The sequence below is a fragment of the Lentzea sp. NPDC058450 genome, from assembly GCF_042721395.1.
GTDB lineage: Bacteria > Actinomycetota > Actinomycetes > Mycobacteriales > Pseudonocardiaceae > Lentzea.
This window is the reverse complement of the sequence record NZ_JBHXLO010000011.1, coordinates 55,981-111,842: the sequence shown is the minus strand read 5'-3', so window position 1 is coordinate 111,842 and position 55,862 is coordinate 55,981. Positions and strand designations below refer to the sequence as shown.

58 protein-coding genes (2 of these 58 only partly in view) are annotated in these 55,862 nt (G+C 68.3%); 28 read left to right on the top strand and 30 right to left on the bottom strand.

Annotation, left to right across the window (positions count from 1 at the left end; genetic code table 11):
- From ACFWNN_RS19220 to ACFWNN_RS19205, 4 genes are all read right to left on the bottom strand, one after another.
- A protein-coding gene (locus ACFWNN_RS19220; protein ID WP_382441265.1) for a sensor histidine kinase crosses the window boundary here: on the bottom strand, positions 1–593 show its 5' portion. Its footprint begins 565 nt before the window's first position; the window shows 593 of its 1,158 coding nt (coding positions 1–593); the start codon lies at positions 591–593; its stop codon lies beyond the left edge, outside the window.
- Positions 594–885: 292 nt separating this feature from the next.
- Positions 886–1,992 (bottom strand): nitric oxide synthase oxygenase, encoded by a 1,107-nt coding sequence (locus ACFWNN_RS19215; protein WP_382441264.1) that lies wholly within the window; start codon positions 1,990–1,992, stop codon positions 886–888.
- Between the two features lie 132 nt (positions 1,993–2,124).
- The gene (gene trmB, locus ACFWNN_RS19210; RefSeq protein WP_382441367.1) at positions 2,125–2,769 is read right to left on the bottom strand and encodes a tRNA (guanosine(46)-N7)-methyltransferase TrmB; all 645 of its coding nucleotides are present in this window, start codon (positions 2,767–2,769) and stop codon (positions 2,125–2,127) included.
- Between the two features lie 68 nt (positions 2,770–2,837).
- Positions 2,838–3,242 carry a hypothetical protein gene (locus ACFWNN_RS19205; protein ID WP_382441263.1) on the bottom strand — a complete coding sequence of 135 codons (405 nt, stop codon included), beginning with the start codon at positions 3,240–3,242 and terminating at the stop codon, positions 2,838–2,840.
- A gap of 260 nt (positions 3,243–3,502) precedes the next feature.
- Here ACFWNN_RS19205 and mycP point away from each other — a divergent pair, with 260 nt between their 5' ends.
- Positions 3,503–4,648 (top strand): type VII secretion-associated serine protease mycosin, encoded by a 1,146-nt coding sequence (gene mycP, locus ACFWNN_RS19200; protein WP_382441262.1) that lies wholly within the window; start codon positions 3,503–3,505, stop codon positions 4,646–4,648.
- On the opposite strand, the gene ACFWNN_RS19195 is transcribed toward mycP, so the two are convergent.
- From ACFWNN_RS19195 to ACFWNN_RS19185, 3 genes are all read right to left on the bottom strand, one after another.
- Entirely contained in the window at positions 4,614–5,516 is a 903-nt protein-coding gene (locus ACFWNN_RS19195; RefSeq protein ID WP_382441261.1) for an ABC transporter ATP-binding protein, read from the bottom strand. The two genes, mycP and ACFWNN_RS19195, sit on opposite strands and share 35 nt — an antisense overlap.
- 92 nt (positions 5,517–5,608) lie before the next feature.
- Positions 5,609–6,358: a hypothetical protein gene (locus ACFWNN_RS19190; RefSeq protein ID WP_382441260.1), complete on the bottom strand. Its 750-nt coding sequence runs from the start codon at positions 6,356–6,358 to the stop codon at positions 5,609–5,611.
- A 5-nt stretch (positions 6,359–6,363) separates the two neighbouring features.
- Complete coding sequence (locus ACFWNN_RS19185; RefSeq protein WP_382441259.1) at positions 6,364–7,275, bottom strand: ABC transporter ATP-binding protein; 912 nt, start codon at positions 7,273–7,275, stop codon at positions 6,364–6,366.
- Positions 7,276–7,406: 131 nt separating this feature from the next.
- Here ACFWNN_RS19185 and ACFWNN_RS19180 point away from each other — a divergent pair, with 131 nt between their 5' ends.
- Entirely contained in the window at positions 7,407–7,841 is a 435-nt protein-coding gene (locus tag ACFWNN_RS19180; protein ID WP_382441258.1) for a PPOX class F420-dependent oxidoreductase, read from the top strand.
- Here the strand turns inward: ACFWNN_RS19180 and ACFWNN_RS19175 are convergent.
- Entirely contained in the window at positions 7,838–8,194 is a 357-nt protein-coding gene (locus ACFWNN_RS19175; protein WP_382441257.1) for a darcynin family protein, read from the bottom strand. The genes ACFWNN_RS19180 and ACFWNN_RS19175 overlap by 4 nt on opposite strands.
- 74 nt (positions 8,195–8,268) lie before the next feature.
- Between ACFWNN_RS19175 and ACFWNN_RS19170 the strand changes: the two genes are divergently transcribed.
- Entirely contained in the window at positions 8,269–9,135 is an 867-nt protein-coding gene (locus ACFWNN_RS19170; RefSeq protein ID WP_382441256.1) for a LysR family transcriptional regulator, read from the top strand.
- Here the strand turns inward: ACFWNN_RS19170 and ACFWNN_RS19165 are convergent.
- Positions 9,132–9,917 (bottom strand): HAD family hydrolase, encoded by a 786-nt coding sequence (locus ACFWNN_RS19165; RefSeq protein WP_382441255.1) that lies wholly within the window; start codon positions 9,915–9,917, stop codon positions 9,132–9,134. The genes ACFWNN_RS19170 and ACFWNN_RS19165 overlap by 4 nt on opposite strands.
- Positions 9,918–9,965: 48 nt before the next feature.
- Here ACFWNN_RS19165 and ACFWNN_RS19160 point away from each other — a divergent pair, with 48 nt between their 5' ends.
- Genes ACFWNN_RS19160 through ACFWNN_RS19150 form a run of 3 tightly spaced genes read left to right on the top strand, consistent with a single transcriptional unit; the run spans position 9,966 to position 11,876 of the window.
- A complete protein-coding gene (locus ACFWNN_RS19160; RefSeq protein WP_382441254.1) occupies positions 9,966–10,493 on the top strand; it encodes a TetR/AcrR family transcriptional regulator in 528 nt (175 codons plus the stop codon).
- Entirely contained in the window at positions 10,493–10,972 is a 480-nt protein-coding gene (locus tag ACFWNN_RS19155) for a pyridoxamine 5'-phosphate oxidase family protein (RefSeq protein WP_382441253.1), read from the top strand. The genes ACFWNN_RS19160 and ACFWNN_RS19155 overlap by 1 nt, the downstream gene beginning before the upstream one ends.
- Positions 10,956–11,876: an SDR family oxidoreductase gene (locus ACFWNN_RS19150; protein ID WP_382441252.1), complete on the top strand. Its 921-nt coding sequence runs from the start codon at positions 10,956–10,958 to the stop codon at positions 11,874–11,876. Before ACFWNN_RS19155 ends, ACFWNN_RS19150 begins: the two co-directional genes overlap by 17 nt.
- Here the strand turns inward: ACFWNN_RS19150 and ACFWNN_RS19145 are convergent.
- Both ACFWNN_RS19145 and ACFWNN_RS19140 read right to left on the bottom strand, forming a co-directional pair.
- Positions 11,873–12,529: a response regulator transcription factor gene (locus ACFWNN_RS19145; RefSeq protein ID WP_089918409.1), complete on the bottom strand. Its 657-nt coding sequence runs from the start codon at positions 12,527–12,529 to the stop codon at positions 11,873–11,875. The genes ACFWNN_RS19150 and ACFWNN_RS19145 overlap by 4 nt on opposite strands.
- A gap of 9 nt (positions 12,530–12,538) precedes the next feature.
- Complete coding sequence (locus ACFWNN_RS19140) at positions 12,539–13,717, bottom strand: sensor histidine kinase (protein WP_382441251.1); 1,179 nt, start codon at positions 13,715–13,717, stop codon at positions 12,539–12,541.
- 116 nt (positions 13,718–13,833) lie between these two features.
- Here ACFWNN_RS19140 and ACFWNN_RS19135 point away from each other — a divergent pair, with 116 nt between their 5' ends.
- Positions 13,834–14,502 carry a hypothetical protein gene (locus ACFWNN_RS19135; RefSeq protein WP_382441250.1) on the top strand — a complete coding sequence of 223 codons (669 nt, stop codon included), beginning with the start codon at positions 13,834–13,836 and terminating at the stop codon, positions 14,500–14,502.
- The gene (locus tag ACFWNN_RS19130; protein WP_382441249.1) at positions 14,499–14,858 is read left to right on the top strand and encodes a GntR family transcriptional regulator; all 360 of its coding nucleotides are present in this window, start codon (positions 14,499–14,501) and stop codon (positions 14,856–14,858) included. Before ACFWNN_RS19135 ends, ACFWNN_RS19130 begins: the two co-directional genes overlap by 4 nt.
- Here the strand turns inward: ACFWNN_RS19130 and ACFWNN_RS19125 are convergent.
- Positions 14,852–15,292, bottom strand: a complete 441-nt coding sequence (locus ACFWNN_RS19125) for a hypothetical protein (protein WP_382441248.1) — start codon at positions 15,290–15,292, stop codon at positions 14,852–14,854. The genes ACFWNN_RS19130 and ACFWNN_RS19125 overlap by 7 nt on opposite strands.
- A 54-nt stretch (positions 15,293–15,346) precedes the next feature.
- Between ACFWNN_RS19125 and ACFWNN_RS19120 the strand changes: the two genes are divergently transcribed.
- From ACFWNN_RS19120 to ACFWNN_RS19090, 7 genes are all read left to right on the top strand, one after another.
- Positions 15,347–16,852 (top strand): dynamin family protein, encoded by a 1,506-nt coding sequence (locus ACFWNN_RS19120; protein ID WP_382441366.1) that lies wholly within the window; start codon positions 15,347–15,349, stop codon positions 16,850–16,852.
- On the top strand, positions 16,849–17,214 hold the full coding sequence (gene grpE / locus ACFWNN_RS19115; RefSeq protein ID WP_382441247.1) for a nucleotide exchange factor GrpE: 366 nt from the start codon (positions 16,849–16,851) through the stop codon (positions 17,212–17,214). The genes ACFWNN_RS19120 and grpE overlap by 4 nt, the downstream gene beginning before the upstream one ends.
- Positions 17,211–19,031: a dynamin family protein gene (locus ACFWNN_RS19110; RefSeq protein ID WP_382441246.1), complete on the top strand. Its 1,821-nt coding sequence runs from the start codon at positions 17,211–17,213 to the stop codon at positions 19,029–19,031. Before grpE ends, ACFWNN_RS19110 begins: the two co-directional genes overlap by 4 nt.
- A 604-nt stretch (positions 19,032–19,635) precedes the next feature.
- The gene (locus tag ACFWNN_RS19105; protein WP_382441245.1) at positions 19,636–20,322 is read left to right on the top strand and encodes a hypothetical protein; all 687 of its coding nucleotides are present in this window, start codon (positions 19,636–19,638) and stop codon (positions 20,320–20,322) included.
- Positions 20,323–20,633: 311 nt separating this feature from the next.
- Positions 20,634–22,445, top strand: a complete 1,812-nt coding sequence (locus ACFWNN_RS19100) for a phosphoenolpyruvate carboxykinase (GTP) (protein ID WP_382441244.1) — start codon at positions 20,634–20,636, stop codon at positions 22,443–22,445.
- Positions 22,446–22,520: 75 nt separating this feature from the next.
- On the top strand, positions 22,521–22,727 hold the full coding sequence (locus ACFWNN_RS19095; RefSeq protein ID WP_382441243.1) for a hypothetical protein: 207 nt from the start codon (positions 22,521–22,523) through the stop codon (positions 22,725–22,727).
- A gap of 101 nt (positions 22,728–22,828) precedes the next feature.
- A complete protein-coding gene (locus ACFWNN_RS19090) occupies positions 22,829–23,335 on the top strand; it encodes an HAD domain-containing protein (RefSeq protein WP_382441242.1) in 507 nt (168 codons plus the stop codon).
- Here the strand turns inward: ACFWNN_RS19090 and ACFWNN_RS19085 are convergent.
- The 5 genes from ACFWNN_RS19085 to ACFWNN_RS19065 form a co-directional block, all read right to left on the bottom strand.
- The gene (locus ACFWNN_RS19085) at positions 23,310–24,152 is read right to left on the bottom strand and encodes a septum formation family protein (protein ID WP_382441241.1); all 843 of its coding nucleotides are present in this window, start codon (positions 24,150–24,152) and stop codon (positions 23,310–23,312) included. The genes ACFWNN_RS19090 and ACFWNN_RS19085 overlap by 26 nt on opposite strands.
- On the bottom strand, positions 24,149–25,396 hold the full coding sequence (locus ACFWNN_RS19080) for a hypothetical protein (RefSeq protein ID WP_382441240.1): 1,248 nt from the start codon (positions 25,394–25,396) through the stop codon (positions 24,149–24,151). The genes ACFWNN_RS19085 and ACFWNN_RS19080 overlap by 4 nt, the downstream gene beginning before the upstream one ends.
- A 71-nt stretch (positions 25,397–25,467) precedes the next feature.
- A complete protein-coding gene (gene mctP, locus ACFWNN_RS19075) occupies positions 25,468–27,102 on the bottom strand; it encodes a monocarboxylate uptake permease MctP (protein WP_382441239.1) in 1,635 nt (544 codons plus the stop codon).
- Positions 27,102–27,371, bottom strand: a complete 270-nt coding sequence (locus ACFWNN_RS19070) for a DUF3311 domain-containing protein (RefSeq protein ID WP_382441238.1) — start codon at positions 27,369–27,371, stop codon at positions 27,102–27,104. Before ACFWNN_RS19070 ends, mctP begins: the two co-directional genes overlap by 1 nt.
- A gap of 105 nt (positions 27,372–27,476) precedes the next feature.
- Positions 27,477–28,163 carry a GntR family transcriptional regulator gene (locus ACFWNN_RS19065; RefSeq protein ID WP_382441237.1) on the bottom strand — a complete coding sequence of 229 codons (687 nt, stop codon included), beginning with the start codon at positions 28,161–28,163 and terminating at the stop codon, positions 27,477–27,479.
- A gap of 95 nt (positions 28,164–28,258) precedes the next feature.
- Between ACFWNN_RS19065 and ACFWNN_RS19060 the strand changes: the two genes are divergently transcribed.
- Positions 28,259–29,038: a LamB/YcsF family protein gene (locus ACFWNN_RS19060; protein WP_382441236.1), complete on the top strand. Its 780-nt coding sequence runs from the start codon at positions 28,259–28,261 to the stop codon at positions 29,036–29,038.
- A 1-nt stretch (position 29,039) separates the two neighbouring features.
- Here ACFWNN_RS19060 and ACFWNN_RS19055 read toward each other — a convergent pair whose 3' ends face one another.
- From ACFWNN_RS19055 to ACFWNN_RS19025, 7 genes are all read right to left on the bottom strand, one after another.
- The gene (locus tag ACFWNN_RS19055) at positions 29,040–29,939 is read right to left on the bottom strand and encodes an ROK family protein (RefSeq protein ID WP_382441235.1); all 900 of its coding nucleotides are present in this window, start codon (positions 29,937–29,939) and stop codon (positions 29,040–29,042) included.
- Positions 29,940–29,950: 11 nt separating this feature from the next.
- Entirely contained in the window at positions 29,951–32,119 is a 2,169-nt protein-coding gene (locus ACFWNN_RS19050) for a hypothetical protein (protein ID WP_382441234.1), read from the bottom strand.
- 53 nt (positions 32,120–32,172) lie between these two features.
- Positions 32,173–34,281 (bottom strand): hypothetical protein, encoded by a 2,109-nt coding sequence (locus ACFWNN_RS19045; RefSeq protein WP_382441233.1) that lies wholly within the window; start codon positions 34,279–34,281, stop codon positions 32,173–32,175.
- 4 nt (positions 34,282–34,285) lie between these two features.
- The gene (locus tag ACFWNN_RS19040) at positions 34,286–35,053 is read right to left on the bottom strand and encodes an amino acid ABC transporter ATP-binding protein (protein WP_382441232.1); all 768 of its coding nucleotides are present in this window, start codon (positions 35,051–35,053) and stop codon (positions 34,286–34,288) included.
- Complete coding sequence (locus ACFWNN_RS19035) at positions 35,050–35,850, bottom strand: amino acid ABC transporter permease (protein WP_285636900.1); 801 nt, start codon at positions 35,848–35,850, stop codon at positions 35,050–35,052. The genes ACFWNN_RS19040 and ACFWNN_RS19035 overlap by 4 nt, the downstream gene beginning before the upstream one ends.
- Positions 35,851–35,927: 77 nt before the next feature.
- Positions 35,928–36,740 carry a basic amino acid ABC transporter substrate-binding protein gene (locus ACFWNN_RS19030; RefSeq protein ID WP_382441231.1) on the bottom strand — a complete coding sequence of 271 codons (813 nt, stop codon included), beginning with the start codon at positions 36,738–36,740 and terminating at the stop codon, positions 35,928–35,930.
- Between the two features lie 241 nt (positions 36,741–36,981).
- Positions 36,982–39,636, bottom strand: a complete 2,655-nt coding sequence (locus ACFWNN_RS19025) for a glucosidase (protein WP_382441230.1) — start codon at positions 39,634–39,636, stop codon at positions 36,982–36,984.
- 147 nt (positions 39,637–39,783) lie between these two features.
- Here ACFWNN_RS19025 and ACFWNN_RS19020 point away from each other — a divergent pair, with 147 nt between their 5' ends.
- Entirely contained in the window at positions 39,784–41,820 is a 2,037-nt protein-coding gene (locus ACFWNN_RS19020) for a hypothetical protein (RefSeq protein ID WP_382441229.1), read from the top strand.
- Here ACFWNN_RS19020 and ACFWNN_RS19015 read toward each other — a convergent pair.
- Positions 41,771–43,189 (bottom strand): M20/M25/M40 family metallo-hydrolase, encoded by a 1,419-nt coding sequence (locus ACFWNN_RS19015; protein WP_382441228.1) that lies wholly within the window; start codon positions 43,187–43,189, stop codon positions 41,771–41,773. The genes ACFWNN_RS19020 and ACFWNN_RS19015 overlap by 50 nt on opposite strands.
- Before the next feature lie 354 nt (positions 43,190–43,543).
- Between ACFWNN_RS19015 and pdhA the strand changes: the two genes are divergently transcribed.
- The 4 genes from pdhA to ACFWNN_RS18995 all read left to right on the top strand — a co-directional run bounded on the left by pdhA (position 43,544) and on the right by ACFWNN_RS18995 (position 47,436).
- Complete coding sequence (gene pdhA / locus ACFWNN_RS19010) at positions 43,544–44,740, top strand: pyruvate dehydrogenase (acetyl-transferring) E1 component subunit alpha (protein WP_382441227.1); 1,197 nt, start codon at positions 43,544–43,546, stop codon at positions 44,738–44,740.
- Positions 44,740–45,765 (top strand): alpha-ketoacid dehydrogenase subunit beta, encoded by a 1,026-nt coding sequence (locus ACFWNN_RS19005; protein WP_382441226.1) that lies wholly within the window; start codon positions 44,740–44,742, stop codon positions 45,763–45,765. Before pdhA ends, ACFWNN_RS19005 begins: the two co-directional genes overlap by 1 nt.
- Before the next feature lie 14 nt (positions 45,766–45,779).
- Positions 45,780–47,165 (top strand): dihydrolipoamide acetyltransferase family protein, encoded by a 1,386-nt coding sequence (locus ACFWNN_RS19000; RefSeq protein WP_382441225.1) that lies wholly within the window; start codon positions 45,780–45,782, stop codon positions 47,163–47,165.
- Between the two features lie 97 nt (positions 47,166–47,262).
- A complete protein-coding gene (locus ACFWNN_RS18995; RefSeq protein WP_382441224.1) occupies positions 47,263–47,436 on the top strand; it encodes a hypothetical protein in 174 nt (57 codons plus the stop codon).
- Here the strand turns inward: ACFWNN_RS18995 and ACFWNN_RS18990 are convergent.
- Positions 47,411–48,526: a pentapeptide repeat-containing protein gene (locus ACFWNN_RS18990; protein ID WP_382441223.1), complete on the bottom strand. Its 1,116-nt coding sequence runs from the start codon at positions 48,524–48,526 to the stop codon at positions 47,411–47,413. The genes ACFWNN_RS18995 and ACFWNN_RS18990 overlap by 26 nt on opposite strands.
- 62 nt (positions 48,527–48,588) lie before the next feature.
- Here ACFWNN_RS18990 and ACFWNN_RS18985 point away from each other — a divergent pair, with 62 nt between their 5' ends.
- The 6 genes from ACFWNN_RS18985 to ACFWNN_RS18960 all read left to right on the top strand — a co-directional run bounded on the left by ACFWNN_RS18985 (position 48,589) and on the right by ACFWNN_RS18960 (position 52,012).
- Positions 48,589–49,509 carry a MerR family transcriptional regulator gene (locus tag ACFWNN_RS18985; protein ID WP_382441222.1) on the top strand — a complete coding sequence of 307 codons (921 nt, stop codon included), beginning with the start codon at positions 48,589–48,591 and terminating at the stop codon, positions 49,507–49,509.
- 68 nt (positions 49,510–49,577) lie between these two features.
- Complete coding sequence (locus ACFWNN_RS18980; protein ID WP_382441221.1) at positions 49,578–49,904, top strand: hypothetical protein; 327 nt, start codon at positions 49,578–49,580, stop codon at positions 49,902–49,904.
- A gap of 244 nt (positions 49,905–50,148) precedes the next feature.
- Positions 50,149–50,316, top strand: coding sequence for a hypothetical protein (locus tag ACFWNN_RS18975; protein WP_382441220.1), 168 nt, complete (start codon positions 50,149–50,151; stop codon positions 50,314–50,316).
- Between the two features lie 354 nt (positions 50,317–50,670).
- Positions 50,671–50,871 (top strand): hypothetical protein, encoded by a 201-nt coding sequence (locus ACFWNN_RS18970; RefSeq protein ID WP_382441219.1) that lies wholly within the window; start codon positions 50,671–50,673, stop codon positions 50,869–50,871.
- Positions 50,868–51,284 (top strand): hypothetical protein, encoded by a 417-nt coding sequence (locus tag ACFWNN_RS18965; RefSeq protein WP_382441218.1) that lies wholly within the window; start codon positions 50,868–50,870, stop codon positions 51,282–51,284. Before ACFWNN_RS18970 ends, ACFWNN_RS18965 begins: the two co-directional genes overlap by 4 nt.
- Complete coding sequence (locus ACFWNN_RS18960; protein WP_382441217.1) at positions 51,284–52,012, top strand: NUDIX domain-containing protein; 729 nt, start codon at positions 51,284–51,286, stop codon at positions 52,010–52,012. Before ACFWNN_RS18965 ends, ACFWNN_RS18960 begins: the two co-directional genes overlap by 1 nt.
- Positions 52,013–52,048: 36 nt before the next feature.
- Here the strand turns inward: ACFWNN_RS18960 and ACFWNN_RS18955 are convergent, their stop codons facing one another.
- Both ACFWNN_RS18955 and ACFWNN_RS18950 read right to left on the bottom strand, forming a co-directional pair.
- Complete coding sequence (locus ACFWNN_RS18955; RefSeq protein WP_382441216.1) at positions 52,049–53,263, bottom strand: acyl-CoA dehydrogenase family protein; 1,215 nt, start codon at positions 53,261–53,263, stop codon at positions 52,049–52,051.
- A gap of 19 nt (positions 53,264–53,282) precedes the next feature.
- Entirely contained in the window at positions 53,283–53,912 is a 630-nt protein-coding gene (locus ACFWNN_RS18950; RefSeq protein WP_382441215.1) for an SCP2 sterol-binding domain-containing protein, read from the bottom strand.
- A 102-nt stretch (positions 53,913–54,014) separates the two neighbouring features.
- On the opposite strand from ACFWNN_RS18950, the gene ACFWNN_RS18945 reads away from it, so the two are divergent.
- A complete protein-coding gene (locus tag ACFWNN_RS18945; protein ID WP_382441214.1) occupies positions 54,015–54,650 on the top strand; it encodes a TetR/AcrR family transcriptional regulator in 636 nt (211 codons plus the stop codon).
- Here ACFWNN_RS18945 and ACFWNN_RS18940 read toward each other — a convergent pair.
- Together ACFWNN_RS18940 and ACFWNN_RS18935 are read right to left on the bottom strand one after the other, a co-directional pair.
- On the bottom strand, positions 54,639–55,400 hold the full coding sequence (locus tag ACFWNN_RS18940; protein ID WP_382441213.1) for a MaoC family dehydratase: 762 nt from the start codon (positions 55,398–55,400) through the stop codon (positions 54,639–54,641). The genes ACFWNN_RS18945 and ACFWNN_RS18940 overlap by 12 nt on opposite strands.
- Positions 55,400–55,862, bottom strand: the 3' portion of a protein-coding gene (locus tag ACFWNN_RS18935; RefSeq protein ID WP_382441212.1) for a 3-oxoacyl-ACP reductase. 773 nt of this gene lie beyond the right edge of the window; the window shows 463 of its 1,236 coding nt (coding positions 774–1,236); its start codon lies beyond the right edge, outside the window — the gene reads right to left on this strand; the stop codon is at positions 55,400–55,402. Before ACFWNN_RS18935 ends, ACFWNN_RS18940 begins: the two co-directional genes overlap by 1 nt.

Here is a 55,862-nt window from a genome sequence, read left to right as displayed (position 1 = left end):
AACGCCATCCGCTCGGCGTTCTGGGCCGCCGCAACGGAAGCCGCCAGTTGGGACCGCCGTTCGTTGTCCCTGGCCCGGAAGTACAGCCCGGTCCCGATGGAGATCACGAGCATCAGCACCGCGCCGAACAGGTAGCTGCCGGGGTCCGGTGAGTACGACCGGTACTCCTCGGCCGCCACGATCGGGTAGCCGATGACCTCGGCGGTGATCATCGCGGCGACGATCAGGGCGGTGCCGGACACCGCGTACCAGCGCGAGGCTTCGCGCGTGACGATCGCGATGGTCGCCATCGCCGCACCCGTCACGGAGATCGTCGCGCCGCTGATCCAGAAGTGCGGGTGCATCGACACGCCGAGAAGGCGCAGGTAGATCGCGGTGAACACGATCGCCGCCGCCAGTGCCAGGGTCGCGTCGAACGGGCGCCGGGGTGCGAGCACCGCGATCGCGCAGATCACCACGACACCGGGTGTCTGCCACCACGGGTTCACGTAGCCCGCGGTGAAGAGTTCGAGCCCCGCGATGAAGGCCAGCGAGACCGCCAGCGGCCACTGACGTTTGGCGAGCAGCCACCAGTTCAAGTCCGTGCTCTCCACCCGAGCAACCCTAGGGCCGAAGGGCTGATCCCGCGTCCGACCGGAGGCTAACCGGGCATCAGCCGTAAGGCTGAGGTGGCGACCTGCGGAAACACCCTCACGGCGGATGCCGGATCACGCCCCGGTCACGGACTCTGGAAGGGCGGAAGTCGGGGAAACGGAGGACGCCATGTTGTCAGTTGTGTTCACTTGGGCCGCCGCTGTGGTCGGCCTGTTGGTCCTTGCGCTGATGGCTCTGTCAGGCGTGATGATCGACTCGAAGTAGCTGCCGTACCAGCGTGTGATGGGGAAGTCAGACGCTGGTCAGGGAGTTCTGCTGGCGGAGCAGCTCCGCCAGCCTGCTCGTCGGCTGAGGACGGGTTTCGTCCAACGCAGCCGTGAAGCGCGCCGGAGAACCGTTCCGTGCGCGCGCCGCGGCTGCGCTGTCGAGCCGGAACGCGGGACGCGCGGCGGACGGCCGTTGCCGCGAACGCAGCCACGCGAGGCGGTGCAACGCCTCCGCGTGGTGGTCCGTGATGGTGACGGCCGCTTTGTCGAACGAGTGCAGCACTGCCGCGTTCAGGTGAACGGTCGCGAAGTCCCGCCACAGCGTGCGTTCGGACGAAGTGTCCAAACCCAACGCCTCGGCGACCTCGCGCGCCACGCCGTACGCGCCTTCCTCAGCCAGTGACCGGGTGCCGATCTCGGCGCCGACGAACCACGAGTTGAACGGCGCGGCGGGGTAGTTCACGCCGCCGATCGACAGCTTCATGTTGGCGATCACCGGAACCGCGTGCCAGCGCAGGCCCATCTCGCCGAACCACGGCAGCGTCGGGTGCTCCAACGGCACCTCGTGCACGATCTCGGACGGCAACGTGAACAGCCGTGGCCCCTCGTGCTGCGTCTCCACCACCAACGGCAGCAGGTCGAACCGTGAACGCCGCACGGGTGGACGCCATCCCATGCCCTGCATGGTCTCGGTGAACCCCGCGTACCGGCGGTCGCCCATCCCGTCGGCGTACCCGGCGTACCGGATCAGCTGCTCGTTCCAGATCACCGGCCCGGGCGAACCGGGCGCGTCCGGCGCGAAAACCGTGACCAGCGGCCGAATCTCACCGCCGTTGGTCGCCAGCCGCAGGTGCTCCACGCACTCGCCGGCCACGGCGGCCGCGTTGCGGTACCCGCGCAGATCGCGGACTTTCAGGCGCCGCCAGGGCAGACCTGAGGTGCACCAACCGGAATCGCGCAACGCGATCCGCGCGCCGTACGCGAGCTCGTTGGTGGTGTGGCGGTAGGTTCCGGTCTCGGCGATCTCGGCGCGCACCTGGGCGATGCGGGCGGTCAGCGAGCCTGCGTCGGAGTGCGCCGCGTGGAACATGCGCACGAACTCCTCCGCGACGGGGAGGACGTCGGGGGTCACGGAGCGAGACGCTAAGCCCGGAGTGGCCTCACGCGTCACTGCCACTCGGGGCATTTCGGGTGATCAACACCGGCCACTCCAACGAGTGAACGGTAGACCCAAGGTGTTCACTCGAACGGCTTGAGACCTCGATCAGGTGAGGTCGTTCCGCCGGAACATCAGGTCGTGCGAGACCCGGTCCTCGTTCACCGCGCGCTGCTCGAACTTGGTGACGGGCCGCCAGTCCGGCCGCGGCGCCCAGCCGTCGTACACGTTGGTCAGCAGCCGCTCGCCGGAACAGACCTCCAGCATCTGCTCGGCGTAGTGCTCCCAGTCCGTCGCGAGGTGCAGCACGCCACCGGGCTCCAGCCGCGACGCGATCAGCGACACGAACTCGGGCTGCACGAGCCGGCGCTTGTGGTGCTTCTTCTTCGGCCACGGGTCCGGGAAGAAGATCCGCACGCCGTGCAACGACGCGGGCGCGATGTGGTCGGTCAGCAGCACGACGGCGTCACCGCGCAGCACGCGCAGGTTGTCGAGACCGCCGAGGTGCTCGGCGCGCAGCAGCAGCTGGGCGAGTCCTGGCTTGTAGACCTCGGCGGCGACGTAGTTGAGCTCGGGCGCGGCGGCCACGAGCTGCGAGGTGGTCTCGCCCATGCCGGACCCGATCTCCAGCAGCACCGGCGCGGAACGGCCGAACCACGAGTCGAAGTCGAGCGGCCCCTCGGGCAACGACTTCACGTCGTTGCCCATCTTCTCCCAGTACGTGTCCCAGGCGCGTTCCTGCCCCACGGTCATGCGCTCGCCGCGCTGGACGAAGCTGACGATGGAACGGGGGAACTCAGGGCTGGTCACGACCGGACATTCTAAGCAATCAGTTCGATGTCCTCGATCTGAGCACGCAGGTCAGCCACGGTGAAGTCGATGGCCTGCGGACGACCCGGCCCGCGATGAGCCGCCACGAGGTGCACGAACCCCCGGTGCGAGTCGGTGAACTGCACGGTTGTCGGGGTGGCGGGTCCGTAGACGCCGCTCTCCGACGGGACGAACTCCCAGTAGCCGACCTCGCCGAGGTCGACCCACGGCACGAACACCCAACCGGGACGGGCGGACAGCAACGCGCTCACGGCGTCCTCGACGGCGTGACCCTCGGCACGAGACCGGAGGCGGCCTCTGTCCAGGGCGCGCAGCCACCACGGCGCGGGGGCGGCCTCGACGGACCGCACCGAGCGGTACAACGCGAGGACCTCGGACTCGGGCGCTCTGTTCACCCAGGAACGGCGCGCGTCAGCTGGGGTGAGGGCGATTTCGGCGGGGTTGGGAGCTTCCAAAGCACTGGACCACTCGAGACCGAGCATTGCTTCCACACGAACCACTGGCCACCTCCGCGGCGGGGATAACCCCATTGAACGTGAAGCCAAACGTCGATGATGTCCAAAATGCCGTTTTTCACGGCTTGTTAACAGTGCTCTTACGCAAGCTGTGACGCCAGGCACGTTGCGTCCTGACCTGGAAACACGATGTAGCTGACGTGCCCCTGCTCCACGCCCTCGTCGTCGCACTGCCGTTGCTGCTCGCCGCGCAGTCGATCGAGGAACAGGAGTGGCACCTCGACGCACTCGACGTCTACTCGGCTCAAGCTCAGACCCGCGGCGACGGCGTGGTCGTTGCGGTCATCGACTCTGGCGTCGACGCGAAACACCCCGACCTCGCGGGGCAGGTGTTGCCCGGAACGGGCTTCGGACGGTCGAAGGGCACCGACGGCACCACCGACACTGATGGCCACGGTACAGGCATGGCGGGCATCATCGCTGCTATCGGACGTGGCGGTGGTGCGCTCGGCATCGCGCCCGGCGCCAAGATCCTGCCGATCGCGAGCGCCGACGAGAAGGAGCAGTTCGGCCTCGACATCATCGGCGAGAGCATCAGGTGGGCCGCCGACCACGGCGCCAAGGTGATCAACCTGTCCCTGGGCTTCTCCAGTTCGATGACTCCCTCGCTGGTCAAGGCCGTGAACTACGCGATCGAGAAGGACGTCGTGCTCGTCGCCGCCACCGGCAACGAGGGCAAGGACGTCTCCGCGCCCGCCAACATCAGCGGCGTGATCGCGGTCGCGGGCACCACCAAGGACGGCAAGCCGTGGGCGTCGTCCAACGTCGGTGCGGACACCGTGCTCACGGCACCGGCGGTGGGCATCGTGACGGTCGCACCCGAGAGCGTCTACGAGAGCGGATACGCCGAGATGGACGGCACGAGCGCGGCGTCGGCCATCGTGTCCGGGGTCGCGGCGCTGGTGCGCGCGAAGCACCCGCAGATGGCGGCGAAGGACGTCGTCAACGCGTTGGTCAGGACGGCCACCGACATGGCGGAACCCGGCCGTGACGCCACGACCGGGTTCGGCATGGTCAACCCGACGGCCGCACTGGCCGCGCAACTCCCGCCGGTGGACCGCAACCCGCTGCTGCCGGCACCGAAACCCTCGACGACGCAACCGGTTCCGACGCTCGCGGCCGAGAAGCCGCGCGAACCGGTCGACATCGCCGCCCGGCTGCCATTCGTCGCGGCGGTCACGGGCGGCACCGCGCTCCTGACGGCGTTGCTGATCGTCCTGCCCGCCGTCAGGTCGCGGCGCCCCAAGGCGATCAGTGCGCCTGGTACTCCACCGACTCCCTGGTGAGCTGCATGAACGCCTCCTCCAGCGACCCGCGCTGAGGGCTGAGCTCGTGCAGCACGATCTGGTTCTCCGCCGCGAACTCGCCGATCTGCTGCGCGGAGATGCCCTGCACGACCAGCGATCCGCTCACCGAGTCGTCCGTCACGGTCGCGTGCGCCGCGAGGATCTCGCGCAGCTTCGCGGCGTGCGGCGACCGGACCCGGACGGTGTCCTGGGTCGCGTCGGCGATGAACTGCTCGGTGGACGTCTGCGCGATCAGCTGTCCCTTGCCGATCACGATCAGGTCCTGCGCGGTCTGCGACATCTCCGACAGCAGGTGGCTCGACACGAACACCGTGCGGCCCTCGTCCGCGAGGCGGTGCATGAACTGCCGGATCCAGAGGATGCCCTCGGGGTCGAGGCCGTTCACCGGCTCGTCGAACAGCAGCACCTCGGGGTCGCCGAGCAGCGCGCCCGCGATGCCGAGCCGCTGCGACATGCCGAGGGAGAACCCGCCGGCGTTCTTGCCCGCGACCTCGGTCAGGCCGACGATCTCCAGCACCTGGTCGACCCGGCCGGCCGGGATGCTGTTGGACGCCGCGAGCCACTTGAGGTGCGAGCGCGCGGACCGGTTGGGGTGCACCCACTTCGCGTCGAGCAACGCGCCGACCTTGGTCAGCGGCCGCTTGAGCTGGGCGTAGTGCTGCCCGTCGATCCTGACGTCACCACCGGTGGGGGTGTCGAGGCCGAGGATCATCCGCATCGTCGTGGACTTGCCGGCGCCGTTCGGGCCGAGGAAGCCCGTGACCCGGCCGGGCCGGACGGTGAACGACAGGTCGTCGACGGCCTTGGTCCGGCCGTAGTGCTTGCTCAACCGCACTGCTTCGATCATGGCCTCTCCCGGTTCGCTCGAAGAACTGACAGGGACCTGGGTCATCCCCCGACGGATGACCCAGGTCCCTCTCCCCCTTTATTCGGAACGGGTCACGCGTCCCGCCGCTTCGCGACGATCAGAGCGACCACCAGGAGTGCGATGGCGACTCCGGCGAAGTACCCGAGCGAACCCCATTCGCTCAGCTTGAAGTCGACTCCCGCACCGCCCTGCTCAGGGCTGTCCGCGCCCATCGAGACGAAGTGGGTGGCGTTCTGGAACGGCAGCCACGCCTGGATCTTCACGCCGGCCTTCGGGATGATCCCGATCAGGCCCTCGGCCAGCATCTGCCACACCAGCAGGATCGCGACGGCGCCCGCGGTCTGGCGGACCAGGATGCCGATGGCCACCGCGATGACCGCGCCGAACGCGTAGATCAGGCCGATGCCCGCCACGTGCCGCCACTCGGCCGCCGTGTTGATGGCGAGGTCCGAGCTGGGCGAGATGACCTTCGCGATGCCCCACGAACCGAACGCGATGATCTCGCCGAGCACACCGGCGATGAACGCGACCACGACGGTCTTCGCGACCAGTGCGGACGTGCGGTTCGGCACCGCGAGGAACGTCGATCGGATGGTGTTGAAGCGGTACTCGGTGGTGACCGCGATCGCCGCCATCACCAGCACGACCGCGATGGCGAGCTGGCTGCTGCCGATCTGGGTGAGGCCGAGCGGCACGGGACCGTCGGTGGCCGCCGCGAAGATCGCGGTGAGGCCGACGCCCAGGACGATGGCGAGCGCGCTGCACCAGTAGGGCGAACGGGTCGAGAAGAGCTTGATTCTCTCAACTGCCAACAGGGTCATCAGACTCACTTCCCGATCTCTGCGTGGTACTCGACAGCATCGCCGGTCAGCTGCATGAACGCCTCTTCGAGCGAACCGCGCTGGGGGCTCAGCTCGTGCAGGACGACACCGTTCGCAGCGGCGATGTCCCCGATCTGGTCACTGGTGGCACCCGATACGGACAACGCGTCGTCCGCGCTGTCACGGACCGTGAAGCCCTTGTCGACGAGCAACGGGCCGAGTTTGAACAGGTGAGGGCTGCGCACGAGAACGGAGTTACCCGTTGATCGGTCGATGAACTCCTGCGTGGTGCTCTGCGTGATCAGCTTCCCCTTGCCGATCACCACGAGCTCGCTGGCCGTGAGCGCCATCTCCGACAGGAGGTGGCTCGACACCAGGACCGTGCGGCCCTCGGCGGCGAGGTTCTGCATGAACGTGCGGATCCAGAGGATGCCCTCGGGGTCCAGGCCGTTCACCGGCTCGTCGAACAGCAGCACCTTCGGGTCGCCGAGCAGTGCCGCGGCGATCCCCAGCCGCTGCGACATGCCGAGCGAGAACCCGCCGGCGTTCTTGCCCGCGACCTGGGTGAGGCCGACGGACTCGAGCACGGCGTCGACGCGGTTGTCCGGCAGCCCGTTGGACTTCGCGAGCCAGCGCAGGTGAGCGCGGGCGGAGCGGTTCGGGTGCACCCACTTGGCGTCGAGCAGGGCGCCGACCGTCCTCAGTGGACGGCTCAGTTCGGTGTAGGGCTTGCCGTCGATCAGCACGCGGCCTGCCGACGGACGGTCGAGCCCCAGGATCATCCGCATCGTGGTGGACTTGCCCGCGCCGTTCGGACCGAGGAATCCGGTCACCCGTCCAGGCTGGACGGTGAACGACAGGTCGTCGACCGCGACCGTCCTGCCGTATCTCTTGGTGAGGCCGACTGCCTCGATCATTGGCTTTCCCCTCTCGGTGATGGGAATACCTTCCCGCTTCGAGGGGTGAGACCACATCGCCCTGCGGTCTGCGGTGTGCGTCAACTTCCGTCGTCCGGTGCCGCTACCTCCGTCGTAGTTGAATGAGCCACATGGGATACACGGAAGCTCCGGAAGGCTGGTGGCGCGAGTTCGTCCTGGCCAAGCCGGCCCGCACCGGCAAGCTCGCGGTCACCCGCAAGGACGGATCGCCGCACGTCGCGCCGGTCTGGGTGGACCTCGACGGCCCCGACGTCGTCTTCCTGACGGCGCGCGACACGATCAAGGGCAAGTCGATCCTGCGGGACGGCCGGGTGGCCATCTGCTTCGACGACGAGACCCCGCCGTTCAACTTCGTGACGATCACCGGCCAGGCCGTCGTCGACGAGGACCCGGACCAGCTCAAGTACTGGGCGGGCCGCACCGCCGCGCGCTACATGGGCGACGACCGCGCCGACGAGTACGCCGACCGCAACGGCGTGCCGGGCGAGCTGGTCGTGCGCGTGAAGGTCGACAAGGTCGTCGCCGTGCAGAACGTCTCCGACTAGCCGACGGTGGCGATCGGGTCCACGCCGTGGTTGCGCGCGTACCCGTTCTCCACCCCGACCAGCAGTTCCACGACCTGGAAGTAGTCGTCCCAGAACGGGGTGTCGCGCAGCGCGTCCACGAGCCGCTGGTACGACTCGTGGTCGCGCGCCTCCCACACCCAGATGTCCGTCACGCGAGCCGAGTAGAACTCGGTGTCGTAGAAGCGCGACCGCACGCCGTCGGCCTTCGCCTTGATGGCGGGGAGCACGTAGGTCTCCATCACCTCGATCCGCTGCGGAACGGTCAGCGCCAGCCACTTCGGCATGGTCTTGACGAGCATGAACGCGGTCACGTTGGCCTCGAAGGTTGTCATGCCACGACGCTAGAAACCGATGACCCTTGCTCGCCACGCAACTTTGGCAAGGCAGAGTTGCATACGATGCAAAGGTGCCTGATCAGCTGGATCTGAACCTCCTGCGCGTGTTCGACGCCCTGCTCCAGGACGGCAGCGTCACCGCGGCGGCCGAGCGGCTGCACCTGTCCGTTCCCGCCACCAGCAGGGCGTTGGCGCGGTTGCGCCGGGCGATGGGCGATCCCGTCCTGGTCCGAGCGGGTCGCGGGCTGGTGCCGACGCCGTTCGCGCTGCGGATCGCGCCGCGGGTCCGGACGCTGCTGGACGAGGCTTCCGCGCTGATCCACGCCAGGGAACCCGACCTGGCCGAGCTGCGCCGGACGTTCACGATCCGCGTCGCGGACGGTGTGCTGGCTCCGCTGGTCAACGCCGTGGCGGCGCAGGCTCCCGGCGTGGTGCTGCGGTTCGTGCCCGAAGGCGACGACAGCGCAGAGGCGTTGCGGAACGGGTCGGTCGACCTGGACATCGGCGCGGGCGACGACACTGAGGCCGACATGCGGTCCGCCGTGCTGTTCACCGAACAGATGGTCGGCATCGTCCGCACCGGCCACCCGCTCGGCAACCGGCCGACGCTCCGGCAGCTGTGCCGCCACCCGCACGTCTCGGTGTCCCGGCGAGGCCGCACCCGAGGACCGCTCGACACGGCGTTGCAAGCCAAGGGCCTGCAACGCCACGTCACCGCCGTCGTCCCGTTCTTCAGCGCCGCCGCCCAGCTCGTGGCGTCGAGCGACCACGTGGGACTGGTGCCACGACGCCTCGCCGCGCAGTACCCCGCAGGCCTGCGCTGGTTCCCGGTCGACGCCGGTCTGCCCGCCATCGAGGTCCGCATGTTCTGGCACGCGAGGCTGGACGCAGACCCGGCGCAACGCTGGCTCCGCGAGACCGTCCAGGGCTGTGTCTAAGGGAAGTAGCGGTTGATCACCTGAGCGGCGCCGTCCTCCAGCACGGTCGGCGCCACCTCGTCCGCCGCGGCCTTCACGTGCTCCGGCGCCTGTCCCATCGCGACACCGAGCCCGGCCCACCGCAACATCTCGACGTCGTTCGCCCCGTCCCCGATCGCCAGCGCGTCCTCGGGACGAACTCCCAGCTGTGCCGCGAGTTCGTCGAGCTCGGCGCCCTTGGAGATGTCGGCGGGCACGGCCGTCAGCCACGCCTCGGTGTGGTCGACGGACCACTCGACCCCCGGCAGTGCCAGCTCCCGCAGGGCGAACGAGAGCTCCGCCGGCGTGTGGTCGAGCCAGCGCATGACCAGCCGGGGTGTCGGCGTCGCCACCATCTCCTCGAACGTGACCTCCGACGTCACGCCCCACAGGTCACCCGGCAGGAACGAGCCCATCGACAGGCTGCCGACGCCGGTCAGCTCGACCGCGAACACCACGTCGGTGAGCAACGCCTGCAACGCCTTGATCGTCGGGCCGGGATCGAACGTGGTGCGCTTGGTCACCTCTTTCGTCAGCGGGTCCCACCACACCGCGCCGTTCGAGCAGAGCGTGTGCGCGACGGGCAGCTGGGCCGCGATCGGGGTGGTGCCGATGAGGCTGCGACCGGTGCAGAGCACGACGTGAGTGCCGTGGTCAGCGGCCCGGGCAATGGCCGCTTTCACGGCGGGAGCCATGTCGTTCGAGCCGACCGGGGTCAGGGTTCCGTCGATGTCCAGGGCGATGAGGCGCGGTCTCCAGGTCACGTGACGCCACCCTATGCGAAGGTTAGTGAATTGTGGTTCACTAACCGCGTGGCACGACCTCGCACCATCACCGACGAACGGATCCTGAACGCCGTCGCGGCCGTCATCGACCGGCGCGGGCCGGAGTTCACCGTCGCGGACGTGGCGGCCGAGGCCGGGGTGTCGGTCGGCGCGGTGGCGAAGCGGTTCGGGTCGAAGAGCGGGCTGCTGCAGGCGTTGACGAGGGCCGGCACCGAGGAGGTCGTGCGGCGGATGCGCGAGGCGGGCAACGTCCGCGACGCGCTGCTGACCTGGTTCGACCGGCTCGCCGATCCGGTCGTGGCCACGAACAACCTGGCGCAGCTCGGTGTCGACCTGATCGACCCCGAGTTGCGCGCGCTGCTGGCCAGGCACTACGCGGCGCTGGAGGACGAGCTCGAAGTCCTGTGCGCGGCCGAGGAACTGCCACCGAACGCGGCCAGGATCCTCGCCGCGTTGATCTACGGGATCTCGATGGACTGGTCCGTGCGCCCGCGTGGCGACCTGATGGCGCGCACGAGCGAGGACGTCGACCTGGTGTTGAAGGGAATGCGTTGATGGCTACCTGGGCGGAGTTCACGGCCGAGCAGCCCGAGATGGCCGCGTTCGTCGAGAGCCGGTTCGCGGCGGACCGGCACGCGTTGATCGCGACGCTGCGCAAGGACGGCTCACCGCGGATCAGCGGGATCGAACCGGACTTCGCGCACGGTCACCTCTGGGCGGGCATGATGCCGAACTCCTTGAAGTCCAAAGACTTGCGGCGCGATCCGAGGTTCGCGCTGCACTGCATGACCACGACCGCGTCCATGACGGAGGCCGGTGACGCGAAGGTCAGCGGCACGGCCGAGTTCTGGACGGACAAAGAGGTCTACCTGAAGGACCTGTTCGAGCGCACGGAGTGGGAGCCGAAGCCGGAGGAGATCGACCTCTTCCGCTTCGACGTCACCGAGGTCGTGCAGTTGCTGGTCGAGGGCGACGAGATGGTCGTCCTCTCCTGGGGAGAAGGAAGGGGAGTCAGGCGTGTCGCGAAGAAGTGAGCCTGATCTGAAGGGGAAGGTCGCCGTCGTCACGGGGGCCACGCGCGGTGCGGGGCGCGCGATCGCGATCGAACTGGGTGCGGCGGGCGCGACGGTGTTCGTGGCCGGCCGGACCACGCGGGAGCAGCGCTCCGAGGTCGACCGGGCGGAGACGATCGAGGAGACCGCCGAGCTCGTGGACGCGGCCGGGGGCAAGGGGATCGCGGTCCGCTGCGACCTCACCGTTCCGTCTGATGTGGACGCTCTGGCCGCACGCATCGAGAAGCTCGACGTCTTCGTCGACAACGCCTGGGGCGGCGAGAACCTCGTCGAGTGGGGCAAGTTCTGGGAGCACGACCTCGACAAGCAGTTGCACATGTGGCGCAACGGCGTCGAGACGCACCTGATCGCGATCCACAAGCTGATGCCGTTGCTGCTGAAGTCCGACGACGGGCTGGTCGTCGAGGTGACCGACGGCGAGGACGGCGAGGCGTACTTCGTGAACCTGCCGTACGACGCGGTGAAGAACTCCGTGCGGCGGTTCGGCGAGGTGCTGGCGAAGGACCTGAAGGACCACCCGAACGTGACCGCGATGGCGGTCACCCCCGGCTTCCTGCGGTCGGAGCAGATGCTGGAGACGTTCGGCGTCACCGAGCAGAACTGGCGCGACGCGGTCGAGAAGGTGCCGGACTACGCGATCTCCGAGACGCCGCACTACCTCGGCCGCGGCATCGCGCACCTCGCCGCGGACAAGGGCCGCGCCAGGTTCTCCGGCCAGTGCCTGTCGTCGTGGAAGCTCAAGCGCGAGTACGGCTTCACCGACCTCGACGGCTCGCAGCCCGACTGGGGCCACTGGTGGGACGACGTGGTGAAGCCGCGGATGGCGGGCCAGACCGTGGACGCCGACCCGGAGAAGTACCGCTAGGCATCGCCGGGGCGGACGAGACCGGTCTCGTAGGCCAGCACCACGGCCTGCACCCGGTCTCGCAGCTCCAGCTTCGCGAGGATCCGTCCGACGTGCGTCTTCACCGTCGCCTCGGACAGGAACAGCTTGCGGGCGATCTCGGTGTTCGACAGGCCCTTCGCGATCAGCACGAGCACCTCGCGCTCGCGTTCGGTCAGCACGTCGAGCATCGAGGCGTCGCGCAGCTCACCGCCGCCGTCGCCGAGGAACCGGCCGAGCAGTCGCTTGGTCACCGACGGCGAGACCACCGCGTCCCCGGAGGCCACCGCCCGCAGCGCCGACACGAGGTCGGACGGCGGGGTGTCCTTCAGCAGGAAGCCGCTGGCGCCGTTGCGCAACGCCGACAGCGCGTACTCGTCCATGTCGAACGTCGTCATGACCAGCACCTTGGCCGTGTCGGCCTCGGCGATGCGCTTCGTGGCCTCCACCCCGTCCATCACGGGCATGCGGACGTCCATCAACACCACGTCGGGCCGCAGCTTGTCGGCCATCTGCACGGCGTCGAGGCCGTCGGCCGCCTCGCCGATCACGTCGATGTCTTCCTGCGCGCCCAGCACCATGCGGAAACCCATCCGCATGAGTTCCTGGTCGTCTACGAGCAGCACCCGGATCACGTGATCACCCTATGCGGCCAGCGGGAAAGTCGCGCGGACGCGCCAGCCCCCACCGGGGTTGGGGCCCGCCTCGAACTCGCCGCCCAGCACCGCAGCCCTTTCCCTCATGCCGATCAGCCCGTTGCCGCCGGACACCTTGACCACGTCGTGGGGAGTGCCGAAGCCGTTGTCGGTCACTTCCAGCCGCAGCTCTTCCGGGGTCCGCGCCAGCCGCACCAGGGCGGTGGTGTCGGAGCCCGCGTGCTTGATCACGTTCGTCAGCGCTTCCTGCACGATCCGGTAGACGCTCAGGCCGACGCCGACGGGCAGGTCGTCCACGTCCCCGGTGATCTCCAGCTGCACGGGGACGCCGGCGGCGCGGGTGTTCTCCGCGAGCTCGACCACGCCGCGCGCGTCCGGCTGCGGTGCCCACTGCGTCTCGGCGTCCTCGCTGCGCAGCACGCCCAGCAGGCGGCGCATCTCGGTGAGCGCGAGGCGTCCGGTGTCGGCGATCGTGCGGACCGCGTTCTCCGCCATCTCCGGCTGCGACCTGATCGCGTAGGCGGCGCCGTCGGCGTGCACGATCATCACGCTCACCGCGTGCGCCACGACGTCGTGCAGCTCACGGGCTATGCGCGAACGTTCCTCGCCGACCGCGATCCTGGCCTGCTGGTCGCGTTCGGTCTCCAACAGCACCAACCGTTGCTCCATCTCGCGTTGGTAGGCGCGGCGGGCGCCGATGAACTCGCCCATCGCCCAGCTGAAGCCGAAGATCACGAGGATCAAGAAGACGAAGAAGACGGCGCCGATCTCGCTGACCCGGAAGATCGCCCACAGCAGCGTGCCCGCGAGCAGCCAGCCCATGTAGATCAACGCCGTCTTGCGGGTCGTGTAGGCGACGAGCGTGTAGAGCGCGATGGCCAGCGCGAAGTCCGACATGCGGACCGGTAGGCCCTCGGTGCCGATGCCGTGTGTGAAGAGCTGGAGGTACCCGCCCGTGAGGATCAGGTAGCTCGTGCCCAGCGGGTGGTAGCGGCGGAACGGCAGCGGACCGAGCATCAGCACCGTCACGGCGAGGAAGGCCGAGAACGACATGCCCTGGCCGGCCATCGCGACCCCGATGCCCAGGTCGAAGATCAGCAAGATTCCGGCGATCAGGGAGTCCCCGAACGCCGGATGAGCCTTCATCCACAGGCTGAACCTCCGCACCGGTCAAGGTTAGGTCCGGGCCGAACTTCCGCGCGTCGCGCCACGGGTTGACTCTCCGTACGACTTCAGTGTGAGTTATTGTGTCGAGGGGTTGATACAAAGTTCGGGGGTTCGCGATGTACAACGTCCTGTGGGCGGCCGGCGTCGGCCTCTTCTTGCTGCTCCTGCTGTGGCCGACCCAGTCGACCGGCAAGCGTTTGCTCAAGAGCTGGAAGGTGTCCGACCCGACGCCGGGGCAGATCGACGACGCCGTCCGGTACCTGAAGCGCCGGCGACTGCTCTACCCGTGGCTCTACGTGGGGTTGTCGTTCCTGCCGATCGCGTCCGGCCGGGGTGTGGGATCGCTCGCGGCGATCGTGCTGGGCGGCACGTTGCTCGCCGAACTGATCGCGACGCAGCTGCACCGCGAGGGCTCGCAGCGGGTGGCCTCGCTCACGCCGCGCGGCCTGTTCGACATCGCCTCGCAGTACGTGCTGATCGCCTACGCCGCGATCGTGGCGATCGGCGTGGTCGTGCTCCTGGTCACTCTCCGCATCGAACAGCTGCCCGTGCTCGTGGTGTCCGTCGCCGCGGTCGCGGTGATCATCTGGGCGGCCGTGGCCCGGCCCGCGGACGGGGACGAGGAGGTCGACCGGGCCCTGCGCACCCGCAGCGTGCACGTGTCGGCGGGACTCGGCGCGGCGGTGGTGGGCGCGCTGGTGGGCGGCGGGTTCGGGTTGTTCTGCATCCTCGCGTGGATAGCGATGGCGAACACGAACTACGTGTCCAAGAAGATCTTCTGGTGACAGGTCCCCGAATCGTCGTCGACGTCGAGAACGGTGTCCCGCCCTGGCGTCAGGTGCGCGACCAGCTGGTGAGGTTGATCAGCGGCGGAGTGCTGCCGGTCGGGTCGCGGCTGCCGACGATCCGCCAGCTCGCCGCCGACCTCGGGCTCGCCGCCGGCACGGTCGCGCGGGCGTACCGGGAGCTGGAGGTGTCCGGCGTGATCACGACAGGGCGAAGGCAGGGCACCGTGGTGGCCGCCCTGCCTTCTCATAATCCGGACCCGCTCTCCGCCGCTGCTGCGGAGTTCGTCGCCGTGGCCAGGTCACTCGGCGTCAGCGAGGGGGAGGCGCTGGACGCCGTGCGAGCCCACTACTGAGGCGACTCGATCTTGGGCGCGGGCCGCGGTTCGCCGATGTGCGCCTGACGTTCTTCCTGGCGCTCTTCGTAGATGCGGTGTTCCTCGGCCATCTGGTCAGCGAGTTGCTGCTGGAGCTGGCGATCCCTGATCCTCGCCAGGATCGCCATGGTCGCGCCGTGAGCCAGTGCCAGCAGCAGGAGCACCACGCCCAACTTCAGGACCAGGTCTTTCGCCGCGTTGCCCGTGTTGACCTCGACGGTCGACACGATCGCGAGCAGGCCGAGCACGACGAGGTGGAACAGCACGGCCGTCAGCTTCATCATGCCCGCGGCCTGCTCGTCGTCGTACGCGGCGCGCCTCAGGTATCCCTTGCCGCCGTGGTAGATCAGCTGGCCGTCCACGACGACCAGGACGATCCCCAGCACTAGGAACGTCACGTAGCTGTCACCCATGCGCTGTGGCTACCCGCGCACGCACGCGCACAAACCGTGGCACGATCAGTGCTCGTGACGGCGTTGCAGCAGGGACAACAGCTGGCCGGTCCGCTGTGCGCGGCGGTGGCCAACCTGTGCGTTGCGCTGCAACCGCAGGTGTCCCCGCAGACCGCCGCCGGGTTCCAGGAGGTGCTGCGGCGGCTGCACGCGCCGTTGCAGGTCGCGGTCGCCGGTCGGATCAAGTCGGGCAAGTCGACGTTGGTGAACGCGTTGATCGGCCGTCGCGTCGCGCCCACGGACGTCGGTGAGTGCACCCGGCTCGTGACGCGGTATCAGTACGGCACGGTCGACCGCATCGAAGTCGTGCTGCGCGACGGACGGCGCCAGGTGCTGCCGTTCGACGCCCACGGCATGATCCCCGCTTCTCTTGGCGTGCAAGGTGTTTCGCACATCGAGGCGTACCTGACGAACGCCGTGCTGCGCGACATCACCGTCATCGACACACCGGGCCTCGGATCGTTGGACGCCGACTCGGTCGCCCGGACCGAGGAACTGCTGGATCCCGTGTCGCGCAACGCGGTCGCGGGTGCCGAGGCCGTGCTGTACGTCGTGACGCAGGGCGTGCGCGCCGACGACCACTCCACCCTGGCCGCGTTCACCGCCGCCACCGCGTCCCGCGAGGCAGGCCCGGTCAACGCCATCGCCGCGTTGAACAAGGTCGACGCCCTGGCGCCGGAAACCGTTGAGGGCTCGGAAGGTGACGTGTGGCGGGCCGCGCAGATCCTCGCCGCGAAGCAGGCCGCTCTGCTGAAGCCCCGGGTCGCGGACGTGCTGCCGGTGATCAGCCTGCTCGCCGAGTCCGCGGAGACCGGTGAGTTCACGTCGGCCGACGCCGAGGCGTTGCGCGCGCTGGCCGCCCTGGACACCGACACCCGCACGATGATGCTGATGTCCGGCGACCTCTTCACGTCGTGGGACTGCGACGTCGCGGCCGGCGTCCGCTCCCGGTTGCTGGAGAAGCTCGACCTCTACGGCATCGGCCGCGCGCTGGAGGCGCTCGACGCCGAACCGGCGCTGACCGCGGGGGCGTTGCGCCGCGTGCTGTTCGACGCGTCCGGGTTCGCCGCCGTCCGGGGCCGTCTGGACGCGGTCTTCCGGTCCCGCGCCGACGGCATCAAGGCCGCCGCCGCGCTGGCCTCGGTCACTTCGCTGGCCGCGGCCGACCCCGGCGAACGGCAACGCGTGCACGACGCGATCGAGGTCCTGCTGGCCCGCCCCGAAGCCCATCAGCTGAGGCTGCTCGAGGCGTTGACGCTGGTCTCGTCCGGCACGGTCGAACTGGCCCCGGACCTCACCGAGGAGGTGCTGCGCGTCGGCAGCACCCCGAACATCGCGGCCCAGCTGGGCCTTCCCGGCCGACCGGTGGCGGAACTGGTCGCCTACGCGCTGGAACGGGCCGGCTGGTGGCGTTCGTTCGCCTCCTTCGGCGCGACCCCGGCGCAGTCCCGAGTGGCACACGTCGTCCACCGGGCGTATTTCCTCATGTGGCAGCAACTACGTGCTGGGGGGCACCGATGAGCGCGAACGGAACCGAATCGGCCGAACTGACGTCGGACGACGGTGTGGAGACCATTGCCGACGAGCTGCTCGACCAGGCGCTGGCCGAACGCCGCGCCCTGGTCCAGCTGTGCCTGTACGCGCTGGACCGCGCCAGTGCCGGCGTGGTCGAACGCATCGAGGAAGGCCTGTCGACCATCGGCGTGACCGCGGTCCGCGCCGACGGCCAGCGCTTCGACCCGTCGCAACACGAGGCAGGCGGCGCCGTCCCGACCGACGACCTCTCGCTGCAGGGCCTGGTGGCCGAGACCGAGGTCCCCGGCTTCTGCGACCGAGGCCGCATCCTGCGCGCCCCGATAGTCACGGTCTACACGGCCCGATGAGCAACCTCTCCCAAACGGTCCGCCAAACGCGCGAGCGCCTGACGTCCGTGGTCCGCGACCTGGACCCGTCCATGGCCGACTGGGTGACCCGCCGCGCGACCCCCGAAGTCTCCTCGGTGGTCGTCGTCGGCGAGACCAACCGAGGCAAGTCCTCCCTGGTCAACGCCCTGCTGTCGGCCCCGGGCCTCTCCCCGGTGGACGCGGACGTGGCCACCTCGACCTACCTCGTCTTCCAGCACGGCCCGACCTGGGCGGCCAGAGCCTGCTACCCGGGCCTCCTCGCGCCGGTCAGCTTCCCACTACCGGCCCTGATCAACTGGGTCTCCGCCGCCCACGACCTCCCCGAGGGCGAACTCCCCCCGCGCTACGTGGAAGTAGACGCCCCGATCCCGCTCCTGGAACGAATGTCCGTGGTGGACACCCCAGGAGTGGGCGGCCTCGAATCCGTGCACGGCGAACTGGCATTGGAAGCCGTCACCTCAGCCACCGCACTGGTCTTCGTGGTGGACGCCTCCTCCCCGTTCACAAGAGGCGAACTCGACTTCCTCAAACGCGTGGGCGACCGAGTGGAAACCGTCGTCTTCGCCCTGACGAAAACCGACCAGTACCGAGGCTGGCGCCAAGTCCTGGAAGCCAACCAGTCCCTCCTGGCCCAACACGCCCCAAGATTCGCCGACGCCACCTTCCATCCAGTCTCGTCCCGAATGTTCAGCATGGCCGCCCAAGCCCCGAATCCGGACGCCGCCGCCATGCTCCGCGAACGCTCAGGCATCTCCACCCTCCAAACAACTCTCCAGGAACTGGTGACCGGCAGAGCGGGAATGCTCGCCGAAGCCAACGCCCTGCGAGCCCTGACCACAGTCCTGGCAGAACTGGAAATCCGCCTGGACCAAGAAAAACGAGCCCTCTCCGTGGGCGAGGACGAGGCCGCCCACCTCCGAGCCCGCCGAGAAGAACTGCAAACCGAACGCCGCTCTTCAACCCGAGGCTGGCAGGTCCGCCTGAGGGGCGAGATCCAACGGGCCCGCATAGAGAACTCCCACGAGATCTCCCGCCAGATGCGAGACCTGCAAACCTGGTACCGCCAAGCCATCGACCAGGCAGACCGAACCGCCCTGGCCACCCTCCCGCAACAGGTGGACACGGCACTCCAGGTCGTCTCAGGCCGCATCTCCACAGCCCTCTCAGTCCGCCTGTCCCAGGTGACCGACGCCGTCCTGGCCACCCTCTTCTCCCCGGACGAACTGACCCTGATCCGAGGCCAGTTCGCCAGAGGCGAGCAACCCCCGGTAATCCTGCGCCCCAAAGAAAAACGCCCTCCGACAGCCGAGGACAAACTCCTCGTCTTCATGGGCGTCTCCGGCGGCCTGGGAGCAGGCAAACTGGCCGTGATGCCCCTGGCAGGCCTGGGCATAGCCGCCCTGAACCCGATAGTCCTCCCGGTGACCATCGCCCTGGGCCTGGGCGCGGGTTGGTGGATGGCCAGAACCAGAACCCACACGGCCGAAAAGCAACACGTCAAACAATGGCTCTCCGACGCCATCGCCGACGCCCGCTCCACAGTGGACCAACTGGCCGCAGAACAACTGATCGAGGCAGAACAGGCCCTCTCCCTCGCCCTGGACGAGGCCCTCGCCAAACGCATCGAGGCCATCGAGTCCGAACTGCGTGAGGTGGACCGAGCCCTCCGCATGGAGGCAGGCGAACGAGGCCGCGAACTCCAAACCGCGACCCGCAACCTGGCCGAGGTGGAACAGGGCCGCTCCAAGGCAGAAGAACTACTCGCCCGAATCCGCTCGGTACGAGACCGAGCCTGACCACGCGAAGCCGAAGGCGAGCCCCAAGCCGCCGCGAAGCCGAAGGCGAGCCCGTACGAGCGCTGCACATCGGAACAGCGGTGTGGTGACGTGCCCACCCAACTCAGCCACGCACGCTTGAGATTGGGGCTTGACTTTGGGTGCGAGGTGCTAGCTTCGAGAGCTCGGCCGGGCGCTTTTCAGCCCGGCCTTTTCCGGCCGATCAGCGCCTCGCAAGGGCCCCGAAGTCAAGCCCCAATCTCTATCGTCGCGCAGCGGCGATGACTGAACCACGCTCGTCAAAGTCTTTGCACCAAACCCAACCACACAACAAAGGTGACAAACCGTCAGGCCCTAAACCAGCCCGAGCCGGCACCCGAACCCTCCACACCAGCACCAGCCCCGGCAGATCAACAGTCCGCCACCCGCCACCCCTCCACCACCCCGTCCGCCGCCTCAAACGGTGGCCCGTCGAAGACCTCCAACGACATCCACAGCGAGCCCGATCCCGACCACCCTCACCCCGCCACACCCGAACCGATGCAGCCGTTGAGCTTGGCGAGGGAACCGAACCGGCATAACGTGGGTCATACCGGTACATGAAGGAAGCAGGAGGTGTGTCCCGGTGTACATCGACGAGAACGGTGCGGCCGACGCCGAACTGAAGGTGACCGTCGAGGACGAGGAGTACACCGCCGACGTCACCTTCGACCTCGACCAGGACGGCGTGAACGACTCCGCCGTGGTCGCCACGGATGACGGCGGACACCTGGCGTTCACCGACACGAACGGCGACGGCGACGCCGATCTGATGAGCACGTTCGACAAGGACGGCAATCTGCTCAGCCAGGCGCGCTTCGAGGAGAATTCCGGTGAGTGGGTCGCGGTAGACCCGAACGACCCTCACCAAGAAAAAACGAATTCGTCCGACAAGCAGGCGATTCTCGTCGACACCGGTGATGGCGAACGAAACGTCGGGCAGGCCACCGAGGACACCGACGGCGACGGCAAGGCCGACACCGCGGTGGTCAAGGACGACGACGGCGACACCTGGCTCTTCACCGACTCGAACGGCGACGGCAAGGCCGACGTGGCGACCGAGATCACCCGGTCCGGCGAGGTCACGATGTCGGAACACCGTGGTGACGACTGGGTGGAGGTCGAGCACGGCCACATCGAGTCGGACGGCCGGTACGTCACCGACTCGAAGAGCGGCATTCTGGACGACTCGGACGACTGGCTCGAGGAAGAACGGTTCGACGGCGTCGTCCGAATCGATTCCACAACGGGTCAGTGGATCAGCCCGAACTGACCCAGGACTGAAACGCAGGTCACAGGCCCCGGTGTGGTGAGAACCGCACCGGGGCCTCTTGTGTTTTTCCAACCTCAACCCCGCCTTAACGCCGTCCGAGTGCTGAATCGATTCCAGAATCGGTTTTGTGAGGGAAGCGACAGGCTGGGGGTGCTTTACCTGCCATTCACCGGGCTAACCTCGGTCCATCCCCTTCACCAGCACGCCCGGCCCCACCGGGCGTCTGGAGCTATTCCCGAGGACGACGAAGTCCTGCACCGGACCACCACGTGCTCGGGTTGCCGAGGCGTTCAGTCAGGAGACGAGACGAGATGACGGCAGTGACCATTCCCGGTCTCGAACAGGCACCGACCAACCACGCGCGTTTGCTCGCATGGGTTCAGGAAGTCGCTGAGCTGACCTGCCCCGACGAGGTTGTTTGGGCTGACGGGTCTCAGGGCGAATGGGACCGTCTCACCAAGAAGCTCGTCGACGCCGGCACGTTCGTGCCGCTCAAGAAGAAGCCCAACTCGTTCTGGGCAGCCTCGGACCCCAGCGACGTCGCCCGCGTGGAGGAGCGCACGTACATCTGTTCGGTGCGCGAGGAGGACTCGGGCGCGACGAACAACTGGATGGACCCTTCCGAGATGAAGGCCATCATGACCGAGCTCTACCGGGGCTGCATGCGTGGCCGCACGATGTACGTCATCCCGTTCTGCATGGGCCCGCTGGACGCGGAGAAGCCGATGCTCGGTGTCGAGATCACCGACTCGGAGTACGTCGTCGTCTCCATGCACATCATGACCCGCATGGGCACCAAGGCGCTGAACCTGTTCGGTGAGGACGCGCAGTACGTCCCCGCGCTGCACTCCCTCGGCGCCCCGCTGGAGCCGGGCCAGGAAGACGTGCAGTGGCCGTGCAACACCACCAAGTACATCTCGCACTTCCCGGAGACCCGCGAGATCTGGAGCTTCGGCTCCGGCTACGGCGGCAACGCGCTGCTGGGCAAGAAGTGCTTCTCGCTGCGCATCGCGAGTGCGATGGCGCGCGACGAGGGCTGGCTCGCCGAGCACATGCTGATCCTCAAGCTCACCTCGCCGGAGAACAAGGCGTACTACATCGCCGCCGCGTTCCCGTCGGCCTGCGGCAAGACGAACCTCGCCATGCTCGAGCCGACCATTCCCGGCTGGAAGGTCGAGACGCTCGGCGACGACATCGCGTGGATGCGCTTCGGTGAGGACGGCCGCCTCTACGCGGTGAACCCGGAGAACGGCTTCTTCGGCGTCGCGCCCGGCACCGACTACCACACCAACCCGAACGCGATGCGCACCATCGCCAAGGGCAACTCGCTGTTCACGAACGTCGCGCTGACCGACGACGGCGACATCTGGTGGGAGGGCATGGGCGAGCCTCCGGCCCACCTCACCTCGTGGAAGCACCAGGACTGGACGCCGGACAGCGAGGAACTCAGCTCGCACCCGAACTCCCGGTACTGCACGCCGATCGACCAGTGCGACATCAAGGCCGCCGAGTGGGACGACCCCAACGGCGTGCCGATCAGCGCGATCTTCTTCGGTGGCCGCCGCGCCACGACGATCCCGCTGGTCACCGAGTCGCGCGACTGGCAGCACGGCACCTACATGGGCGCCACGCTGTCGTCGGAGACCACGGCCGCCGCGGTCGGCAAGACCGGCGTCGTCCGTCGCGACCCGATGGCGATGCTGCCGTTCATCGGCTACAACGCCGGCGACTACTTCCAGCACTGGGTCGACCTCGGCAAGCGCGCCGACGCCGACAAGCTGCCGAAGATCTTCTACGTCAACTGGTTCCGCCGCGGTGAGGACAAGCGCTTCCTGTGGCCCGGATTCGGCGAGAACTCGCGCGTCCTGAAGTGGGCCATCGAGCGCATCGAGGGCAAGGCCGCCGCCCAGGAGACCCCGATCGGCTACGTGCCGACCGCGGCCGACCTGGACCTGGAGGGCCTGGACGCGTCGCGTGAGGACATCGAGGCGTCGCTCGAGTTCAACGCCGACGAGTGGCGTGCCGAGATCCCGCTCGTCGAGGAGTGGTTCGCGAAGATCGGCGAGAAGGTCCCGACCACGCTCCGCGACGAGCTGGCGGCCCTGAAGCAGCGCCTGGGCTAGAAAGCCCGAGGTGTTTTGATGACCCAGCGGTCAACGGCGACCGCTGGGTCATCTTTTTGAGGTACTACTGATCGTGTGACGAACGGTCTCCCAGGCGGCCTGAACTACGACGGCTCCACGCGTGACGTGGAGGTCGGCCCGACGACGGGCATCGTGCGCTACTACCCGGTCCCGCCCGCCCCACCGGTGCGCACGCCGTGGTGGCGGTTCGCGCTCGTGTTCCTCGCGGGATTAGCGGTCGGCGGGGTGGCCGGAGTGGTCCTGTGCAGCAATTTCCTGTGAGTCCACGCAGCTCATCGTCCACTTGAGACGAAGTTGTCCACAGGTGTGGACTGCTTTGTGCACATGTTGTGGATAGCTGTGGACAAGCCTGGGGGCAACTGATGGCCGACCGTCCGCTCGTCTTCCTCGACGTCGACGGCACGCTCCTGCCTTACGCGGAGGTGGAGCTACCCACGACCGTCGAGGGATGGGTGGCGTGGCAGCTGCCGTCCAACCCGCACCTGACGAAGATCGACCGCGGTCACGGTCCGCGACTGCGCGCCCTGCCGTGCGACCTCGTCTGGGCCACGGGCTGGATGCACGACGCCAACGCCGTGATCGCGCCGCTGCTCGATCTGCCGCAACTCCCGGTAGCCGAACTGCCCGAGGCGCCGTACGAGGACGACATGACCGTCGTGCACTGGAAGACCCGGGCCCTGATCGACATCGCCGCCGGACGCCCGTTCGCCTGGGTAGACGACGAGATCGGCGAACTGGACCGCGAGTGGGTGGCGGCCAACCACAACGGTCAGGCGCTGCTGCTCCGCGTCGACGCGCGGACCGGTCTCACGAGCGGGGACCTCGCCACCGTCGAGGACTGGCTCAGGCAGGCAGCGGGTTGTCCCTGATGCCGAGCAGCGTCCCGGTGAACGCCCTGGTCGCCTCGGCGTAGCAGACGGCGTTCGTCCACCCCTCCGACCAGGCCTGCGAACCGGGGTTCCGCCACGCGGGGAACACGTCGGTGCGCTTCTCCGAGCCCAGGTAGTCGTGCACGGCCTTGGTGCACTTGTCCTTGGCGATGGAGTTCATCTGCTCCTTGGACGGAGCGGGGTCGGTCGACTTGCCGAGCGACACGACACCGGCGGGGACGGCCTCGGACAGGTGCGGGGTGTTGCACGCGACGACCTTGACCTCCTGGTCCTTCGACGGCGACCCCTGCGTGCACGTCTGGAAGGTGCTGAAGCCGTTGCCCTTCAGGGTGTCCTTCACGGACCCCTTGCGCGCCAACGGCTTCTCGTCCGGGCTGATCTCCACGACGGTGCACAGCCGCCAGCGCTGGCCGTCCTTCCAGCCCTGCTCGTTCGGCCAGAACGCCCACACCCGCAGGCGCGTCGAGTCCGAGTCGCCGCTGCCCAGGTAGTCGCCGAGCGCCTGACGGCACGGCGGCAGCGCGGCCTTGCGCAGCGCCTGCGTGTCCGGGTAGGTCGACGGCAGGCCGGACATCTCGCCGACGCTCATGACCTCGGCCTCGTGCGACTCGGTGCACTGCAGCGTCTTCAGCTCGTACGCGTTCATGCACTGCCCGGCCTTCGGCAGCGTGGGTGCGGAGGCGGAGGCCGTGGACGGCAACGGTCCGGGGACCGCCTGCCCTCCCACCTGAATCGCGCACGCGGACAGCGTCAACGCGCTCAGGACAATTGCCACCGCCAGCCGCACACGAGTCACACCACAGAGACTAGGGCCTTCACCTGATCGGCGATGTCTCGACGCTGCTTTTCGAAGGCCGGATCGGTCAACGCGGCCGGATCGGCGGGCTGCCCGAGCACCGGCGTGTGCAGGTGTCCGCCGAGCACGTTCGTTGCGCCGTAACCGATCCGCAGCCGGTTCGCCCGGTACATGCTCTCGTTGGAGAGGTAGTCACCGCCGCCACCGGACGCCGCGATCCGGCCCGGCGTCGGAGTGTCGGTGCGGCACGACTGCTGCGAGCCGACGACGACCCACTCGCAGAACGCCAGGTTGTAGTTCACCGGGAACGGACCGGTGCCGGCGTCGATCATCTTCTGGAACGGCAGCGAGGTCTCGATGAACTCGGTCGTCGGCTGCGGCCAGCCCGCCGCGTTCGGGACACTTCCGTACGAGTTCACGTTGTTGTTGTCCGCGAAGCCACCGCGCCAGCGCGCCGCCCACCGTTCGACGTCGAACTTGCCCGGCCTGCCCTGGCTGATCGTCACGAACGCGTCGGGCTTCTGCTGCAACGCCTGCCCGTAGAAGTTCTCGACGACGCCCTCGTCGAAACCGCCCCACAGCACGGGAAGCACGGCGGCCTGGAGCACGACCTTGCCGGTCGGCGTGGAGATCTCGCGTCCGTCGAGCTGCAACGCCGCCGCGCCGGCCGGGTTCGCGCGGCGCACGTTCACGCCGGTGAGCTGGAACGGGTCGAAGCCGGTGACCGCGATCTTGCGCACGCCCGCCCTGGCAGGGAACTTCGCGTCGCTCAGCCCCCGCGACGCCCAGTCGAACTGCTGGATCAGCTTCGCGCGGTCGTTCGGCGCCAACGTGAACCGCGGCTTCCACTGGCGCAGCGCGGCACTGAGCTGCAGCCGCGCCCAGTAGAGCGGGCGGTCGTCGTAGGCGTCGTGCGCGGTCGGCACCGTGCTCTGCGCGCGGGCCACGGCGGCCTTCCACAGCGCGTTGCCCTCGCGTTCCACGAACTGCTGCGCCTGCTTCGAGACGACCTGGCGGCAGAGCTTCGCGGTGAAGTCGGTGACCCGCCCGTCGAACCCGGCGAGCTGCACGAGCGACGGGCCGACGGCGGGTCCGCCGGTCACGAGTGTGTCGTCGAGTCTCTGCTCCTCGACGGTCAGCGGCACCGTGGTGTCGTAGCAGTTCGCGTCCTGCGCGTGGGCGACGGCAGGGCTCAGGGCGAGGGCGAGTGTCGTCAGGCCGACCAGTCCGGCGATGGTTTTCACAGCTTCGATCCTCAACGCAAAGGGCCACCCGCCGTAACCGACGGGTGGCCCATAGTGTTGCCGACTCTGTCTCAGTGGGCAGCGATCGGCTTGACCCTCGGGTTGTCCTCGTCGACGTGGTAGTCGGACGGGTCCGTCTGGTCGGTGCCGTTGAACCACTTGGCCTTCTTGGCGATCAGCGTGACGACCACCGCGACTAGCAGGTTGACGAACAGCGCGACGATGCCGACGTAGATCTGCGTCGTCGAACCGCCGAACGGGTGCCACCCGAGGATCGAGATGTTGCCCAGCGGCAGCGCCGAACCGGCGAAGTGCGCCTTGCCGATGGCCGGGTTGCCGATCGTGTAGAGCAGCCACATGCCGTAGCCCATGCCCGCGATCCAGCCGGCGACCAGGGCGTAGACGTGGAACCAGCGGGTGTACAGCGCGATCGCGACGGCCGGCAGCGTCTGCAGGATCATCACGCCGCCCATGAGCTGCAGGTCGATCGAGAACTGCGGGTCGACGAACACGATGAACGCGACGGCGCCGAACTTCACCACCAGGGAGGCGAGCTTGGCCTGCTTGGCCTCCTCCGCCGGGGTGGCGTTCTTCTTCATGTACTCCTTGTAGACGTTGCGCGTCCACAGGTTCGCCGCGGCGATGGACATGATCGCCGCCGGCACCAGCGCGCCGATGCCGATGGCCGCGAACGCGATGCCCGCGAACCACGACGGGAAGTTCGCGCCGAAGAGCTCGGGGACGATCGTGTTCGTGTCGGGACGGCCGGTCGCCTGGTTGACGATCGGCTTGGTGCCCGCGCTGATCGCGACGAAACCGAGCAGTGCCAGCAGACCCAGCAGCAGCGAGTACGCGGGCAGCGCCACCATGTTGCGCTTGATGACGTTGCGGCCGCGGCTCGCGAGGATGCCGGTCAGCGAGTGCGGGTAGAGGAACAGCGCCAGTGCCGAACCGAGCGCCAGCGTCGCGTACTGCAGCTGGTTCGTGCCGGTCAGCAGGATGCCGTCGGTCTTGCTGGGCGTCGCGTCGAACTTGGCCTGCGCGTCGTTGAAGATCTCGCCCCAGCCGCCGAACTTCGACGGCAGGTAGATGATCGCCACCAGGATCACCAGGTAGATCAGGATGTCCTTGACGAACGCGATCAGCGCCGGCGCCCGCAGACCCGACTGGTAGGTGTAGAGCGCGAGGATCAGGAACGCGACGAACAGCGGCAGGTGGCCGAGGATGCCGGAACCGTTGAGGCCCATGGACCTCAGCACCGCCTCGAGGCCGACGAGCTGCAACGCGATGTACGGCATGGTCGCGACGATGCCGGTGACCGCGATGATCAACGCCAGCCAGTGCGAGCCGTAGCGGCCCTTCACGAAGTCCGCGGGCGTCACGTACCCGTGCACGCGGCTGACCGACCACATCCGCACCAGCGGCAGGAAGACCAGCGGGTACAGGATGATCGTGTACGGCAGCGCGTAGAAGCCGAGCGCGCCCGCGCCGAACATGAGCGCCGGCACCGCGACGAAGGTGTAGGCGGTGTAGAGGTCACCGCCGACGAGGAACCACGTGATCCAGCTGCCGAACTTCCTGCCGCCGAGTCCCCACTCGTCGAGGTGTTCGAGGGTGTCGCCCTTCTGCCACCGCGCCGCCAGGAAGCCCATCACCGTGACGAGCAGGAAGAGAGCGCTGAAAACGATCAGCTCGGTCCACTGCATCAGTTCGCTCCCTCGTCCAGGTTGTCGACGTCACCGAGCTTGTCGGGCTTGCCGGTGACCACGGGCTCGTCCTTGGTCTTGACGTAGACGATCCCGACGCACAGGACGCCGAGCGGGACGAACAGGAACTGGTACCAGTAGAAGAACGGCAGCCCCAAGACCCTGGGCTCGTCCATGTTGAACCACGGCGTGATGAGCATGAACAGCGGAAGTATCAGCAGCAGGTTCCAGTTGCTCCAGCGCAAGCCGGTCTTGTGATCCGACGGCATGGTGGCCCTCCGTGTACGCGGTGTTGCGCGGATGTTAGGCCTGGTTGTCCCTGCCGTCAGCCTCGTGATCGCAATCGTTGCCGTCGGCTTAACGTTCCCTTTGGATTAATCCGCCGTCAGACGGCTCGCCAGGTCCTGTTCGGCCGCGTCGAAGTACAGGTCGAGCTGCCCCACCGCCTCGTCGACCGTGCCCTTGTTGAGCAGTTCGACGATCTTGCGGTTCCACGGCAGGTAGGTGCGGTGGAAGGCGTCGACCTCGTGCGCGACCCGGAACGCGAGCATGAGCTCGGCGAAGAGCCGGTCCGACTCGTCGCTCAGCCGGGTGCTGCCCGCGAGGCCGACGATGCCGCGGTGGAACTGGATGTTCGCGGTGCCGGTCTTGCTGAAGTCGTTCTTCTCGGCGCGGGCCACGGCCTGGCGGACCGGCGCCCGGACGGCCTCGCGCTGCGCATCGGTGACATCGTTCCACCGGCGGAGCGCACCGCCCTCGATGACCCGCCGCGCCGCGTACAGGTCCCGCACGTCTTCGCTGGTAGGACGCCTGACGAACACGCCGCGGCTGTGCTCGTGCACCAGGATCCGGTCGCGCGTGAGCAGCCGGAACGCCTCGCGCAGCGTGTTGCGACTGACCCCGAGCGCGCCGCCGATCGCTTCCTCGCTCAGCCGCAGGCCGGGCTCCAGCTCACCTTCGAGCACCCGCTCCCGCAGCATGTCGGCGACCTTCTGCGCCGTGCTCGCGCGCTCCAGGTCGGACTTGCTCTGCGCCAGCGTCGACACCCAGCTCTCGGTCACCAGAGCAGTCTATTCCCAGGATCGTTCAATTGCCCTATCGTAGAATCGTTCAACAATCCCACAAAACGAGCGCGCCACCGGAGGGGGAGAACAGCATGGACCTGAACGCGGACTTGGGTGAGGGCTTCGGCCACTGGACCTTGGGCGACGACAGAGCGCTGCTCTCCCTGGTGACCAGCGCCAACATCGCCTGCGGCTACCACGCGGGCGACGCCGACACGATGCGCGAGACCTGCACGCTGGCCGCCGAGTCGGGCACCGCGGTGGGCGCCCACGTCGGCTACAACGACCTGGCGGGCTTCGGCCGCCGCTTCGTGGACGTCGCCCCGGACACCCTGACCAACGAGGTGCTGGCCCAGCTGGGCACCCTGTCGACGTTCGCCAGGGTCGCCGGCACCCGGATCTCCTACGTGAAACCCCACGGCGCCCTCTACAACACCCTGGTCCGCCACGAGGCCCAGGCGGACGCGCTGGTGGACGCCGTGCGCATGTTCGACCCGACCCTCGCCGTCCTGGGCCCACCCGGCGCCGTCTGGCTGAAGCGCGCCTCAGTGGCGGGCCTGCGCGTCTGGCACGAGGCCTTCGCCGACCGCGCCTACACCTCGTCCGGAACCCTCGTCCCCCGCACCGAACCAGGCGCCGTCCTGCGCGACCCGGCCGAGATCGCGGCCCGCTGCGTCCAACTGGCCACCGAGGGCTGGATCCGCAGCACCACGGGCCGCCCGGTCCGCATCCAGGCCGACTCGATCTGCGTGCACGGCGACACCCCGAACGCCGTGTCGATCGCCCGCGCGGTCCGCACGGCCCTGGAGACGGCGGGAGTGACCGTGGCCAGGGTCGAGTCGCCCCTCAGACACACCCGCCAACCGGCCTGAGTCAGCCGGTCTGCCGCACCAACGCCGCCGCGCCCACCAGCCCGGCCTCCCCGCCCAACTCCGCGGCCCGCACCTCGAGCCCGTCCAAATAGGACAACCCGGCATGAGCCCGCAAAGTCCGCCGGATCGGCGAGAACAGCAGCTCCCCGGCCTGGGCCACCCCGCCCCCGACCACCGCCAGCTCCAGGTCGCACACCGCGGCGGCCCCGGCGATCGCCATCCCCACGGCTCGCCCGGCCCGGTCGAAGGCCTCCAGCGGAATCTCCTCCCCGGCCAACGCCGCGGCGGCCAGCAGAGCCGCGTCGGCGTGGTCCGGCGCCTGCCACCCGGCCCGCCGCGCCCACTCCACCATCCGCGGCCCACCGGCGACGGTCTCCACGCACCCGCGCCCACCGCACGTGCACGGCAACCCGTCCGGCTCCACCACGACGTGCCCGATGTGCCCCGCGTTGCCGGTCCGCCCGCCGAACGGCCGCCCGTCCAGCACGAGGCCGCCCCCGACGCCGGTCGACACCACCAGCCCCACCATGAACCGGCTGCCCTGACCTGCCCCGCGCCAGTGCTCGCCCAGCGCCATGCACACGCCGTCGCCCGCCAGTTCCACCGGCACGCCGGGGAACAGCGCCGCGACCGACGACCGCAGCGGGAAGGCCTGCCACGAGGGCACGTTGATCGGCGAGACGGTGCCGCGCACGGTGTCCACCGGCCCGGCCGACGCGATGCCCACGCCGGCCACCGCCGAGTCCTGCACCACGGACGACACCACCGACACGACGGCGTCCCACGGATCAGCAGCAGGGGTCGGCACGCGCGACGAACGCACGACAGCGCCGAAGGGGTCCACCAGGGCGGCGGCGATCTTGGTGCCGCCGAAGTCCAGTGCCAGCACCAGATCAGTCACGGTGACCCAGCTTAACCAGCCACTTCGAGCCGGATGGGCGCAGTGGTCCGAACCAGGTCCCCGGCCGTCACCCGCACCACCGCCGTCCACTCGCCAGGACCGGCCCACGCGGGCGCCGACAGCGTGAAGTCCAGGGGCAACCGGCCCTGCGCCGGCAGCAGGCCGCCCACGCAGAACGGCCCCGCGAGCTCCCAGGAGGACCGCGGCGACAACAGCCGCGCCTCGACGGGCAGGTCGCCATGGGCACCGGAGGCCAGTTCCACCCGCACCGGCGCCGACTCCCCGGCCCGCACCGACACGACCGCAGGGGCCGAGGCCACCCACAACACCTCGACGGGATCGGCGGAGTCCCACTCCGGCACGGTCAGCAACGCCACGTCGTAGACCTCGAACGGCAGCCCTTCCAACACCGCCCGCACCGGATAACACCCAGGCGTGAGGGGCCCGACCAGTTCGACCTCCGCAGAGACGTACCCGCCGGCGGGCAACGAGACCGGCAGCGACTCCCAGGAAGCCGACCACCCGGCAGGCAGCACCAGCCGCACCGCACCGGAAAAGGCGTCACCGTCCGACACGGCGACGACCCGCAACCGCGAGGGCCCCAGCACCGACAGGTGCACGTTCGCCCCGAGCCCGCCCAACGGCGTCGGCTCGTGCAGCCAGTACCGCGCGAAAACCGGCGTCACACCAGGTGAAACCGGCCCCAGTGGCGGCCCGGCGACCGACAGTCGGGCAGGCACGGCGTCCAGTACCCCGGAAGAAGGTGACCGAGAGCCGAGCACCGCGAACAACCGGGACGGCCCGAGATGATCGACCGAGTTCCACAGCACGACGACGGAGGAGCCGACCATCTTCTCGCCGACCTCGCTGTGCCACACGGAAACAGGCCCGACCAGCCGAGGCGCCTCCAACGCAGGCCCGTCCACAGCCACAAGCGACGCGATCGGGTCGTAGGACAGGACGAAGTGAGTGGACGCGATCTCCGTGCCGAAGCCGCGCTTCCACCCGTGGTCGACCGTGTCCTCGACCAACGAGAACGTCCGCCACCCGCGCGCAGGCACGTCACGGGCCAAGAACGTCACCGTCACGCCATCCACCAACGTGGGCAGCACGACCCCGTCAGCCTCCACGTGCACGTTGCGCTCGTCCGGCAGATGAACGGACACGACGTCGGTGCACGCCACGTCCAACGGGTTCCACACCACCACCGATGAGTCCACAGTGGACGTCAAGGCCGCCAGAGACCGCGTCACGACCTCCGACCGCAGGTCGAACGCCTCCCGAGGGTGTGCCGCAGAAGCACGCGCCAACGCCGAAGCGGGAAAAGCCGCCCCGCTCAACCGAGCCGCGTGCGCAGCGAACACAGCAGCAGGCGAGTCGTCCACAAGACCAGCAGGCACGGGCACACCACCGCGCACGTAGTAGTCACGCGGCAACGAGCAGACGACCCGCGGCCACGTGTAGCGCGCGCTCCAGTCGTGATGCAGAGCCGTCACCCACGGACTGGGAGCCTTCGAAGCAGCACCGACGGGCATCATCACGTGCGGCGCAGACGCCCGAGACCGCATCTCCAAGAACGCCGCGTAAACCGACCGCGAAGCCTCACCCAACGACGAGGCGGCCAGCGAAGGCCCGTCCGGCAACGAAGACAGCAGCGGCGCCACACCGACCACATTGGACTCGGACCCGACGACCTCGACGCGTCCCTCCGAGATCAGCCGCAACCACAGCGACCGGTGCTCGGGGAACGTGTCCCAGTAGGGCTGCAACGACTCCACCGAGGTCACCGCGAACCGGTACGCCGGATCGGTCAGCGCGAGATCCAGATGAGCCCGCAGCACCGGAAAAGCAGCATCCCCGGCAACGTGCGCCACGAGATGCACCGTCCACCCGGGCGAGCCCACGACCAGCGAGAACGCGCACGACCAGGACTCGTCGCCGGCCCGCACGACCGCGACGGCGGGCACCACGGCGCCGACCGGATGCTCCGACACGTCGACCGCGAGCTCGTACCCGAACGGCCCCGGCCGCAACGACCCGCCGTGCCGCGGCGAGTGCAGGCCGGGACCCGACACGTGGGCGTGCACCGGCCCCGCCGGCGCACTCGAGCTCAGCCGCACCACCTGCAGGGGTGCGGTCCGAGGTCCGACGAACAGCTCGGTCGACTCGGCCACGATCACCCGAGCATCGCACCACCGTTCACCAGCCGACGAAATCCCTCGATGGTGGCGATCTAGCGCTTGAGCATCCGGGTCAGACCGGCGGCCACCGTCGTCGCCAGGATCCACCCGGTCACGATCAGCCCCGACGCGATGTACTGCGACGCACCCGGTGTCTGCCAGCGGTTCTTGTTGCCGAAGTCGACGATCGGCACCACCAGGTCGATCGTGTAGATCCACGCGTTCCACGGCAGGTGGTCGTCGTCGTTGATCTCGATCAACGGTCCCTTGAACTGGAACCACAGGCTGCCCACGACCCACGCCGCGATCAGCCACCCCAGCGCACGCGCCGGCCGGTACCCGTAGCCGACCATCGACCGCTGCAGGAAGCTCCACACCAGCACCAACGGCCCGAAGAACCGCATGCCCTCGGCGACCGCGCGGTACCGCAGGCGTTGCTTCTCGATCAGCACGGTCGAGGCGTGCTCCTCGTTGCCCGCCGCGGTGAGCATCTCGGCGAACTGGTCGTACGGCCGAGGGTGGTAGCTGCGCCGCATCGCCTGCCGCAGCCACCGCAGCCGTTGCTGCACCTGGTCGTCGTCGCGCAGGTCGATCGGGTACGCGAGCGAGTCGTAGCGGAAGTCGTCGAGGTCGATGTACCCCGTGGCGTTCCAGAAGTTCTCGTTGTCGTCCAACGACGTGCAGCGCGCCTGCCGCAACGTCACGAGCCCCTTCGGCGGCGACACGACGTTGAGCATCAACTCCTGCACCTGCATGCCCATGGCGTTCAACGCGTGGCTGTCGAGCTTGTAGCCGAGCACCGCGCCGTTGAAGTTCGCCATGCGACCGATCACGGCACGACGGCAGCGCACGCCGCCGTGAGCGACGAACTCCTTGTCGCCGCGCGCGCAGATGAGGTCACGGCCGATCGTGGCGCCACCGATGTCGAGCGACGGCTTCTCGCGCGGCTGGTGCCGGTACTTGCCCGGCTTGATCAACCGGCTGCCGCGCAGGTCGAGGTTCGCGCCGACGGTGATGCCGCGCAGCTCCAGCCCGCCGGAGACCTCCGACTCGCGCACCACGAAGTTGCTGCCGATCTGCGACCGGTTGGCCAGCACGGCGTCGGCGGCCGGGTTGTCGACGGAAGCACGCTCGATCGTGATGCTGCCGCGCACGTGCGTGTCGACCATGCGCAGCTGGCCCTTGATCTTCACCCCGCGCCCGACGACGTCACCGCCGATCTCCGCGCCGTCGACGTGCAACGCGCGTCCCGCACCGGTCGGGTCGGTACCGACCGAGTTGGGCGACACGGCGTCCAGAACAGCCTCTGCCAGCGACAACGTGCCGCCGATCTTGGCGTTCACCGCGCGGATCGTGCCCTGGCTCGTGAACCCGCGGTCGAGCTCGAGGTCGCCGGTGACGTCCACGCGGTCGAGGACCAGCGTCGCGGACGGGTCGGCGTGCGGGTCGTTGGTGTGCTCGAAGTCCGAGCCGCGCGAGAGCGTCGCGCCGCTCAACGACAACGTCGAGCTGATCCGCGCGTTGGACAGGAACACCACGCCGTGCGAGGTGAACGCGCCGAGCAGGTTGCCGCCGACCTGCATCCCGTTGCCGTTCAACGAGAAGCCGTCGCCGTTCTCCAGCACCGCGCTGCCGAGGTTGACGTTGCCGCCGATCCGCGCGCCCGCGAGCCGCACCTCGCCCTCGGTGATGATGCCGAACCCGAGCAACGCGCCCGCGACCGTCAGCCGGTCACCGTGCAGGCAGAGCCCACCGGGCACGCTGAACCTGGTGTCCCGCAACAACACCGAGCCCGCGATCTCGGCGTCGGTGAGGTCGGTCAGGCCGGACACCCGGCAGTCGAGCAACGAGACGTCGTTGCTGCTGCTCAGGTTCCGCGCCTCGAAGCCGGGCAGGTCGCAGTCGGTGAACGAGATGCCCGCCAGGTTCGCCTGCCGCACGTCCGGCGCCGCCTCGAAGACGCACCGCTCGAACTCCAGCACGTACGGGACCTCGACCGCGCGCAGGTCGAGGACGTCGGTGACCACCCGGTCCACCACGCGGATGACGGGTGGGGTGCTCGGCTTGCGCCGAGGCAACCTCCACCCGCCACCACCTGAGTTGTCGTTCTCCCCCAACAGCCCCCGCAGCACGTCCGCCGCGGAGACCTTCCCCCTCGCCACGCGGCTAGGCCGGGTCGCTCGGGCCGTGGTGCGTCGGGTCCAGCACGCGCGCCAGGAACTCCTGCGTGCGCGGTTCCTGCGGGTTGCCGATGACGTCGGCCGCCGGGCCCTCCTCGACGATGTAGCCGCCGTCCATGAAGATCACCTTGTCGGCGACCTCGCGGGCGAACTGCATCTCGTGCGTCACGACCAGCATCGTCATGCCCTCGTCGGCGAGCTGGCGCATGACGCCGAGCACGTCGCCGACGAGCTCCGGGTCGAGCGCCGACGTCGGCTCGTCGAACAGCATGACCTCGGGGTCCATGGACAACGCCCGCGCGATGGCGACGCGCTGCTGCTGACCACCCGAGAGCTGCGCGGGCATCGAGTGCGCCTTCTCGCTCAGCCCCACGCGTTCGAGGTTGTGCAGCGCGACCCTCTTCGACTCCTCCTCGGAGCGCTTGAGGACCTTGCGCTGCGCCACCGTGAGGTTCGCGAGGACGTTGAGGTGCGAGAACAGGTTGAAGCCCTGGAACACCATGCCGATCTTGGTCCGGGCCTTGTCGATGTCGACGTCCGGATCGGTCAGCTCGACACCGTTGACGACGATCTTGCCGCCACTCGGGTCCTCCAGGATGTTGACGCAGCGCAGCAACGTCGACTTGCCGGAACCCGACGGGCCGATGATGCAGACCACGTCACCGCGGTTGACCTGCAGGTCGATGTTCTTGAGGACTTCCAGCGGGCCGAACGACTTCTTCAGCCCGGTGATCTCGACGGCGACATCGCTCATGCCGACACCTTCTTCTTACCGCTGGTGCCACGACGCTCCAGGTACCGAGACAGGTACCCCAGCGGCAGCGTGATGATCAGGTAGCACAGACCCGCGATGAGGATCGGCGTGAGGGACGGGCTGCGGCTCAGCGTCTCCCGGCCGAACTTCGTGAGCTCGTACTGCTCGCGGAACAGGCCGAGGATGTAGATGAGCGAGGAGTCCTTGGTCAGCAGGATCAGCTCGTTCGTCAACGGCGGCAGGATGATCCGGAACGCCTGCGGGATCACGATCGTGATCATCGCGCGGCCCTGCGACATGCCGAGCGAACGGGCGGCCTCGACCTGACCCTTCGGCACGGCCTGGATGCCGGCGCGGATCGTCTCCGCCATGTACGCGGCACCGACGCCACCGAGCGCCAGCATGACCGTGGTCAGCGGCGGGAACTGCATCTGGAACGCGATCGGCACGCCGTAGTAGATGCCGATGAAGACCAGCAGGGCGGGGACACCGCGGAAGAACTCGATGTAGACGGTCGCGATCCACCGGTAGGGAGCCACCGAGGACAGCTTCATGAGCGCCAGAACGAGGCCGAGCGCGAGTCCGAACGCGAAGCCGAGCGCGGTGTAGATGATGGTGTTCTTCAACGCCACGGTGATGACGCTGGGGAACATGGAGGCGGCGATCTCGGTGTTGAAGAACGCGCCCTTGATCTGTCCCCAGTCGGCCAGGAAGGCGACCAGGGCGGCGATGACAACCAGAAGCCCGTACTGCGCGTAGCGGATGTATTCCGCGCGCTTGCGCTTGGACATGGCCATTGCGGCTCCTACCGGAGGTGGTTCGGACAAGCGGCGGGGCCGGCGCGTTCGAGCTCGCACCGGCCCCGGAGACGCGACTACTTCGACGTCGGCTTCTTGCCGAACCACTTCTCGTAGATGGTGTCGTAGCGGCCGTCTTCCTTGGCCTTCTTCAACACCTCGTTGACCTTGGCGGCCAGGGCGGTGTTGCCCTTCTTGATGCCGATGCCGTACTGCTCACCGGTGTCGAACTCGGTGGTGACCTCGGTGTCCGGGAACTCCTTGGCGTAGTCGTAGAGCACGCCGTTGTCGTTGATCACGGCGTCGACGGCGCCGGTGCGCACGGCCGTCTCCGACAGCGGGAGGTCCTCGAACTGCACGACGGTGTAGCCGTTGGCGGCCGCGTTGTCGTTGCCGTACTTCTCACCCGTGGTGTCCTGCTGGACGCCGAGCTTCTTGCCCTTGAGGTCGGCCAGGGTCTTGAGGTTCGACCCCTTCTTGACCAGCAGCGCCTGCGAGGCGTCGAAGTACGGGTCGGAGAAGTCGATCGCCTGCTTGCGCTCTTCGGTGATCGTCATGCCCGCCGCGGCCAGGTCGCACTGGTTCGCGTTGAACGACGTGCCGGACGTGATCGTCTCGAACGGCGTGTCGAAGATCTGCTGGGTGACGTTCAGTTCCTTGGCGACCAGGTCGACCAGGTCGACGTCGAAGCCGACCGTCTTGTCGCCCTCGCTGAACTGGAACGGCTTGTAGGACAGGTGGGTGCAGGTGACGAGCTTGCCTGCCTGCACCAGCGTGACGCCCGAGTCTCCAGCGGGCTGGTTCACGGGAGTCGCGCAGCCTGAAGCTGCCATCACGGCCAGTCCCAAGGCCGGGATCATGGCCATCAACTGCCTGGTTCGACGAGCCACTGCGTCACTCCTCGTAACTGTCGCGGACGAGTGAACGGGATCCTGCCACTCGGGTGACGCCCTGGACAGCACGTGCGTGTTACAGGCCACTCCCTTGCAATGATTTTGTGTCAATGAGGGTTTTTGGCCGCAGAATCTTGCGCGATTTGGCTCAGATCACACAACTTCTGCACGTATTGCACACGAATGATTACTACCAGCTAGTACTTTCTTGATCAGGATTTGATCACGACAGTGCTGGTCAGCGTGTTCTGTCGGCCATCAGACCCGCCACCAGAGCGGTCCAGCCGGTCTGGTGGGTCGCCCCGAGACCCTCGCCCGTATCACCGTCGAAGTACTCGCTGAAGGTGACGTGCTTGCGCCAAAGGGGTGATTCGGAGGCCTCCACGCGCTTGCCGTCCGACGGCCTGCGCCCGTCGTGGTCGGGGAGGAAGAGGCCGACGAGCCGATCGGAGAGCTCGTCCGCGACCTGGCCCGCGGTCACCCAGCGTCCGGAGTGCGTCGGCATCTCGACCTGGAACATGCCGTCGTGGAACGCGCAGACCGTGCGCAGCGACTCGACCAGCAACGCGTTGGTCGGCAGCCAGATCGGCCCGCGCCAGTTCGAGTTGCCGCCGAACATAGGCGTGTGCGACTCGCCCGGCTCGTACCCCATGCGGTGGTCCTGGCCGGCGACCTTGACCTCAAGCCCCTCGCGGTGGGCGGCGCTGAGCGAGCGGATCCCGTGCGGTGACAGGAACTCCTGCTCGTCCAGCATCCGGTGCAGCACGCGCTTGAGCTTGCCGTCGTCCAGCAGCGACACGAACGCGCCGCGCTCGTAGTGGAACGTGATGAACTGCCGCAGCTCGGGCCGGCGCTTGAGCAGGTGCTCCAACCGGCTCGTGAACCCGTGCAGCTCCTCCAGCACCCACGGTTCGAGAACAGCCGAAGCCAGCAACGGGATCAGCCCGACCATCGAGCGCACGCGCACCGGTTCGGACTCGACCGACCCGTCGTGGTGGCGCTTGGAGACCCGGTCGTAGCAGAAGCCGTCCTCGTCGTGCCAGATCCCGCCGCCGTGCGAACCGAAGTGCGTGAACGCCTCCGCGATCGACAGGAAGTGCTCGACGAACTTCGTGGCAACGTCCTCATAGGACTCGTCGTCGCGCGCCAGCTCCAGCGCGATCTGCATCAGGTGCAGGCTGTACGCGGCCATCCACGACGTGGCGTCCGACTGCTCCAGCCGCCACTCGCCGAGCATCGGCTCAGACCGGTTGACCGGCCCGATGTTGTCCATGCCGAGGAACCCGCCCTCGAACAGGTAGCTGCCGTCGGCGTCCTTGCGGTTGACCCACCACGAGAAGTTGAGCAGCAGCTTGTGGAAGACCTTGGCCAGGAACCCGCGGTCGCGGCTCCCGTCCGCCCGGTACACCTGCAACGCGGCCCACGCGTGCACCGGCGGGTTGACGTCCCCGAACTCCCACTCGTAGGCGGGAATCTGGCCGTTCGGGTGCATCATCCACTCACGGCAGAACAGCAGCAGCTGCTCCTTCGCGAACGCCGGGTCCACGAGCGTGAACGGGATCGTGTGGAACGCCAGGTCCCAGGCCGCGAACCAGGGGTACTCCCACTCGTCCGGCATGGAGATCACGTCGGCCACGTCGAGGTGCCGCCAGTGCACGTTGCGCGCCTCGGGCGTGCGTCGTGAGCTGGGCGCCTCGGGCTTCGTCGGGTCGCCGTCGAGCCAGTCCCGCGTCCGGAACCGGTAGTGCTGCTTGGTCCACATCAACCCGGCCAGCGCGCGCCGGAGCACGTGCTTCTCCTCCAGGCCGACCTGCGGCGCGATCGCGTCGTGGAACTCGTCGGCTTCGAGCTTCCGCTGCCGCATCGTCTCCTCGAAGCTCGGCCCGAACGGGTCCAGGTGCCCGTCCCCGCCGATGAGCCGCAGCCGGATCGTCACCGTCTCGCCCGGCTCCACCGGGTCGAACGAGTACCAGGCCGCGAACTTCGTGCCCGCCACCCCGGCGTCGTCCGGCCCCACGACCTGGCACGTGGAGGTGCTCCCGCGCACCACGTAGTCGCAGATGCCGTCCTTCGTCCACGGCGACGGGTTCCGCTCCGCGCCGAACAACGCCATCTCGTTGCTCTCGTTGTCCGTCATCAACATCGACGGGCGGTCGTCGAGGTGCAGCGTGTACCGGCCCAGGTTGCCGTGGTCCGCCGTCACCTTCCGGCCGGCCGTGGTGCTCGCCACGAGCTGGCACGGCCGCTGGTCGCGTCCCCAGGCCCACGTGTTGCGGAACCACAACTGCGGCAACAGGTGCAGCGGCGCGTCCTCAGGCCCGTGGTTCGTGGCGCTGATCTCGACGCAGATGTCGTCCGTCTCGGCCTTCGCGTACGTGATCTGCACGTCGAAGAACCGGTTCTCCTCCAGCACGCCGGTGTCGCTCAGCTCGGGCTCGCGGTTCTCCCGCCCGGCGTTGCGCGCCATCTCCCGCAGCTGCCCGTACGGGAACTCCCGTTGCGGATACCGGTAGACCATCTGCATCCACGAGTGCGTGGGCGTCCCGTCGGTGATCCACCAGTGCTCCTTGACGTCCTCGCCGTGGTTGCCCTCCTCGTTGGCGAGGCCGAAGTACCGCTCCTTGAGGATCGGGTCCCTGCCGTTCCACAGGGCGAGCGAGAAGTTCATGAACCCGTGCACGTCGCAGATGCCGGCGATGCCGTCCTCGCCCCAGCGGTAAGCACGGGAACGGGCGTGGTCGAACGGGAACGAGGCCCAGGCGTCCCCTTCGGGCGAGTAGTCCTCCCGGACCGTGCCCCACTGGCGACCCGACAGGTACGGCCCCCACAGCCGCCACGGCGAAGTCGGTGCATCCGACTCCGCGAGACGCGCCCGTTCCGCTTGTTCGCCCATCGCCCCAGTGTGGGACACCAGCGAGGACGCCCGGTCGGGCCCACGTCTTGTCTGAGTGTTTCCTCACTAAAAGGCGGGTGGAATGGAGGCCAGGTGTGACCTGAACGGCGCATGTCGGCCGTTCCCGAACGAGTGCACGATGCACGGGTGACCGAGGACGAGGTCTTCGACGAGGCAGTGGAGACGGCGCTGGGGGCCGACCGTCCCGAGCGGTTGCGGGCCGTGCTGCGCGACGCCAAGCCGTGGATCGTCGCTTCGGCGCGGGCTCACCACGACCGCTACGCGGAGCTCAGGGTCGGCACCGCGCGTGCGCTGGCTCTCGCGCGGGTCGCGGCGAAGCGTCCGTTCCTGTGGCGCTGCCTGCTGCTCGTCGTGATTCCGGTGACCGAGTGCGCGCTCGCGGCGCTGCTGTTCAAGTACGGGGTCAACGGAAACCCCGCGCTGCCCGTCGTCCGCAACACCGCGATCGCCGCCGGAATCGCCGCGCTGGTGCTCGGGGTGTCGTACCTGACCGTGATCGGCAGGACGATCGCCTGGTTCTGGGGAGTCCTGGGGCTGGGCTGCGTCACCCTCGCCATCCTCGGCGTGAACCTCGCCGCGGCGTTCGTGTGGCCCTGGCCCTGGGTGTTCGCCACCCTGCCGCTCGGCATCGGGCTCGTCTGGGGCGTGGGCCTGCTGACCGAGGTCCTCAACGCCTTCCTGCAACCGGCGATGATCGCCGGCCGGTTCGCCGCAGCGGACCAGGCGCTCAGGGAGTGGCGGTCGGCGATGCTGAACGACGGCGTGCTGCCGGCCCTGCGCGCCGAGCTGGGAGGTACCCGGATCGTGCCCGGCGCCGCGCTGGCGTTCGGTGACGCGCGGAACCTGCACCGCGGCGGGTCGCTGGTCAGCCACCAACCGGTGCCCGCGGGCCGGGAGCTGGCCGAACTGGTCGACACGCTCGACGGCGGCAGCTTCGCGCTCGCCGGACCGCGCGGTTCCGGCAAGACCAACCTGCTCAGGGCTTTCTGCCGGGGCGCCTACCGCCGGCAGGGCCAGGCCGCCGACCTGAGCGTGCTGGTCGCGGCGCCGGTCGACTACGTCCCGCGCGAGTTCGTGCTGCACCTCTACGCGCAGGCCTGCCACGCGGTGCTCGCCCACCTCCGCGAGTCCGCTCCCAAGGTCGTCTGGCGTCGCCGGCACAACGCACAGCTGCAGCTGGCCAGGGCGGCGCAGCGCGGCCTCCGCGACATCGCGTACGTCCAGACCCTCACCGGGGAGGCGAGCGGCAAGTTCGGGTTCCGGGGTGCGGAGCTGGCCTACAAGCGCGCCACCAGCCTGGCGGGCCGCCCGCGGACGTATCCCGAGGTGGTCGACGACTTCCGCACCTTCGTCCGCGACGTCGCCCGCACGCTGAACCCCGTGCGCGTGGTGATCGCCGTCGACGAGATCGACCGCATCGGCGCCGGCGAGCCCGCCCGCCGGTTCCTCAACGAGATCAAGGCCGTGTTCGACGTGCCCGGCTGCTACTACCTGATGTCCGTGTCCACCGAGGCCCAGCACGACTTCGAGCTGGCGGGAATGGGGTTGCGCAGCGTCTTCGACAGCTCGTTCGACGAGGTCGTCCGGGTCGACTACCTGGACTTCGAGCTCGCGCGCGGCCTGATCAGCAGGTCCGTGGAGGGGCTGCCGGAGGTGTTCGTGGCGCTCGCCTACGCGTTCTCCGGGGGCCTCGCCCGGCAGCTCACCCGGTCGGCCCGCGCGATCGTCCGGCAGCCGCGCGGCACGTCACTGGCGGCCGTGACCGAGAGGCTCGTCGCCGACGAACTGGGCCGCGTGTGCAAGACGACGGGCGACGCGCTGACGGCGTTGGACGACCGCGACGGCGTGACGAAACTGCTGCGCGTGCTCGTCGATCCCGGCCCGGACCTGCACGAACTGCGCGACCGCGTGCAGACCGCCTACGCCAGGGAGCACACCGCGATCGGCGACCTCGGGGACCGGGCGGCCGCGCGGATCGCGTTCCTCGCCGTCGTCCGCGACCACTTCACGAACGACCTGACCGAGGTCGTCCCCGCGCAGATCGACGCACTCGCGAGAGCGCGCCGCTACGCGGGGAGCAACCCGGCGACAGGACTGGCGTTGCTGGAGGAGTTCAGCTCTGCCTGGACTGCGCGTCCAGCACCAGAGCGACCGCCTCGGTGACCCTGGCCGCGTGCGCGAGGTGCAGCCACTCGTCCGGCACGTGGCAGTTGGAGTCCGGCCCGACCGCGCCCGTCACCAGGAACTGCGCGTCCGGGTAGGCCTCGTGCAGCAGCCCCATGAACGGGATCGAGCCGCCCAGCGAGACGGTCCGCCACGGCGACCCGAACACCTCCTTGCCGGCGTCGTCCAGCGTCGCCGACAGCCAGGGCGCCAGCTCGGGCGCGTTCCAGCCGTCCGCGAACTCGACCCGCGACAACTCGACGGTCGCGCCGTACGGCACGTCGGACGTGAGCTTCTGCTTGACCGCCTCCAGCGCCACCGCGGCGTTCGCGGTCGGCGGCAGGCGGAAGGACAGCACGAGAGTCGTGAACGGCCGCAGCACGTTGCCCGCGTCGTCCGGCAGCGGCAGCCCCTCGGCGCCGGTCACGGACAGGGTCGGCCGCCACCCGGAGTTCAGCGCGAGCTCGACCTCGTCGTCGGACATCGGCCGCAGGTCACCGACCCGCGGCACCGAGCCCCACAACGCACCCGGCGCGGCCTCGACGGCCTCGCGGACCTCGGCCTGCCGTCCGGCGGGGATCTCGACGTGCATCTCCGGCATCAGGACCTCGCCGGTGGCGGAGTCCTCCAGGCGGTCGAGCAGCTGCCGGGCGATCCGGAACGACGACGGCACGATCCCGGACGCCATGCCGGAGTGCATGCCACCCTCCAGCACCCGCACGGTGGCCGTGACCTGCACCAGGCCGCGCAACGACGTGGTCAGCCACATCCGGTCGTAGTCCGAGCCGCCGGAGTCGAGGCACACGACGAGCGCCACGCGACCCAGGCGTTCGGACAGGTGCTCCAGGTAGGCGGGCAGGTCGGGCGAGCCCGACTCCTCGCCGGTCTCCAGCAGCACGACGCACCGGGAGTGCGCACCGCCTGCGGCCCGCACGGCCTCGATCGCGGCAATTGCGGCATAACCGGAGTAACCGTCATCGGCCGCGCCACGGCCGTAGAGACGTCCGTCACGCAGCACCGGGGTCCACGGACCGAGCCCCTCACCCCAGCCACCCACCGGCGGCTGCTTGTCGAGGTGTCCGTAGAGCAACACGGTGTCGTCCGACGAGTTACCGGACGCGGGCACGTCGACGAGCAGGAGCGGCGTGCGTCCCGCCAGTTGGACGACGTCGAGCTGCACGCCGGGGATCGAACGTGACTCGATCCAGAGGCGCACGTGCTCGATCGCGGCCGCCAACTCTCCGTGTTCCTCCCAGGCGGGATCGAACGCGGGAGAGATCGCCGGCACGGCGACGAGCTGAGACAGGCTCGGGACGATGTCGTCGTCCCAGAGCGTCCTGACGGTGCTGGTCACAACTGAGCGGTCCACCTCTCGATCCTGTCACGACTCCGCCTCCGCCCGCGTCCGTAGCCTCTTCCCTGAGACCTCGAACTGAGTTAACGATCGGTAACCGGGACAACGTCGTCCGTTAATCGGACGGCCTAGTCGGAGGACAAAAGGTCGAACTTCCGACTGTTGTCGCTGATCAGAACGTTGACTCGTGTGTTACGAAGTGGGACGGGTCTCACCAACTCGGGTGAGGCCGTGTCAGGATGTGGTCGTAAGCCACCGTCACCGTCGACGGCTGCCTCCGGCCCCACAGGGTTGGCGGCGACCGCCGACGTCGCCGCACGAGGTCGTCACGAGCGATCAGGCGGTCGGAGTAGACAGAGGAGAAGGCGCATGTCGTCCCCTGAGCAATGGACGCACCCTGAGCCGGATGCAGCGCCGGCCGCCACTGCCGCGAAACCGACGGCGGAACAGGTGATCGCAGGCTTGCGAGCGACCGACGAGGGCGGTGCCGACCTGGTCCAGCTCCTCACCCCCGAGGGCGAACGGGTCCAGCACCCCGACTTCGACATCGACATCACGGCGGAGGAGCTGCGCGGTCTGTACCGCGACATGGTCCTGATCCGCCGCGTCGACCGCGAGGCCAACGCGTTGCAGCGCAAGGGCCAGCTCGGCATCTGGGTGCCGCTGCTCGGCCAGGAGGCGGCCCAGATCGGCGCCGGCCGCGCGATGCGTCAGACGGACATGGCGTTCCCGAGCTACCGCGAGCACGGCATCGCGTGGACCCGCGGGATCAGCCCGACGGAGCTGCTCGGCATCTTCCGCGGCACGGACCAGGGCACCTGGGACCCGGTCGAGAAGCGCTTCCACCCCTACACGATCGTCATCGGCAACCAGGTCCTCAACGCGGCCGGGTACGCGATGGGCCAGAAGTTCGACGGCAAGGTCGGCGACGACGAGGGAGAAGCCACCATGTGCTTCTTCGGCGACGGCGCGACCAGCCAGGGTGACGTGCACGAGGGCTTCGTGTGGGCCGCGGTCTACGACGCGCCGCTCGTCTTCTTCTGCCAGAACAACCAGTGGGCCATCTCCGAGCCCACCGAACGCCAGTCGCGGCTGCCGCTCTACCAGCGCGCCCGCGGCTACGGCTTCCCCGGCATCCGCGTCGACGGCAACGACGTCCTCGCGACGCTCGCCGTCACCAAGTGGGCGCTGGACGAGTGCCGCCACGGCAACGGCCCGATCCTCATCGAGGCGTTCACCTACCGGATGGACGCGCACACCACCTCCGACGACCCGAGCCGCTACCGGCTGTCGGACGAGCTGGAGATGTGGAAGCTCAAGGACCCGATCGAGCGCGTGAAGGTCTACCTGGTCCGCCAGCAGTGGGCCGACCACGACTTCTTCGACGGCGTCGAGGCCGAGGCCGACAAGCTGGGCGAGGAGCTGCGGGAGTTCTGCACGAACATGCCCGACCCGCCCGCTGAACGGATCTTCAGCAACGTCTACGCCGAGGGCAGCCCCGTCCTCGACGCGCAGCGCGACGAATTCCTCGACTACGTCTCGGGTTTTGCTGGAGGTGAGCACTGATGGCTGCTCCGACCATGGACCGTTCCACGGCCGCTGCCCCGGCTTCCCCGGTGCAGACGCTCACGATCTCCAAGGCTCTGAACCTGGGCCTGCGGGCGGCGATGGAAGCCGACCCCAAGGTCATCATGATGGGCGAGGACATCGGCAAGCTCGGTGGCGTCTTCCGCATCACCGACGGCCTGCAGAAGGACTTCGGTGAGCAGCGCGTGCTCGACACGCCGCTCGCGGAGTCCGGCATCATCGGCACCGCCGTCGGCCTCGCGATCCGCGGCTACCGCCCGGTGTGCGAGATCCAGTTCGACGGCTTCATCTTCCCCGGCTTCGACCAGATCGTGTCGCAGGTCGCGAAGCTGCACTACCGCACGCAGGGCAAGATCAAGCTGCCCATCGTGATCCGCGTGCCGTTCGGTGGCGGCATCGGTGCGGTCGAGCACCACTCGGAGTCCCCGGAGTCGTACTTCGCGCACACCGCCGGCCTCAAGGTCGTCTCGTGCTCGAACCCGGCCGACGCGTACTGGATGATCCAGCAGGCGATCGACTGCGACGACCCGGTTCTCTTCTTCGAGCCGAAGCGCCGTTACTACGAGAAGGGCGAGGTCGACACCACGACCCAGCCCGGCAAGCTCTTCGAGTCGCGCGTGCTGCGTTCCGGCACCGACGCGACGTTGGTGGCGTACGGCCCGATGGTCCGCACGTCGCTGGACGCCGCCGCGGCAGCAGCGGAGGACGGCACCTCGCTCGAGGTGATCGACCTGCGCACGTTGTCGCCGCTGGACCTCGCGCCGGTCTACGACTCGGTGCGCCGCACCGGCCGTCTGATCGTCGTGTCCGAGGCGCCGTCCGAGTCCTCGATCAGCAGCGAGATTGCAGCGAAGGTCCAGCAGGAGTGCTTCTACTCCTTGCAGGCACCGGTGCTGCGGGTGACCGGTTTCGACACCCCGTACCCGCCGTCGAAGCTCGAGGAGGAGTTCCTCCCCGACCTCGACCGGGTGCTGCACGCCGTCGACCGCTCTCTCGCCTGGTAAGGGGACAACCGGAAATGCCGCAGTACAAGCAATTCCCCTTGCCCGACACGGCAGAGGGGCTGACCGAGGCCGACATCCTCACCTGGCACGTCAAGCCGGGTGACACCGTCACGGTCAACCAGATCATCGTCGAGATCGAGACGGCCAAGGCCGCCGTCGAACTGCCGTGCCCGTGGGCAGGCGTCGTGACGGAACTGCTGGCCGAACCCGGCCAGACCGTCGAGGTGGGCGTCCCGATCATCACGATCGACACCGACCCCGGCGGCGCGGCCGCACCCGCCCCCGTCGCCGCTCCTGTTGCGGCAGAGGCGAACGGCACCTCGTCCGGCAAGATCGGCGAGGAGATGCCGGGCGGGCGCATCGCGACGCTCGTCGGCTACGGCCCGAAGTCCGGTGCCGCGAAGCGCCGTGCCCGCAAGGACGCCGCACCCGCCGCTGCACCCGCCGCTCCGGCTGCCGTGGTGGCCCCGCCCGCTCCCGTCGCCGCTCCGACCCCCGTGGTCGTGGCAGCTCCGGTGCAGGCGCCGGGCGGCTACGTCCCGCTGGCCAAGCCCCCGGTCCGCAAGCTGGCCAAGGACCTGGGCGTCGACCTGCACGCCCTGGCGGGCTCAGGCCCCGGCGGCGTGATCACCCGCGAGGACGTCGAAACCGCCGTCTCCGCCCCGGCCGCTCCCGCCGCCGTGTCCTCTGTGGACAACGGCACCCGCGAACGCCGAGTCCCCATCAAGGGCGTCCGCAAGGCAACGGCGCAGGCGATGGTGGACAGCGCGTTCACCGCACCGCACGTCACCGAGTTCCTGACCGTCGACGTCACCCCGATGATGGAACTGCGCGCGCGCCTCAAGAACGCGCCGGAGTTCCGCGGCGTGAAGCTGACCCCGCTGGCGTTCTGCGCCAAGGCGGTCATCCTCGCGGCCAAGCGCACCCCGGACGTCAACGCGACCTGGGACAGCGCCGCCAACGAGATCGTCTACAAGGACTACGTCCACCTGGGCATCGCGGCAGCCACGCCGCGCGGCCTGGTGGTCCCGAAGGTCCGCGACGCAGACCGCATGTCCCTCAAGGAACTCGCGGTAGCACTGGACGAGCTCGCCACGGTCGCCCGCGACGGCAAGACGTCACCGGCCGACATGATGAACGGCACCATCACGATCACCAACGTCGGCGTCTTCGGCGTCGACACCGGCACGCCGATCCTCAACCCGGGCGAGTCCGCGATCCTCGCCCTGGGCGCGATCCGCGACATGCCGTGGGTGGTGGACGGCGAGATCAAGGTCCGCAAGATCTGCCAGCTCGCGCTGTCCTTCGACCACCGCGTGGTAGACGGCCAGCAGGGCTCGCAGTTCCTGGCCGACGTCGGCGCACTCCTGGCCGAGCCGGGCATCGCGATCACCTACTGAGTCACGTTCTGCCGAGGGGTCCCTCGTTCGCGTGAAGCGGGCGGGGGACCCCTCGTTCTTGCCCGCACCTCGTCTGACGTCGTGCAACGCTGCCGCCATGATCGAGACGAGTGGCGAGTACTTCGCCGGCTGGGGCACGCTGACCCTGATCAACGCGGGCCTGGCGCAGGCCAAGGGGCGCAGCGGCCTCGCCTGGTTCCTGCTGTCGTTGCTCCTCGGCCCGATCGCGACGTTCCTGATCGTCGTCATGGGCCCTCCAAAGACGATATGACGGTGTTGTTCGTGAACCGCACAGCCCGGAGGTTGTGGTAGAGGAACCTGCGTACGTCGATGTCACTGTCGATGAGTGTGCAGAGTTCCACCCGAAACACCGTGGACAAGGTCAGGTCCTGCCCGGAGAAGTTGCTCTTGGTGAAGTCGCAGCGGTAGAAGTCCACCCCACGACCGAACACGTGCATACCGCGCATGTCGAAGGTCGCGTGGTCGAAAGAGCACCCGACGAACTCGATCGCGCCGTAGCCGAAGTGCGTGTCCTGGAAGTTCACCGTGGTGTGGGTGAAGGTCGTACCGTGGCAGCTCAACTTGGTGTCCTTGAACGCGGTGCGTTCGAACGAGGTGTTGTCGCCGGTGAACTCGGCACCGTCGAACACGACCGCACCAGCGAACGTGCGCTCGCTGAAATCGGCGTCCACGAATCGAATGCCGGTGAAGTCGAAATTCAGCGCCGACCACGGCCCGGCTTCACGGTGTGAGCCGAGCCGATCGCGCAGGGCGCGAAGGATCTTGTTCGTCGTCTGGCTGTCGTCCTCGCGCAGCCTCAACTGGTCGATCAACGCGTCGACGCACATCTGCTGTTGTACTTCCCAGTCGTCGGCCAGACCAGCCATCGCCGCGACTCCCGCGATGCGCAAACCAGGCTGCTCACCGCTCAACAGCTCAGCGGCGTCCTTGAAGCGTTCGGTGAACAGCTTGGTGCGCTCGCGTTCCTCCTGGTTGAGCGCGTGCGCGTGCGCCGCCTCAGTGACGCGCTGCTTGCGGTAGTTCACCGCCAGCGCCACCACGCCACCGAACCCCGCAACGACTGCGAGCCCGATCTTCAACAGGTCCAGCATCTCGGTCGTGCTGAACGCGGCCTGCTTCGGCATCGTCGGCCAGCCCAGCAACCACAACAGCCCGCCGCCCGCCGCCGCGGCCACGAGTGCTGCGATCAGCAGCCAGCCGACGATCGACGCCCAGACCGGGGACTGCCGCTCCCGTCCGTGCCGCCGGCGAAACCGCAGACCAAGGCGCCTGTTGAGCAGCAACAGCCACACCACGGCGAGCGCCCCCAGCGCCGCGTACTGCCAGGTGATCGACCCCACACAGGTGATCGTGCCTTATTCAGGTTGACCCTCCAGCAACTGGAGGGTTCACAGTAGTTCTCGTGACGCGCTACCAGATCGGTGAGCTGGCCAGGATGACCGGACTCACCGTCCGCACCATCAGGTTCTACTCCGATTCGGGCCTCATCCCGCCCTCGGACAGGACCACCGGTGGCTACCGCACCTACGACGCCGACGCGGTGGCGAGGCTGAAGCTGGTCCGCACGCTCAGAGACCTGGGCGTGGACCTGCCGACGGCCGGCCGCGTGCTGGCGCGCGAGGTGTCGGTGACGGACGTGGCGCGGGCACACGCGGACGCGATCGACGCGCAGATGAGGACGTTGCGGCTCAGGCGAGCCGTGCTGCGCGCCGTCGCCAAGGGAGGGGAGATGGAACTGATGAACGAACTGGCCCGGATGTCGGACGAGGAGCGGCAGCGCATCCTCGACGACTTCTTCGAGGAGGTGTTCGGCCCGTACGAGCTCGATCCGCAGTTCGAGCAGCACATGCGATCCGTGCGGATCGAGCTGCCGGACGACCCGTCGACCGAGCAGCTGGAGGCGTGGGTCGAGCTCGCGAAGCTCGTGCAGGACCCGGACTTCCGCGCGGCCGTGAAGCGCATGTCGCAGCAGCACGAGGAACAGCGCCGCAACGGCGCGGACATGGGCCCGCCCGCCGAAGGGCAGATGGAGGCGTTCAACTTCGCCATCGCCCAGGCCCGCGAAGCCCTCGACGCCGGCATCGCGCCGGAGTCGGACGAAGCACGGGCCGTCGTGGCCCGCGTCAACGCCAACTGGGCGGAGGCCCTGGGCCTGCCGAACGACGAGACCCTCGTGGCGAAGCTGCGCGAGCTCTCCGACTTCGCCGACCCGCGCGCCGAGCGCTACTGGGTGCTGATCGCGAAGGTCAACGGCTGGCCCGCCACGCCCGACCACTCGCGCGAACGCACCTGGCTGCGCGAAGCCGGCCAGCCCTTCGGCTGAACACCTTGAGTCCTGCGGGAACCAGCTGGGCGCCCAGCTCGTTTCCGTGGCAACGAAGGGGGTTCGTCATGTCCGCACTGTTCGAGATCTTCGGTGCCGTCCTGGGTGAGACGTTCGGCCAGACCGAGGAAGACCGCTCACGCGGCGACGGCGACGTCTTCATCGACGGCGAATGGCAAGAGGGCGAACTGTTCTTCGGCCCCACCAAAATCATCTGGGACGAACGCATCATCTTCAGCGACGCCGAGGGCCGCGTGGAACAGATCGTCGACCAGGACCCACCCCACCCGAGCTTCGTGGTGCTCCGCTTCCGCCGCCCGCACGACGTGGTCCAGCTGGCCGTGCACCGCCGCGAACTCAAGCGAGTCGGCGCAGTCCTGACACTGCCCCTCTGAAGGCGAGCCCCAGCGGCAAGCAGTACAGAACGCTTGCTGATTAGTCCGCCTGGGCCGCCAGGAGTACCCGCACGATCTTGCGCTGGGTGCCCGTGTACTGCCCATCCACGTACGTCAGGTTGCCGGCCGTGGCACCACCGGCCAGCGTGCTCAACGCAGGAACCCAACCGCCCTATACCGCCGCCAACGCCAGCGCCGCACCGGAAACACCTCGCGCAACGGCCTGAACGGACCCTTGATCCCGTTGAAGCGCAAGGGAACCTGCGTGGGCTTCGTCGGCAACAGCACGGACGTCGCGACAGTCGGTGCGCAGGCGGCGGCCGTCATCCACATCGGCAGCTCCGGCGAGCCGGGCAGCAGGGATGACACGGCCATGAGCCCGCCGATCAGAGCGCTCGCCGCACGGGCATGATCTTATGTCAGTGAGGATAGGGCTGGCTCGCCGTCATGGGGACACTTCACCCCCTGAGCGCGTCCGCTGGGAAATTCTCGGTACTGCGAACGGGGCTGATTCCAGATGTGGCCGCGCTATTTTGGTCGCATCGACAATAATAGAACGTGCTGGTGAGAAGATTGCGCCTGGCGACGAGCCTTGCGGCAGCTGTCTTTGTTGTCGAATCGACTATATTTCGAGGACTTTTTGTCAAACAAACTCTAAATTGACCACTTCATGCCGCGCCGCGTATCAATGTTCCGACGGAGTGATCGAGCGCGGATCGGAGTGGTGGGCATGCCAGGCGGTCGCGAATCTTCCAACGGGCCTCAGGTGGACTGGAGAGAGGTGGCGACCTTCGGGATCGTCATCGCCTTCTTCGGGATGGCGGTCTTTCTGATCAAGTCGGGACTGGACCCCATTGCGACGGTTGGGCTCATGTCGGCGGTGACGGCGCTGGCGGTACAGTTGGTCCGCGGCCTGCGGAAGTCTGGCTCGCACCGCGGGAAGAACAAGAAAAAGGGTAAGAAGTGACGGCCGAGGTCGCGGTGATCGGTAGCTTTCGTCAACATTACGACGAGGTCGTTGCCGCTGTGGTCGAGCTCGTCGAGAGCGGGCTGACGGTGACCACGCCTCCGATTTCTTCCATCACCAACCCTGGAGAGTTGTTCGTCCGGTTCGAGCTGGATCCACCGCACGTCTCAGACGGTGAGATCCAGGCGGCCACGCTGAAGAAGATCCTGTCTTCGGACGCCGTCTACGTTGTCGCTCCGAACGGCTACATCGGCAGAACAACGTGCTATGAGTTGGGTCGAGTTCACGAGAAGGGAGTTCCGGTTTTCTACTCGGAAGTTCCCGTGGACCTGCCGCTGGAAGTTCAGGACATCATCGTGTGCGATGCCGTGGAGCTGAGAGATCGCCTGGACCTCGAGAAGCGGGAGTCTTGATGGAGGACCGCCGAGAGCGGATCACGGTACTGGTGGCGGCCGACCTCGTCGTCCTGACCATCCGTGACGGTCGTCTGCAGGTCCTGGTGGTGGTCAGGGGTACCGAGCCGTACAAGGGCATGAAGGCGCTTCCCGGTGGGTTCCTCCGCCCGGACGAGTCCGCCGAGGATGCGGCGCAGCGAGAACTGGCTGAGGAGACGGGGCTTGACCCATGCTCGTTGCCGCTTCGGCAACTGAGGACCTATTCCAGACTTGGTCGTGATCCACGAGGACGCGTCGTCTCGGTGGTCTTTCTTGCGGTCGCTCCAGAGCTGCCCATGCCTGAAACCGCTGCAGGCAACGACGCCGCCGCGTCCCTCTGGGCTCCGGTGGACGCGACGACGTCGGCTTCGCTCGCGTTCGATCACGCCGAGATCCTGGCTGACGCTGTGGCTCAGGCAGGCGAAATGATCAGTTTCACGACGCTGGCCGCGAAGTTCTGCGCCGAGACGTTCACGATGAAGGAACTGCGTCAGGTGTTCGAGGCCATCTGGGGCGTCGAGCTCGACCCAGCTAACTTCCTGCGCGCGGTCACGAACAAGAAGAACGATTTCGTGGTCCCGGCCGGTGGCCAGCACAAATACGCGCGCGCCGGGCGCCCGGCGACGCTGTACCGCATGGGGCAAGCGGAACTGCTCGACCAGCCGATACGTCGCCCACTGCGGCGTGACGCCGGAGAAGGCGTGTAGGACTGAGAAGGGCGGCCCGAAGGCCGCCCGTCCGCGTCACTTGATCTGCATCCCGGAGATCATCCGCGACACCACCAGCCGCTGAATCTCCGAAGTCCCCTCGAAGATCGTGAAGATCTTGGCGTCCCGGTGCATCCGCTCAACAGGATGATCACGGGTGTACCCGGCCCCACCCAGGATGTGGATCGCCCGCTCAGTCGCCCACACCGACACCTCGGAAGCCTTGAGCTTCGACATCGACCCCTCACCAGCGGTGAACGGCACGTTGTTGCGCCCCATCCAAGCCGCCCGCCACACCAGCAACCGCGAGGCGTCGATCTCCATCCGCATGTTGGCCAGGTCGAAGGCGATCGACTGGTTCTCGATGATCTTGCGCCCGAAGGCCCCGCGGTCCTTCGCGTACTCCAACGAGTAGTCGTAAGCAGCCCGCGCAACACCAACAGCCATCGCCCCAACGGTAGGACGCGTGGTCTCGAAGGTGGCCATGGCCGCCTGACCGCCGGCCTTCAGCCCCTCTCGTGCACGAGCGAGCCGAGCCTCAAGACGCTCCCGACCACCCAGCACACACCGTCCAGGCACCCGAACGTCGTCCAAGAAGACATCAGCCGTGTGCGAAGCACGCATCCCGTGCTTCTTGATCTTCCCAGGCGACGACAACCCAGGCGTACCAGGCGGAACGATGAACCCGGCCTGACCACGAGACCCCAACGCAGGATCAACAACAGCGGTCACGACGTGCACGTTCGCGATGCCGCCGTTGGTCGCCCAGGCCTTCTGCCCGTTCAGCACCCACTCGTCCGTCGCCGAGTCATAACGAGCACGGGTCCGATACCCGGCCACATCCGAACCGGCCTGCGGTTCGGAAGCGCAAAAAGCAGCCAGCTTCGGGTCCGACTCGTCGCCGAAGCACTCCGGCACCCACTCCGCGAGCTGTTCGGGCTCGCCGCCCGCGAAGATGCCCGCGACGGCCAAACCCGTGCCCATCAACGACAGCGCGATGCCCGCGTCACCCCAGAAGAGTTCCTCGGTGGCGATCGGCAGCGACAGCCCGATCGGGTCGGCGAACCAGGTAGCGAGAGCCTCGAAGCCGTAGAGGCCGATCTTCGCCGCCTCCTGGATGACCGGCCACGGCGTCTCCTCGCGCTCGTCCCACTCCGAGGCCGCCGGCCTGATGACGTCGCGAGCGAAGCCGTGCACCCAGTCGCGCAGGTCGGTCTGGTCTTCGTTCAGTTCGAGCGAGAAGCCACCCACAGCGCAGAACCCTTCTCCGTCAGGCCTTCGGGATGTTGAACAGGCTCATGAACCCGGCTGCGAAGCCCAGGTCGCCCTTCACCTTCAGCTTGCCCGTCATGAACAGCACGGGGGCGGAGGCGTTGCCGGTCGCGAGCTTCAGGAAGTCGGCGGGCGTCAGGGTCACGATCGCACGGGCTTCGCGCGTCACGCCCTTGTTGATCGCGCACGTCGCGTCCTCGATCACCGCTTCGTAGACGTCTTCCAGCACGTGGAAGTGCACGACGGCGCGAGTGGAGCCCGCCCGGTCCGCGCGGAAATGGACCTCCATGCGGCGGAACACCTCGTCCAGCACGCGTACGCGCAAAGAAGCATCCGCGACGACGGCCTCGATCTGGTCCTTCGAGGCACGCGAGATGATGCGGGCGAAGTTGGACGGGTCCATCTTCGACAGGTCCAGGTCGGCGCCGCCGTCGGCCAGCGCGCCCAGGGCGTTCAGCAACGCCGCGAAGTCGTCGCGGCCGAGCTTCTTCGGGTCGATGCCGCGGGCGATGACGTCGATGTCCACGTCCTTCAGCGCCGGGTCGTCCGGGGAGATCTGCTGCAACGTGCTGATCAGCTCGGCAGGACTGAGCTTCGCGATCGCCTCGGTGGTGAGGTCGAGCGTCATGCGGAACACCTCCTGGTACCTACTCGTGAGTAAGACTACTGGCCAGTAGATTGGGCGGCAAGCCGATCGGATAATCTTGCTGCTCCGAACCGAGGGGTAGTGATGCGCACAGAAGGTCGAGCCAAGCGCTTGCCACGCGCCGTGCGTGAGCGGCAGATCATGGACGCCGCCGTGGACGTGTTCTCGCGGCTCGGCTTCCACTCGGCCTCGATGGACGAGATCTCCGAGGTCGCGGGCATCTCCAAGCCGATGCTCTACGCCTACCTGGGGTCGAAGGAAGAGCTGTTCGCGACGTGCATCCGGCGCGAGGCCACGCGCATGATGGAGGCCATCGCGACGGGCGTCGAGCCCGACCAGGAACCCGACGTGCAGCTGTGGAGCGGCCTGCGCGCGTTCTTCGGGTTCGTCGGGGAGAACCGGGCCAGTTGGCAGGTGCTGCACCGCCAGGCGTCGGCGCAGGGCGGTCCGTTCGCGGTCGAGCTCACGGACATGCGCAGCCGGGCGGTGTCGCTGGTCGCGGCGCTGCTCACCCAGTCGACCAAGGCGCCCGCGACCAAGCTGGAGGCCGAGTCGCTGGCCGCCGCGCTGGTCGGGGCCGGCGAGTCGCTCGCGGACTGGTGGCTCGACCACCCCGAGGAACCCGCCGGCGTCGTCGCCGCCCGCCTCATGAACCTCGTCTGGATGGGCTTCGGGAACCTCGTCGACGGCAACGTCTGGCACCCGCCGTCACGACGTTGAACCGACCAGGTGGGGCCCCTTGCCCCACACGGCGAACTCCCAGCCGCTCGAAGTCTCCGCAGCCGAGAACTCGACCCGACCAGGGATGAACAGCGGTTTCTTGAACCGGACGGCGACCGTCACGGCCTCGGGAAGGCGCCCTTCCAACGCGGCCAGGCAACGCGCCTTCGTCCACATGCCGTGCGCGATGGCGCGGGGGAAGCCGAACACCCTGGCGCCCAACGGGTGCAGGTGGATCGGGTTGCGGTCGCCGGACGCCGCGCCGTAGCGCCGCCCGATGTCCGCGGGCACCCGCCACACCGCGGACCCGACCGGTCGTTCGAGCTCCTCGGACGACCCGGACGAGGTCGAACCCCGCCGCAGATAGGTCGAAACCCCTTCCCACACACCGGAAACCGACGTCACGACGTCGACCTGGGTGCCCTGCGGATGGGGTCGCAGGTCGCGTGCGGACACCGTGATCTCCAGCGGCTCGTCCAACGTCAACGGCCGCGACTGCGTGATCCGGTTCGCCACGTGCACGAGCCCCGGCAGCGGAAACGGGAACCCGGCGCCCGACATCAGCTTCATCTGCAACGGAAAGCCCAGCACGTGCGGGTACGTCAACGGCAACGCGTCGCGCAACCCGAACCCGCACACCGAGTTGTAGGCCGTCAGGTGCTTCAGAGACACGTCCAGCGCAGCCGAAACCGGTGGGGCGGCCAGCGTTTCCCCGCGCCGGAACGACGTGAGGGCGGCACGCAGCAACATCAGGCCCCCAGTAGCATCTGGCCGCACACGCGCACGACGTTGCCGTTCACGCCGCCGGATCCGGGCGACGCGAACCACGCCACGGTCTCCGCGACGTCCGACGGCAGCCCGCCCTGCGACAGGCTGTTCATCCGCCGCCCCACTTCACGGGTCGCGAACGGCACCGCCGCGGTCATCTTCGTCTCGATGAAACCGGGCGCCACGGCGTTGATCGTGGCCCCGCGAGCGGCGAGAACGGGCGCGAGCGTCTGCACCATCCCGATCACGCCCGCCTTGGACGTGGCGTAGTTGGTCTGGCCGACGTTGCCCGCGATGCCCGCGATCGACGACACCCCGACGATCCGGCCGCCCTCCCGCAGCACGCCCCCGTGGATCAACGCGTCGTTGACCCGTTCCTGGCAGGCGAGGTTGACCTCCAGCACCGCGTCCCACTTCGCGGAGTCCATGCGCGCCAGCGTCTTG

Coding starts and splice junctions, on each gene's coding strand:
- ACFWNN_RS19005 (WP_382441226.1), top strand. CDS start 44,740: ATGGCTGCTCCGACCATGGACCGTTCCACGGCCGCTGCCCCGGCTTCC.
- ACFWNN_RS19000 (WP_382441225.1), top strand. CDS start 45,780: ATGCCGCAGTACAAGCAATTCCCCTTGCCCGACACGGCAGAGGGGCTG.
- ACFWNN_RS19190 (WP_382441260.1), bottom strand. CDS start 6,358: ATGACCCTGTTGGCAGTTGAGAGAATCAAGCTCTTCTCGACCCGTTCG.
- ACFWNN_RS18995 (WP_382441224.1), top strand. CDS start 47,263: ATGATCGAGACGAGTGGCGAGTACTTCGCCGGCTGGGGCACGCTGACC.
- ACFWNN_RS19060 (WP_382441236.1), top strand. CDS start 28,259: ATGGACCTGAACGCGGACTTGGGTGAGGGCTTCGGCCACTGGACCTTG.
- ACFWNN_RS19100 (WP_382441244.1), top strand. CDS start 20,634: ATGACGGCAGTGACCATTCCCGGTCTCGAACAGGCACCGACCAACCAC.
- ACFWNN_RS19035 (WP_285636900.1), bottom strand. CDS start 35,850: ATGGCCATGTCCAAGCGCAAGCGCGCGGAATACATCCGCTACGCGCAG.
- ACFWNN_RS19135 (WP_382441250.1), top strand. CDS start 13,834: ATGTACAACGTCCTGTGGGCGGCCGGCGTCGGCCTCTTCTTGCTGCTC.
- ACFWNN_RS19155 (WP_382441253.1), top strand. CDS start 10,493: ATGGCTACCTGGGCGGAGTTCACGGCCGAGCAGCCCGAGATGGCCGCG.
- ACFWNN_RS19110 (WP_382441246.1), top strand. CDS start 17,211: ATGAGCAACCTCTCCCAAACGGTCCGCCAAACGCGCGAGCGCCTGACG.
- ACFWNN_RS19185 (WP_382441259.1), bottom strand. CDS start 7,275: ATGATCGAGGCAGTCGGCCTCACCAAGAGATACGGCAGGACGGTCGCG.
- ACFWNN_RS19195 (WP_382441261.1), bottom strand. CDS start 5,516: ATGATCGAAGCAGTGCGGTTGAGCAAGCACTACGGCCGGACCAAGGCC.
- ACFWNN_RS18945 (WP_382441214.1), top strand. CDS start 54,015: ATGCGCACAGAAGGTCGAGCCAAGCGCTTGCCACGCGCCGTGCGTGAG.
- grpE (WP_382441247.1), top strand. CDS start 16,849: ATGAGCGCGAACGGAACCGAATCGGCCGAACTGACGTCGGACGACGGT.
- trmB (WP_382441367.1), bottom strand. CDS start 2,769: ATGACCGTGGGGCAGGAACGCGCCTGGGACACGTACTGGGAGAAGATG.
- ACFWNN_RS18940 (WP_382441213.1), bottom strand. CDS start 55,400: ATGTTGCTGCGTGCCGCCCTCACGTCGTTCCGGCGCGGGGAAACGCTG.
- ACFWNN_RS18960 (WP_382441217.1), top strand. CDS start 51,284: ATGGAGGACCGCCGAGAGCGGATCACGGTACTGGTGGCGGCCGACCTC.
- pdhA (WP_382441227.1), top strand. CDS start 43,544: ATGTCGTCCCCTGAGCAATGGACGCACCCTGAGCCGGATGCAGCGCCG.
- ACFWNN_RS18950 (WP_382441215.1), bottom strand. CDS start 53,912: ATGACGCTCGACCTCACCACCGAGGCGATCGCGAAGCTCAGTCCTGCC.
- ACFWNN_RS19125 (WP_382441248.1), bottom strand. CDS start 15,292: ATGGGTGACAGCTACGTGACGTTCCTAGTGCTGGGGATCGTCCTGGTC.
- ACFWNN_RS19175 (WP_382441257.1), bottom strand. CDS start 8,194: ATGACAACCTTCGAGGCCAACGTGACCGCGTTCATGCTCGTCAAGACC.
- ACFWNN_RS19040 (WP_382441232.1), bottom strand. CDS start 35,053: ATGAGCGATGTCGCCGTCGAGATCACCGGGCTGAAGAAGTCGTTCGGC.
- ACFWNN_RS19180 (WP_382441258.1), top strand. CDS start 7,407: ATGGGATACACGGAAGCTCCGGAAGGCTGGTGGCGCGAGTTCGTCCTG.
- ACFWNN_RS19025 (WP_382441230.1), bottom strand. CDS start 39,636: ATGGGCGAACAAGCGGAACGGGCGCGTCTCGCGGAGTCGGATGCACCG.
- ACFWNN_RS19070 (WP_382441238.1), bottom strand. CDS start 27,371: ATGCCGTCGGATCACAAGACCGGCTTGCGCTGGAGCAACTGGAACCTG.
- mctP (WP_382441239.1), bottom strand. CDS start 27,102: ATGCAGTGGACCGAGCTGATCGTTTTCAGCGCTCTCTTCCTGCTCGTC.
- ACFWNN_RS18980 (WP_382441221.1), top strand. CDS start 49,578: ATGTCCGCACTGTTCGAGATCTTCGGTGCCGTCCTGGGTGAGACGTTC.
- ACFWNN_RS19090 (WP_382441242.1), top strand. CDS start 22,829: ATGGCCGACCGTCCGCTCGTCTTCCTCGACGTCGACGGCACGCTCCTG.